This window comes from Sphingobium lactosutens (assembly GCF_013393185.1).
Taxonomy (GTDB): domain Bacteria; phylum Pseudomonadota; class Alphaproteobacteria; order Sphingomonadales; family Sphingomonadaceae; genus Sphingobium; species Sphingobium lactosutens_A.
Window position 1 is genome coordinate 115,343 of record NZ_QJQX01000051.1, and the last position, 57,671, is coordinate 173,013.

Consider the following 57,671-nt stretch of genomic DNA (forward strand, 5'->3'; position numbering starts at 1 on the left):
GAGCAGATCGAAGGCGAAGAGGCTCAGCGGCGCGTCCTCGCTTTCGGCGCCACGGCCGCGTTTCAGCACCGTCTGAAGCGCCGAAAAGCTGGGGTTGCCGTCAGGGCCGAAGGCGACGATCTCGCCGTCGATCAACGCCGGCGGCAGGTCGAGCGCCACCAGGCTGCGGACGAGAGCGGGAAATTTTTCGGTCCAGTCGAGGCCGTTGCGGGTGAAGATGCGGACCTTGTCCCCGCAGGCCGAAATGAGGGCGCGATAGCCGTCATATTTGATCTCGTGCAGCCAGTCATTGCCGGTCGGCACGCTATCCACCAAAGTTGCGAGCTGGGGCTTCACGAAGGCGGGAGGACGGGGAGATGATTTGCGCGCCTTTCGCCCGACGGTGGCGTTGTGCGCGCGGGCGGCCTCCATCTTCCGGGCGAACTGCTTGCCCTTCGCGCCGGCGAGCGATTGGGCGGCGTCCTTGTCGGCGGCGATCTGCGCCATGGACCGGCCCGTCAGCACGCTGCTGAGCGCGCGGTCGACCAGCGCGCCGTCGGGATCGGCCTCCCTGTCCTCCACCTTGCGGAGCAGCCAGTTCTCGCGCTTTTCGCCAGGGCGGCCCTTCATGCGGACAAGCAGCCATTCGCCTTTCATCCGCTCGCCATGAAGGATGAAATGGAGATGGCCATCCTCCAGATCCTTCGCGCTCTTGCCCTCGATCGGCTCCCAGCTGCCGCGATCCCAAAGCATGACTGTACCGCCGCCATATTCGCCCTTGGGGATGACGCCCTCAAAATTGCCATAGCTGAACGGATGATCCTCGGTGCGGACGGCCAGTCTTTTGTCGGCCGGGTCGAGGCTTGGCCCCTTGGTGACGGCCCAGCTTTTGAGCACGCCGTCCACCTCCAGCCGGAAGTCCCAGTGCAGGCGGGTCGCGGCATGTTTCTGCACCACGAAGCTGTGGCCGCCCTTTTTCGCCACCACGCCTTTCGGCTCGCGCGTGCGGGCAAAGTCGCGCTTGGCATTATAGGGCGCAAGCGGTCTTTTCGTGGCCATCAGGCGCTCTTCTTGCGCGCGGTGACCGCGCGCCTGGCGGGCGCTTTCTTCCGGGTGGCGGTTGCCTTCTTCGGGGAAGCGGCGCCTTTGCCATCGCCCACGGACTTCTTAAGCGCAGCCATTAGGTCGATGACGTTGCCGCCGCGCGAGGGCGTCGGTTCCTCGACATCCTCCAGCACGCGCTTGCCCTTGGCCTTCTTCTTCTTTTCGATCAGGCGGTGGAGCGCATCGACATAGCGGTCGTGAAACTCCTCCGGCTTGAAGGGCGCGCTCTTCTTTTCGATGATGGTGGTGGCGAGGTCGAGCAGGTCCGCATCGGCATCGGTGTCGGGCAGGCCGCGAAAATAGGTCTGCGCCTTGGTCACTTCATCGGCATAGCGCAGCACTTCGAGCACCAGCCCGCGGCCGCAGGGCTTGAGCGACACCAGCTGCTCCCGCCCGCGCACCGACAACTGGCCAAGACCGACTTTCTTTGTCTGGCGCAGCGCGTCGCGCAGCACGGCATAGGCTTCCTCCGCCAGATCGTCGGCCGGCAGGACGAAATAGGGCTTTTCATAATAGAGTACATCGATGGCGTCGGCCTCGACGAACTGGACCAGTTCCAGCGTCTTGCGGCTCTCGATCTTGACCGCCTCGATCTCCTCCTGTTCCAGCAGGACATAATGGCCCTTGGAGATTTCATAGCCCTTGAGGATCTCGTCCGGATCGACCGGGCCGACGCCCGTCACGACCTTTTCATATTTGATCGGCTTGCCGCTCGGTTCGTGAATCTGACGAAAGGACACCGCCGCGCCGGACCGGGTCGCGGGGTAGATTTCCACCGGGATCGACACCAGCGCCAGACGGATCTGACCCTGCCAATAAGCGCGTGCTGCCATGACGAACCTCCGGCCGTTTCAGCGCGCCGAAAGGCCGGAAGTTCCCCGATGGCAATGATCGCGCCGCGATCAGGGCGTCATTGCGCTTCCGCCTCCAGCGTGACCGGACCGATCAGGCCGGACGAGCGCAGTGGCGCGTCGGGCTTGTAGGTCGGGGCGGCGGTGAAGGTGATTTTCTGCGCGCCGGGTTGCTGATCGCCGATCAGGCGATTGACCCAGAGATTGGCCACCTTCACTTCCAGTGCATTGTTGCCGCGCTTCACCAGCTTGCCGATGTCGAGGCGGTAGGGCGCGAACCATGTCGTGCCGGCGGACTGGCCGTTGACGCGGACTTCCGCCACGTCACCGATCTTGCCGAGATCGATCCAGAGCGGCGCACCGGGCTTTACGCCTTTAGGCAGGGTGAAGCGGCTGTTGTAGGTCGCTTCGCCGGAGAAATAGCGTATGCCGGCATCGGCGTTGCTCTCCAATGGCGTCAGCGTCGGCATCGCGATCTGCGTCGGCGCGCCGCGTCCGGGCTGGAAGCGGACGGTCCAGGGATTGGCGAGCGTGGCGACCGGGCGGGTCGCCTGCGCGGCGACGGTGGCGGCGGGCGAGGTCGCAGGCGTGCGGAACAGGATGAAGAAGGCATCCTCCGCCCCGACGTCGAGGGGGATCACCGTTTCCTCGCCTTCGGTACGATAGGAGACGGGAGCCGCCGAGCCGTCGATCGCACGCCAGAGTTCGGGCTGCTTGCCGGTGACGCGAAAGCGCGCTTCGATGTGTCCCGCCTTGTCGGTGCGGTTGTTGACGAAATAGAGGTCGCCATCGGCCAGCTTGCGGTGGATGAAGCGATAATCCGCGTCCGCCGCACCGTCGGTAATGTGGAAGTCCGGGCCGACGCCGGCATTGGTGAGGGCTGCTTGCGCGTCCTGGCTGGCGATGACCCGGCCCTTGCCGACCGAACCCCTGCTCCAGAGACGGTCGGCCAGCGCCTTGAAAGCGGCTGCGTCAGCCTGAAGGCCGGGGGCACGCTGCGGCGCTGTGCCGATGACGGTCGCGCCCGCCTCCACCAGCGCGGCGATGCGTTGCAGGCTCGCCAGCGTCATCACCCGGCTCGACCCGCCGAGATAGAGGGCGCGGTAGCGGGCCTTGCCGGCGACCAGTTCGCCCTGATCGACGCTCATGCGGTTGGCGAGGATGTCGGCATTGACGAAATCATAGGCGTAGCGGGTCGGCAGGTCGGCCGGCACGCCATGTTCGAACAGCGAGGTGATCGGCGCGTCCTCGCCGTAGAAATAGGCCAGGTCGGCATGATCGCGGCCCTGCTGGAGCAGATAGCCGGTGCGGGACATATAATCGACCCAGGGCTTCGCCATGTTCGCCCAGCTTTCATGCCGGTTGAAATATTGGCCGAAGATCATGAGGCTGAGGCCCGGCAGCTTGTCATCCACCGGCTGATGGACCGAGGTGTGAACGATCGGGCGGTTGACGCCAGATACGAACTCCAGGTCGATGACGCGCTTCAGGTCCGACGGCGCAAAGGCCCAGGGCGCGAAGGCCGAGGTCATGCTCTCGGCCGAGACGATATTCTGGCCGTAGATATGGGCGACCGAGGCAGCGCCCTTCATGTCGCCGATCAGGGTCGGGCGCGGCGCGGCGCCGCGGTTGAAGGTCCACATCGCCGCCATCGGTACATCGGCATGGGCGCGCATGGCGAGATCGTCGCCCAGCACTGGACGGCCATTTTCCAGCGCTTCGCCATAGACGGTCATGCCATTTTCATGCGCGACCTTCGCCACCGTGCCATAATGGGCGTCGGCGAGCAGGTCGGCCAGCGTCTGGCGATAGTCATGGAGGAAGGCGTCGCTGCGGGCGGCCGATCCCACCACCGCGCCGGTCAGCGTGGGCAGGAAAGGCACGGGATCATAGCCGCGCCGCGCCTTGAACTCGTCCACCATGCGCGGGGTCCAGTTGGATGCGCCGACCTCGATACTGTCGGTCAGCAGGGCGCGGATGCCCTTCTGGCCGATCCAGTCCGCGCCCACCGTGTCGCGATACATGCCGAGATAGGTTTCGAGGTAGCGACGGACGGCAGCGGCGTCATATTTGTCGACTTCAAGGCCCGTGGCTTCGGGCGTGGCGGGATGATTGGTCTTGCCGGTGAGCGACCAGCCCATGCGGACAATGCGCCAGTCGCTGCCCTTTGGCGCGGTCCAGTCCAGGGTGCCGTCGGGGCGCAGTCGGTCGGTGAGGTCGACGACCTTGGCCGGGTCGATTGCCGGAGCGGACGGCGCGACGCCATCGCTCAGCCGGTTATAGTCGGGAACGATCGCATAGCCGGCCTTGGCTTCATATTGATCGATCTTCGCTTCTGTCGAGAGGCGCAGGTCGCCGATGCCCAGCGTCGGGCTGTCCGGTCGGGCAAAGACGTCCATCATGATCGCGCCGGGCGCGCCGTCGCCCAGACCGGGCGACTTGGGCGCATCATTGGGAGACAGGACAAGACGGAAACGCCGGGCTGTGACGGGCGCGAAGCCGATCGTCGCGGACACTTCGGTCAGGGCGAAGCGGCCGACCGGCTGCCAGCCCTGCGCCGTCTCCGCCTCCAGCGTCGGACGATAGGCCGGATCGCCGAAGGGCGGGCGGGCATGGGGTACAAACAGGCTGGCGGAGCGGATGGTGACGGGCTTGCCATAGTCGAGGATCAGCGCACCGGGGTTTGCGGCGTCGCCCTTGGCGACCTGCGCCACGGTTTCGAGGTCATGGTCGAGCAGCGGTGCGGCGGTGAGCGCACTGCCGTCGGCCTGCGTCACCTTTGGCTGCGGCAAAGACGTGGCGCTGCCCGGATAGGCAAGGACGCGGGCGTCGGCGTAGAATCCGGGCAGAGCGGCGGTATCGGCACCGCCTGCGAGCGGATCGCTGAACTTCGCGCTCTGGAACGGACCGGTGACAGACGGCGGCGCGGGCAGCGCGCCCTTCAATCGCTGACCGCCGCGCAGGTCGGTTTCGCTCCAGACCAGCTTCTTCATCGCATCCTGCGGCTTGACCCAGGGACCGCCCGTCTCGCTCCAGCCCGGCGAGGCGGCGATGGCGAATTCCAGCCCCTTGGCGTCGGCGGTCTGGACCGCGTGGCGGAAGGCATCCTTCCAGCCATCGGTCATATAGATCAGCCGCTCCTTGACGATCTGCGGCGTCATCAGGCTGGCGTCGAAATTCTGGACGCCGCCGATGCCCATGCGGGCCATCCAGTCGAGATCCTTGTCGATCCCTTCCTTGGTGACATTGCCGTTCATCCAGTGCCACCAGACGCGCGGGCGCGCCGACTGGGGCGGATTCTGGAAGCCGTCGGCCAGTTCATCCGCCAGCGCGGGCGCAGCGAGGAGCGTGCAGGCCAGCAAAGCGGACAGGCGAAGGGCGCGGGATGTCATCAACGGGCAATCCTCTTTTTCAAATATTTCGGGCGGACGACAGCAACCGCCGCAAGGCTAATATAGCGACCAGCGCGCCGAGCGCGCCGCCATAGGCGACCTTGATCGTCAGCGCGGTGCCCCAGGCGATAGTCGGAAAGGCGACGCTGCCGATCGAAAAGGCGAGCGCACCCCCCAAGGCGCCGCCGGCCAGCGCGAACAGCGCCGCGCGGATCAGGACAGACCCGAGCCCCGGCGCTTGGCCCAGCCGCCGCCGCGCGATCAGCGCCGGGGCCAGCGCGCTCATCAAGGCGACGGCGATGCTCTGGGGTATGAAGTCCAGCGCCAGATTGTCGGGCGCGGCCCAGCTCAAGGGACGCGGGGACACTCCGAAGACGCCGAGGAAGAAGGCAAGACTGAGCGCGCCATTGATGACGATGCTGATCGCCGCTTCCCGCCGGATCGAGACGGGCTTCGTCATTGCCCGGCCTTTGCGTTCAACAGGCCGCGCATCTCCATCCAGGACAGAAATTGCGGCAGCAGCCCCATGGTCGTGGTGGCGGGCTTACCCATGCCAAAGCCATGGTCGCCGCGCTCATAGGCATGGAGTTCGACCGGCACATGAGCGCGCCGCCAGCTTTCGACCAGCGCGTAGGAAGGATTGGGAAACAGGCTGTCGTCATTGGCGATCGCCGCGAACATCGGCGGCGCGTCGGCGGGCACGTCCCGCGCGAGCATCGGGCCGTAGACATAGCCGATGAAGGACGGGCGGTCGGCCCCCTGCCCTTCCAGCGCCGCGTTGAGCGTCGTCATCGCGCCGGCGGAAAAGCCGATCATGCCGACGCGCTGCGGATCGATGCCCCATTTGCCGGCACCGGCCCGCACCAGCTTGAGCGCTGCCAGTGCGTCGAGCGTGGCGCGCGGTTCCTTGATCGACGGCGGCGCAGCAGGATCGCGGAGCGATTCCGCCATGCGCTTGCCCATATAGGCGGAGGCTTCGGCGGTATCGGCCGGGGTCGGGTTCAGCCGATATTTGAGGACGAAGGCAGCGACGCCATGGTCGGCCAGCCAGCGAGCCACGTTCCAGCCCTCATGATCCATCGCGAGCAGCATGAAGGCGCCGCCCGGCGCGACCACCACCGCCGCGCCGGTGGCCTTGGCGGGATCGGGCAGTACGGGGGTGATGGTCGGCACGGTGACATTGCGGACGGCCAGATCCTTGCCGAAGCGCACCCAGTTTTCGGTCGACCCTTTGGGCGCCTTCATATCCGGATAGAGCGGAATGGCATCGGGTTCGGCCGGCGTCTGGGCGGGAACCGGCACGGGCATCTGCGCGGTTGCCGGGGCGGCGAGGAGCAACAATATGGCGATGGAAAGGCGCTTCATGGCAGCTGCTCCCTTAGAGCGCGTTGCGGCGTGCGATGGCGCCATAGACGGCGGCGCTCGGCTTGGGCGTGCGGACGAAGGTGACGGGATCGACGCTGTGCAGCCCGAATTTGGGCTTGTAGCCGAAAATCCATTCGAAATTGTCGAGCAGCGACCAGTGGCAATAGCCCAGTACCGGCACGCCATCGTCCATAGCCGATTTGAGACCGGCGAGCGCTTCGGGAATGAATTTCGCGCGGATCGCATCATCCTCCGTGCCGACGCCGTGTTCGGACACCAGGATTGGCACGCCGGTCGCTTCATGGGCGTAGCGCACCGCGCCGGCGAGCGACGCCGCCCAGACTTCGGTGCCCGACCAGTTGACCGTCGATCCCTTGGGCGCGGGCAGGCGACCCTTGTCGCCCCAGAGGGCCCGCTCATAATTCTGCACGCCGATGAAATCGTCGCCCTTTGCAATGTCGAGCCACTGGCCATAGAGTTCGCCGCGCATCCGGTCGCGGATGGACGCCTTGCCCACGGCCTGGTCGTCCATCATCGCCAGCGAAATGCCGACCGGCAGGTCGGGTCGGACCGCCTTGATCGCGGCCTTGCCCGCCTTGTGCGCGGCGGCGAGGCCGGTTTGCAGCGCGGGCAGATCGTCGAAGCCGGCCACGTTGGCGCTGACGAATTTGGGCACGCCCAGCCGCTTTGCCGCCGTTTCCAGCGTCAGTTTCTGGATGTCCCAGACCTGCGGGGGCAGCATCGGCTTCAGCAGCAGCAGGATATTGGGTTCGTTGAAAGTGATGACGCGGTCGATCCCCTGCCCCAGCGCGCGGGTCGCCTTGTCGCAATAGCGGGCGAAGAGCGCGGCGCTTTCCGGGTTGGTCCAGCCGCCCTGCGCGCTAAACCAGCGCGGCGCGGTGAAGTGGCTGTAGGTGACGATGGGGGTCAGGCCACGCGACCGGCAGCCGTCGATCACCGCCTTGTAATGATCGAGCATCGCCTGGGAGAAGAGGCCCTTTTCCGGCTCGATCCGTGCCCATTCGATGCCGAAGCGATAGCAGTTGAGGCCCATGCCCTTGGCGAGATCCAGGTCGGTTTCCCAAAGCGCGAAGCTGTTGCAGGCGTCGCCCGACGGCTGGGTGAACACCGTGGGCTGCTGGTTTTCCAGAAACCAGAGGTCGCTGGCGATATTATTGCCCTCGATCTGGTGCGGCGCGGTGGCCACGCCCCACAGGAAGCCCTTCGGAAAGGTGGGATTTGTGGCCTTGCGCGCGGCAGCAGCGAAGATGGGGGTGGGTGCGGCCATCAGCGCAGCGCCGGTAGCCAGAAGGGTTCTGCGGTCCAGCATATGTCCGTCTCTCCGATTATGATTGTCAGGCGGTGGTTTCGCGCACGAAGGCGCAGATTTCATCGGCGAGCCGCCGGTCGGCGGTGCCAAGGTGCATGGCCATGCTGTAATGATTATGGCCCGAATGGATGAAGGCACGCGGCATGATGCCGTGACGGGCGAGCCGATCCTGCATCAGGCCCAGAAATTCAGCCTGAAAGCGGGGCGGATCGAACTCCGCGCAGGCGAGCAGCACGGGCAGGTCGGTGGCGGCGACCACTTCCAGCGGCATCCGGTCGGAATAGAGCGCCGGATCGCCATAATAGAGCGTGTCGCGATCATCGAGGGGGGTGTAGCCATAGAGGCCCGACAGCAGGATGGCGGCGCGAATGTCGCTCGCTCCCGCCAGTTTCAGATAGCCGGCGACATGGACGGCGCCCGCCGACGTGCCCATCAGCACGATCCGATCCGGATCGCCGCCATGCTCTGCGGCGTGGGATTTCAACCAGGCGACGACCGAGGCGACATCCTCCGATCCCGCGGGCCAGACATTGTCCGGCGCGAGCCGGTAGTTGATGACGACGCCCAGAAAGCCCGCCTGCGCCGCTATGCGGCCGACATTGGCGTTCGCCCAGTCGCTCCCACCGCCCTTGTCGCCCTTAAGGAAACCGCCGCCATGGACGAAGACAAGGATCGGCGCGAGGCCTTCACCCTGCGGCCGGTAAAGGTCGAGACGGTGGCGCGCATGCGGGCCATAGGCGATATTCGCCGCCGTCACCGGAACTTGGGACAGCAATGCGGATTGATCGGCATCGAACAGCGCGCGGCACTGGCCGAGCACGTCCGGGCCGAGATCGGTGCCCAATGCGGCAATGGCGTCCCTGATCGGCTTCATGCGTCCCCTCTGCCGTGGAAAATTAGGGAAAAAGACGGGGCGTCACCAGCGGCGCCCCGCCCTTTATGGATCAGAATTTCGCGTCGAGGCTGATGCCGATCTGGCGGAAGGACTGCGGACCATAGATGGCGCCGATATTCTGTTCGCCCTGATCGGTCGTGTAGGGGAAGTCGCTCTGCATGAGCGAGGGTTCGTGGACGTTGAACAGGTTGCGACCGAAGATCGCGACGCTGTAGCGATCATCGTCCGTCCGCAGGCCGATGCGGCCGCCGACCAGCCAGTGCGACCGGAAGGTCGTCTCGCTGTTCGAGTTGGCTTCATAGCGGATCTTCGACTTCCACACCGTGTCGGCGGCCAGGAAGCCGTTCAGGCGCCCCGTGACCGGTACTTCATATTCGCCCGAGAGGGTGAATTTGTACTTGGGCGCATAGGCGAGCTGGCTGCCGCCGATATTGGTGCCATCGGTGCCGAGGAAACCGCCCGGATAGGTCGCCTTGGCGTAGATGAAGCCGGTGTTGAGCGACAGGCCGTCAAAGACCTTGCCGAAGAAGTTGATTTCCGCACCGCGCGACTTCACGCCGTCGATATTGGTCTGGACGCAGGAAATGACCGCCGTGCTGTCCACCGTGCACTGCTGCGCCTGGAAATTCTTGATCTTGCTGTAGAAGAGATTGAGGTCCGCGACCCAGCCGCCGAACAAGGTGCTCTTGAGGCCGAGTTCATAGGCGGTCGGAATTTCGGGCTGCACGACGAAGGGCTTGGCCGGGGCCGAGGGAATGGCGATCTGGCCGCCCTTGAACCCGCGCGAGGCGGTCGCATAGACCATCGTGTTGCGGGCGAGATCATATTGCGCGCCGAGGCGCCAGGAGAATTTCTGAACGTCGAGCACGGTCCGGCTGAACGGATCGGCCGGAGTGAAATAGTCGTAGCGATCCATCGACAGCCGGTCGGTGGTGTAGCGGCCGCCCGCGATCAGGCGCAGTGCGGGGGTCAGGTGGAAAGTGCCCTGGCCGAAGACAGCCAGCGATTCATCCTGAATGTCGAGATCGGCGCCGGGATTGCGCACGATCGGGATGACGAGGCCGGGGAAGGGCACGACCGAGACGGCCAGCGTTTCGGGATCGCGGCTCTGCTTCTGGTTCGAATAGAAGACACCGGCGGTATATTCGAGGAACTGGTCGGCAGGCGAGCTGACGCGCAGTTCCTGGGTGAAGAGGCTGAGGCGGCGATTGGTCGCGCCGTTGCCGACCTGCAATTCCAGCGGATCGCCGCGGAACACGTTGGTCGCCGCGCCATAGCCGGTCTCGTTCGACTTGCGATAGGCGGTGATGGAAGTGATGGTGAAGGGATCGGCTTCATAGTCGACCTGCAGCGAGCCGCCATAATTCTCCGTATGACCGACAAAGCTGTCGTCGCTGCAATAGTCGCGATTGCCTTCGCCCGGCGTCACGCCGCAGCTGGCGAGGCGAGCGGTGATGCCAGTCGAATCCGCCAGCAGACCGCCCAGCGCGGTGCCCGGACCGCTGGTCTTGACGAAGGTGAAGAAATCGCCGCCATTTTCGATCCGGCTCTTGGTATAGTCGCCGATGACATTGACGGTCAGGCGATCGGTCGGCTCCCACAACAGGCGGCCGCGCATGCCGTAGCGATCGGTGCCATTATAGTCACCAGTGCTGGCGTTGCGGTTCGGCCCCTGGCGGAAATTGGCGACGCCCGACAGGCGGATCGCCGCGTTGGACGCGAGCGGGATATTGACCATGCCCTGCACGACCTGATTGCCGAACTTCGATCCGAGCGTACCGGCATCCGACAATTCGGTGCGGACGCGGGCTGCGAAGCCGTTGGGGTCGGGCGCATTGGTGGTGATGTTGATGACGCCGGCCGAGGTGGTGAGGCCGAACAGCGTGCCCTGCGGCCCCTTCAACACTTCGATGCGGCTGACGTCGAACAGGTCGGAGATATTGGCGTTGCCCTGGCTGACCTGATCGACGACGACGCCGACCGATGCGACCGCGCCGGCCGAGAATGTCTGGGTGCCGATACCGCGGATCGAGCCGCCGCCGCCGGTATTCTGGCCCGGCGCCTGCTGGATTTCGAGGCTGGGCGCGATCCGGTTCAGGTCGTTCATGGTGTTGACCTGCTGCCGCTCCAGCTGGGCGGCATTGGCGACGGTGATGGAGATGGGAACCTCCGTCACCTTTTCCGCCTTGCGCTGGGCCGTGACGATGATGTCGGACGACGGTGCGTCCTCGGCCGCCTGCTGCGGCGTTGCGCTATCCTGCGCAAAGGCTGGCGCGCCAAAGGCAATGGCGCTCGCACCCGCGAGCATCGCTATGGTCTGGTTGAACTTACGCATGGTTGTTCCTCCCCTTCTTATGATTGGGTCGATTGGGCTTATTGTTCGTCGATGATGCGGTTGGTGAGCGTGCCGATGGCGCCGATGGTGACTTCGACCTTGTCGCCGGCCTTCATGTAGAGCGGCGGGGTGCGCTTGTCGCCGACGCCGCCCGGCGTGCCGGTGGCGATGACGTCGCCGGGGCTGAGCGGAGTGAAGGCGCTGACATATTCGATCACGGTCGGGATATCCCAGATCATGTCGCTGACCGACTGGTCCTGAAGCAGTTCGCCGTTGAGGCGGGTCTGGACGCGCAGGGCATCAAGGTCTTCGATCTCGTCCGGCGTCACCAGCGCGGGGCCGAAGCCGCCGGTGCCGGGGAAGGTCTTGCCGGGCGTGAACTGGATATTGTGGCGCTGCCAGTCGCGCGCCGATCCGTCGTTGAAGGCGGCATAGCCGGCGACATGATCCCAGGCGTCGGCGGCCGCGACCTTGTGCGCGGGCTTGCCGATAATGACCGCCAGTTCGCCTTCATAGTCGAAACGCTCGGTGACGACGGGCTTCACCATCGGCTGCCCGTCGGCGACCAGGCTGTCGGCATAGCGCACGAAGATCGCCGGATGCGCCTTTTGCTCGCGGCCGGTTTCCTTGACATGTTCGGCGTAATTCAAGCCGACGCAGAGGATTTTGGCGGGATCGGGAATGACGGGCAGCAGCACGACATCGGCGGCGGCAAAGGTGGCGCCGTCTGCCAACGTCGACAAGCTGCCGTCGGTCAGCGCAGCCTTGAGGCTGGGCGTGGCGTCGGTCGCCAGCTCAATAATCGTCTCGCCATCGATACGGCCGAAGCTGGGATTGCCGTCGGGGCGGCGGAAGCTGACGTAGCGCATTAGTGATTTTCCTCTGTCAGGACGTCCAGCGGCTGACTTTTCCAGTCGCGGCGGTGGCGGAATTTCTCCTCGGCGGCGCGCAGGCCGGCGAAATCCTTGTCGGACATGCCCCACTGGTCGATCCGGCCTTCGGGCCAGGTCCAGTCTTCGGGCGCGCCGGCCTGATAATCGTCGGGCACCTTTTCCACGGCGGTCGAAAATTCGATGACGGGGCCAAAGGGGGCGATGAAATAGGCGAAGATATTGGCGCCCGGACCATGGCGGCCCGGCCCCCAGGCGGGGACCATGCCATGGTCGCGCAGCCGGCCGATGCCGCGCATCACTGCGTCCATGTCCGCCATCTCGAACGCGACATGATTGAGCGAGGCAAAGCCGGCGCGGGCGAAGGCGGTGCTGTGGTGCGAGTCATTGCAGCGCACGAAGACCATGCCCTTGGTCCGGTCCGATACGCGGAAGCCCAGTGCATCCTCGACCAGATGGCCGGTCGCTTCGGCATCGGCGCTGTTGAAGACGACATGGGTGAGCTTGACCGGCAGGTCCGCGCCCTCGATCGGCGCAACTTCTTCAGCGTCGACCAGAAAGCGCAGCAGTTCGCCCTCTGCCAGTTCGACGACGATGCCATGGCCACCGCCCGGATCGGCAGAGACGGTCGGCGTCGCGGGCAGGCCGCCGGCGGTGACGCTGCGTTTCAGCTGCTCCAGCCGTTCGGCGGTGCAAACGAAAGTCGTGGAACGGACGTAGGCGTCGGCGGATTCCTCCAGCGCGACCAGATAAGGATAGCTGCCCGATCCGCGCAGATAGCGGATATTCCCCTCCATCGATGCAGGGGCCATGCCCCAGATGTCGGTCAGGAAGGCGGCGGCCTCTGCCGCCTGGGGCAGCCCCAGTTCGATGCTGCGCAGTTTCATTTGCTGTCTCCATGGGAAAGACCGGCGGCAAGGATGCCCGCAACGGCGCAGGCTTCGTCACAGTCGCCGGTGTCGCCGCTGATCCCGACGGCGCCGATCACCGCACCTTCCATGTCACGGATCAGGACGCCGCCGGGGGACAGAGCGAGCCGGCCACCGGTGGCGGCGACGACGCTCTGAAAGAAGGCGGGGTTGTTGGCTGCGCGGGCGGCAAGGATGCGCGTGTCGGCACCCATGCCGAGCGCACCCGTCGCCTTGGCCCTGGCGATGTCGAAGCGGAACAGGCTGGCGCCATCCTCCCGCACGCAAGCGACGGGGTGGGCACCAGCGTCGAGCACAGCGATGGCAAGCGGCTGGGCGGCATCGGCGCGGCCCTTTTCCAGCGCCGTGTCGATGATGGCGCGCGCCTGGGCGAGGCTGAGGCTCATGCGGCGATCTCCTGATGGGCGGCTCCGGCGATCAGGGCGTCGCGGCGGGCGATGAGGTCGCCGCCCTTGCCGGTGCCGAAGACATAATGGTCGGGGCGGACGAGCACGGCGTCGGCATCGCGATCGGCCAGCCAGCCCGCGATCGCGCCATTGTCATCGAGTTGCGCGAGGTCGATGACGGTCACGTCGCCGCCCTCAACCGGGTTGCGGGTGAAGAGGCGCCAGCCGCTGCCGGTGACGTCGTCAAGCAATTGGTCGCCGACGCGCGGCTGGATGAAGCGTTCGCCTGCCCCCGCCGTGCCGCTGGCAACGATGCCGGTGGCGATGGCGGGGATCAGGTCGGCGGCGGTGCCATGCTGGGCGCCTTTGGCCGCCTCGCGCATCTTCGCATCGCGTTCGGCGGCGGCTTCAGGATCGAGCATGCAGATATAGCGGCCCGCGCCGACGGCAGCGGAAATCACGGCGCGGACATGGGGATCGCGTTCCGGCTGATAGCTGTCGAGCAGGCTGTCAGGCGCGCGGCCCTTCAGCACCAGATCCAGTTTCCAGACGAGGTTGGCGGCGTCGCGCAGGCCATGGCACATGCCTTGGCCGAAAAAGGGCGGCGTCTGGTGCGCGGCATCGCCGGCCAGAAAGACGCCGCCCTGCCGCCACCGCTCGGCAATCAGTCCATGGAAGCGATAGGTCGCCGCGCGCACCACCTTGTGCGGAACCCCGGAAAGGTAGGGTTCGACAAGGGCGGCAACCGCATCCGGCTCCATCATCGCCCGGTCGTCCTCGCCCGGCAGGAGCATGAATTCCCAGCGGCGATGATTGCCGCGCCCCGGCACGATGGTGGCCGGACGCTTGGGATCGCACATCATGACCGACAGTTTCTGCAGGTCGGCGACGTCGGGTACGCCCCAAAGGTCGGGGAAGCGAACCGGGCCATCGACTTCGGCATCGACCACCAGCCAGGGTTCCTCGAAATCGAGATCGTTCAGCCGGATGTCGAGCGCCTTGCGCACCGCGCTGCGCGCGCCGTCGCAGGCGATGACATAGCGAGCCTGTTCGGTGCGGCCGCCCGACAGGCGCAGGGTGACGGCGTCGCCGTCCTGCTCCAGCCCCTCGAACCCGACACCGAGTTGGACAGTCACATTGGGATAGGCGGCGAGCCCGTCGCGAAGATGATCCTCCAGCTCGGGCTGGTAGAAGAAATAGTCGTTCGACCAGCTGAACGGACGCGCACGGCCGACCGTGCCCATATAGCGGATGACGCCATGGTCGGCGCCGACATGCAGATGCCCTTCGGTATCGCGCATGTCCGGGGCGACCCGGTCGATGACGCCGGCCGACTGGAACAGGCGCATCATCTCATGGTCCAGATGGACCGCGCGGGGTAGCGGATAGGGGTGCGCTTCCTGCTCGATCACCAGGACCGAGGCGCCGGATTTGCCAAGGAGATTGGCCGCAAAGGCCCCCACCGGCCCGCAGCCGATGATCGCAACGTCGAACATGAAAGCGTCTTTCCGGTCAGGCAGTCACGGGCTGGGAGACGGGGGATTTGTGCATCCGCCCCCCCAGCATGATCATCTTGATATTGTTGCTATCCTGCAGGATGCGGACATCCTGCGTCGGGTCGCCATCGACCAGCAGCAGGTCGGCGAGATAGCCGGGCTTCACCTGCCCGACCTGCTGCCCCATCAGCTGGCCGCCCAGCATGGTGGCGGCGCTCAGCGCCTCGGCCGGGGTGAAGCCGTAAAGGCAAACGAAATGCTCCAGGTCGCGGGCGTTGCGGCCATGGGGATTGAAGGGAAAGCCATAGTCGCCGCCGGGCAGGATGCGCACGCCCCGCGCCTTGAGCTTAGGCACCAAGGTCTTTTCCAGCTCCAGCCGCTCGGCGGCGCTGGCCTTCATCGACGACATGTCGATGTGCGGCGGCGGACTGGCCTCCAGCGCAGCGACCGAGACGCCGGGACCGGGGGCGTAGAAAATCTCGTCCTTCTTCGCCGCCATCGCATCGATCGCGGCATCGTCGGCGAAGGAGCAATGATAGAGAATGCGCGCGCCGGCTTCGAGCGCCAGGTCGATGGCGCGTGGCGTATAGGCGTGGGTGGCGATCCACAGGCCCGCCGCCTTCGCCGCCTCGCCCGCCGCCTGCATTTCCGCGTCGGTGTAGAGAATATCCTGCGACGATCCGGGCTTGAGCGCATCTTCGCCCGAAATGACCAGCTTCAGCGACTTCACGCCTTCGTCCGCGCAATAAGCGACGAAGGCGCGCATCGCGTCGGGACCACGGCCATTGAAGACGTCGCCGGTTTCGACCCCTTCCTCCCCTTCCGGGCTGCGTTCCAGCGTCGAGGGGACGAGGCGCGGGCCAGGGGTTTCGCCGGCCGCGATGGCGCGGGCCAGTTCGGGTTCGATCTGGTCGCCCAGCGCACCAGCCGAATAGAGGCTGGTATAGCCATGGTCGAGCAGCACGCGAGCGTTGCGCCAGGCGGCGACCTTCAGTTCGTCGGGCGGCAGGATGAACTGGTGGTAGATTTTTTCGACCGAGCTGCCCCATGTGAGATGGGTGTGGGCGTCGACCATGCCGGGCATCAGCGTGGCGCCCTGCCCGTCGATCACGCTGTCGGCCTCGACCGCGGCGATGGCGGCTTCGTCATGCAGGACGGCGGCGATGCGATCGCCCTCGACGATCACCGCGCCGGGTGCGGGAGCGCTGCCCGTCCCGTCGAAGATCGAAATATTGCGGATCAGTTGCCGCACGGCCTGCTCTCCCGAAAGCTCTTGTCGGGATGCTTATGCGCCGTCTTTGCACCAAAGAAAAATAATGATTTTTGGGAACGTCATAGGGTGGAACTATGGATTAGCGCCTCTAGCAGCGCCTCTCCCAGGCGGGACAGGCGGCCGCCGGCTATGCGACGAATGCCAACGCTGCGAGGGAAGCCGGATTCGCGGATATTGATCGCGCGCAGCACGCCGATCGACAGTTCGGCCGATGCGACCTTCATCGGCAATATGGTGACACGGCTGCTGCCGCGCACGATCGCCTTGGTGCTGAGCAGGGAATCGCAGCGTATCGCATCCTGGGGCACGGGCACGTCGGCGGCCATGAACAGGGCGTCGATCTGGCGACGAAAGGCGCCGCTCGCTTCGGGCAGCACCCAGCGCATCGCCCCCATGTCGCGCAACGACAGTTCGGCGGGCAGATGATCGTTGCGACGCCCCACGATCAGCGCGAAGGGATCGCGCGAGAAGGTCATTTCCTCCAGATCGTCGGGCGGCGACTCGATCCCGGTGGTGACGAAGGCCAGCTCGATCTCGCCCGCGCGGAGCATGGCGGCGAGGTCATGGTCCGCCCGCTCGACGACGTGCAGGGTGAAGCGACCCACCCGATCCTCCAGCCGCCGCACCGCGTCGGGCAGCAGGCTGACGAGCGCGCCGGGCGTGCCGCCGACCCGCAGCGGCCCGGTCACGCCCTTGCGCGCGAGCTGCATTTCCTCTTCCGCCTCGCGCAGGACGGAGTCGATCGTTTCGGCGCGGCGCAGCAATATCTCGCCCTCGGCGGTCAGGCTGATGCCGGTGCGGGACCGTTCGAACAGGGTCGCGCCGACCGACTGTTCCAGCTGTGCGATCGCATTGGAGACGGATGGCTGGGATATGTTGAGCAGCCGGGCGCCGCCGCTGATGGAATTGGCCCGGCACACGGCCAGGAACATCCGAAGGGCGCGAGGATCGATCATCGCCTGTGCATCGCAGAGGGCGAGCCGATAGACAATGATCGCGTTTCATCCGCCTGACCGCTCCATTCGTCTCCCGTTACGGGGGAGAAAGGATCAAACCCCCGCCCAACCCGTTGGATGTTTCCGATAAATGTCCGAGGGGATAGAATGAGGGGTTTCCGAACGGCCTATCTGGCCGCCACACCGTGGCTGCTGGGCACGGCCATCTGCACCAGCTTCGCGCTGATCGCGCCAGCCGCGGCGCAGACCACGACGGGGGCCATCCGTGGCACGGTGTCGAGCGACGGCAAGCCCGTCGCGGGCGGCGAGGTCAATGCGCGCAATCTGGCGACCGGGGCCACCCGCCGCGCCGCAATCGGCGCAGGCGGGCGCTACGCCTTGTCCGGGCTTCAGCCGGGCAGCTACGAAATCGATTACAAGACATCGGATGGCGCATCCACCCGCCAGCAGGTGACGATCGGCGTCGGGCAGGTCGCGACCCTCAACGCGCAGATCCAAACGGCCGCCACCCCTTCCGAAACCCAGTCGGCGACCTCCTCCAGCAGCAATATCGTCGTCACCGCCGCGCAGCTGGTCGAAACGCGCACGTCGGAAATCGCGACCAACATATCCACCCGCCAGATCGAGAATCTGCCCCAGTCGAGCCGCAACTTCCTGAACTTCGCCGACCTCGCGCCGGGCGTGCGCTCCAGCAACAGCGAGACGCGCAAGACCTTCTCATCCGGCGGCGTCAGCCAAAGCCCCAATGGCGAAAGCCTGGCCGCGCCGCAGGTCAACGTCTTCATCGACGGCGTGAGCCTGAAGAGCAACGTCCAGCAGGGCGGCCTGGTCGGGCAGGACAGCAGCCGGGGCAATCCCTTCCCTCAGGCAGCGGTGCAGGAATTCCGCGTCCTGTCCTCCAATTTCAAGGCGGAATATGAGGATGCGGGCACATCCGTCATCACCGCCATCACCAAGTCGGGTGGCAATGACTTTCATGGCGAAGCGTTCGGCTTCTATCAGGACGCCGGATTGCGCGCGAAGGACTATTTCCAGAAGAAGAACGACCTTGCCGAACCCGCCTACAAGCGCAAGCAATATGGTGCGTCGCTGGGCGGGCCGATCATCAAGGACAAACTGTTCTTCTTCGCCGCCTATGAAGGCAATGACGAGGATCGCGCCCAGAATGTCCTGATCGGTCAGGCCGACCCGGCCAATCTGGCGCGTTTCGGCCAGTATCAGGGCAGTTTCCTCAGCCCCTTTCGCGAGGATCTGGGCTTTGCGAAGCTCAGCTGGCAGGCGAGCGACAGCGACCGCATCGAACTGGCGGGCAGCATCCGCAAGGAAAAGGATATTGCCGGGTTCGGCGGGCAGCTCGCCTATGACGGCGCGTCGGTCAACCGCAACAAGGTCTATACCGGCAATCTGCGCTGGACCCATGACAAGGGCGATTTCCTGAACGAGGCCAGCGTGGACTGGCTCTATTATGGATTCACCCCCTCGCCGCTCAATCCCGACATGGTCGGGCAGGATTATGAGGGCGTGATCCGGCTGGGCGGCGGATCGACGGCGCAGAAGGTGGTGCAGAAGGGGCTGACCTTCCGCGACGCCGCGACCTTTTCCAATGTCGATTTCCTGGGCGGCAGCCATGTCATCAAGGTCGGGGCCAAGCTGTCCTTGCAGGATTATCAGGTCACGAACCGGCTGAACTTCAACCCCGTCTTCAACTATCGCATCAGCGCGTCGCAGGGGCTGGACTACAGCTTCCCGGCCGAAGCGCGGCTGGGCGCCGGCGATCCCACGGTGCGCGCGAAGAATACCCAGATCGGCCTGTTCGTGCAGGATGACTGGGAAGTGGACGATCATCTGACCGTCAACCTCGGCCTGCGCTGGGATTATGAAACCAACGCCAAGAACAACGGTTACGAAACCTCGCCCGCCGCGATCGAGGCCTTGCGGTCGCTGGAGACGCAGCTGGCCGGGCAGCCGGGCAATAATTTCCGCGCCGACGATTACATCTCCACCGGCAACAACCGGAAACCCTATTGGAAGGCGTTCCAGCCGCGCGTCGGCCTGTCCTACGACATCAAGGGCGACCAGAGCACCGTGCTGTTCGCGGGCTATGGCCGCTATTATGACCGCACCCTGTTCCGCAATGCGGCGGAGGAAGCCCTGCTCGACCAATATGAGGTGCGGACTTTCTTCTTTTCCCGTGACGGGCAACCGCGCAACGGCCAGCCGACGATCCAGTGGAACGACGCTTATCTCAGCCGCGACGGATTGCAGGGGTTGATCGATTCCGGCGTCGCACCCAATGGCGAGTTGCGCGTCATCCGCAACGACACGCGCCCGCCCAGCACCGACCAGTTCAGCGTCGGCATAAGGCAGAAGATCGGCGTGGTGCGCACTTCGCTCAGCTACACCCATATCAAGGCGAAGGATCAGGTCGGCTACACGCCGCTCAACCGCAGCACGACGCCCAACGCCAATGGTTTCTACGACACGATCGTGGTGCCCGGCTATGGCAATGTCGTGGGCCTCACACAGGCGCGGGCGAGCAAATATGACGGCATCTTCCTGACCATCGACAAGCCCTACAGCAAATCCAGCCCCTGGTCGCTGAACCTGGCCTATACCATGGCCTTCTCAAAGGAACGGGGCTATTCGTTCAACTTCGATTTCCCGCGCGTCGAGGAACAGCCCTATCGACCCAATGCGGGCAATGAACGGCATCGCGTCGTGCTGTCGGGCATGGTCGACCTGCCATGGGGCATACAGGCGTCGAGCCTGATGCAATGGGGATCGGGCCAGCCCTATCAGGTGATCGACCAGAGCGCAGGCGAAGGCGTCAACCAGATCATCGCAAACACCGGCAAAACCAAGGATTTCCGACAGGTCGACCTGCGCCTGACCAAGACGGTGGCGCTGGGCGGCGGCAAGGAAATCCAGCTGATCGCCGAAGCCTTCAACATCTTCAACCGCGCCAATTTCGGCGGCTATGACGGGTTCATCCCCTATCCGGTGAACGACCCCGACGGCAATCCGAACTTCGGCACGCCCAACAGCCTGGCAGGGCCGCCGCGCAGCTTCCAGTTCGGGGCGCGGTTCCGGTTTTAAAGGCAAATATTCAACTTACCTCCGTTCATTTCGAGCGTAGTCGAGAAACGAGGCAGAGCCAAGTTCAGCGTAGCAAAACGCGAGCGTAGCGCTATCCGCTTCTCGACTTCGCTCGAAGCGAACCGATCACGGTAAGGGTCACGTATTCAAACGCCCGCCAGCGCGTTCATCGCGACATAGTCGAGCTTGCCCGTGCCCAGCACCGGGAGCACGTCCAGTTCGCGAATGTCGCGCGGGATGGCAAGTTCGGTCACGCCGTTGGCGCGGCCCCAGGCCTGAAGGTCGCCCGCCTTCGCCCCCTTGCGCGTAGTGAACAGCACCAGTTGTTCGCCCTTGCGCGCGTCGGGGCGGGTGACGACGGCATGGTCCGCATCGGGCCAGAGCGCGGCGGCATAGCCCTCCACCGCGGGCAGCGAGACCATCTCGCCGCCGATCTTGGCGAAACGCTTGGCGCGGCCACGGATGGTGACGAAGCCTTCGGCGTCGATGGTGACGATGTCGCCGCTGTCGTGCCAGCCTTGCTCCGGCGGTTGCAGCACGCCCGGCGCATCGGCCTTCATATAGCCCGCCATGATGTTGGGACCGCGGATCGACAGGCGGCCGCCTTCGGTGATGCCGGGCACGTCGTCCAGCCTGGCCTCGACCCCCGGCAGCAGGCGGCCGACGGTGCCGGCGCGAAAATGCATTGGCGTGTTCACCGCGATCACCGGCCCGGCCTCGGTCGCGCCATAGCCTTCCAGAATGCGCAGGCCGAACTTGTCGGCATAGGCCTTGCGCGTTTCGTCGCGCACCCGCTCCGCACCCGCGAAGATGTAGCGCAGCGAATAGAAGTCGTAAGTGTGCGCCATGCGGGCATAGCCCGACAGGAAGGTGTCGGTGCCGAACAGGATCGTCGCATTGCTGTCATAGGCGAGCGCGGGGACGATCCGGTAGTGCAGCGGGCTGGGATAGAGCAGGGTCTTCACCCCATGCAGGATCGGCAGCAGCGTGCCGCCGGTCAGGCCGAAGCTGTGGAAGACAGGCAGCGCGTTCAGCACCATGTCCGAACTGTTGAAATCGATCCGCGCGGCAAGCTGACGACAGTTGGACAGGAGGTTGCGATGGGTCAGCACCACGCCCTTGGGCAGGCCTTCCGATCCGCTGGTGAAGAGGATGACGGCGGGCGCGTCGGGGGTGATGCGTAGCCGGCGGTGGCTGTAGCCGGCGAAGCGGCCGGCGATCAGCGCGCGCAATTTGGCGCCGGTGCCGATGGCTGCGCCGATATCCTCCAGCCAGAGGATGGTCAGCCCTTCGGCTTGGAGCGCGGCGACGATGTCGCCCAGCTTCGCCTGGTCGACGAAGGCGCGGGCGGTGACGATGGTGCGGATCTGCGCGGCGGTGCAGGCCGCCTTCAGATTGGTGAGGCCGGCCGTATAGTTGAGCATCGCCGGCACCCGGCCATGCGCCTGAAGCGCGAAGAAGGTCGCGACCACGGCGGATACATTGGGCATCAGTAGGCCGACCGCCTCCCCCTGACGGCTCGCCGCCGCCAAGGGACGGCCGAGCGCCAGGCTACCGACCACCAGCCGGTTGTAGCTTATCGGCTCGCGCTTGATATCCTCCACCACCGGTGCCTTGCCGCCATGGATGTGGCGCGCTTCCAGCAGGGCCTCGAACAAGGTTTCTTCGGTGCGCGAAGTGGCGAAGATCATTTCGCTCATTTCATCATAGAGGCGGCGGCCGGCAATGGCGCGACGGGCGCGGGCGGTCATTTCGCCCTCGATGCTGAAGCGGCGGGGCGGCAGCACGGTCAGCCTGATCTTCGGGAAGCTGCGCAGCCGCACTTTGCCGCGCAGGCGGGAGAAGGGCGTATATTGCGCGCGGTCGATGCGGACGGGGATGATCGGCGCGTCGGCCTTGTCGGCGACCATGCCGGGACCGTCGAATATCTTCATCAGTGCGCCGGTGACGGTGATGCGGCCTTCGGGGAAGATGACCAGAGTCCGTCCTTCGCGCACGGCCTTCACCATCGCCTTGGCCGCCATCGGGTTGGTCGGGTCGACCGGAAAGGCGTCGAACAGGGGCAGGAAGGGCTTCACCCACCAGGCCTGCGCGATCCGGGTATGGACCGCGAAGGTCGGCTTGCCCGGCAGGAAGGCGGCGAGCAGCAGCCCGTCGAGGAAGGAGACATGATTGACCACGACCACGGCGGGCGTGCCGGCGCGGGGCATATTTTCTTCGCCCGACAGCTCGATCCGGTAGAGCAGGCGCAATGTGCCGCGCACGATCGCCTTGATGACGGTTTCGGGCAGCAGCCAGCAGGAGATAAGCGCGATCGTCAGCGTCGCAAAGCCCATCGCGCCGATCACGCCGGGGACGCTTTCGCCGCGCGCCAGCATCAGCGTGACGACCAGAACGACGGCGACACTGACGGCGGCATTCAGGATATTGTTGGCGGCGATAGTGCGTGAGCGTTCCTCGCGCGGGGCGTGCGTCTGAAGGATCGCGTAGAGCGGCACGATGAACATGCCGCCGGCAAAGGCGATGCCGAACAGGTCAAAAAGTATGCGCCAGCTTCCGGGCGTGTCGACGAAGGCGGCAATGTTCGCGTCGGTGGTCACGGGGACATAGGCGCTGGTGGAGAGCCAGAGGTCGACCATGAAGCCAGCCAGCGCCAACGCCGAGATCGGCACGAAGCGGGCGGAGACTTCGCCGCCGAGCAGACGGTTGACCAGAAGCGATCCCAGCGCGACGCTAAGCGAAAAGACCAGCAAAAACAGGGTCGCGACTTCCTGTTTTGCCTGCAGCACGCCGCTCACCAGCGGCGCGAACTGGGCGAGAAGGACAGCGCCCACGGCGAAGAACCAGCTGATCCCCAATATGGATAGCCAGACGCCCCGGCCATGGCGGGCGGCCTTCAATATCTGCCATGTGCTGCGGAAGATATTGGGGTCGATGCGCAGCCCCTGCGCCACCGGCGGGGCCGACGGGACGGCAAGGCTGGTCAGGAAACCGAGCAACGCGATGCCGACGGCGACAAGGCCGGCGGTCTGCGCATCGATCACACCCGCGAGCAGCTGGCCGCTGAGGATCGCGAGGAAGGTGCCGGCCTCGATCAGGCCGGTGCCGCCCATCATCTCCTGAGGGTGGAGATGCTGTGGCAGGATCGAGAATTTGACCGGGCCGAAGATGGTCGAATGCAACCCCATGAAAAAGAGGCAGGCGAGCAGCAGCGGCACCGATTCCAGCCAGAAGCCGAGCAGCGCCGTCGTCATGATGATAATTTCGGCCGCCTTTACCGCGCGCACCAGCTTCGCCTTGTCCCAGGCGTCGGCAATTTGTCCCGCCAGCGCCGAGAAAAGGAAATAGGGCAGGATGAACAGGCCCGTCGCGATCGTCGCCAGCAGTCCCGCCTTGTCCGGCTCGGCGCGGAACAGGACGAAATTGGCGAGGAACAGCAGCGCGAATTTCAGCAGATTGTCGTTGAACGCCCCCAGGAACTGGACGACGAACAAAGGCGCGAAACGACGTTTGCCAAGCAGCGACAGATCAGGTGCGGACATGAACGATACCCCCTGGGTGAGAGCAATAGGCAGCAAGTATAGACGGGTCGTTAATCGGCGTCGGCCCGCAAATGACGGCTGTAGAGCCAGCCTATGCCGATCAGGCTGAAGCCCAGCGCCAGGAAGGAGGCGATGCGCAGCAATCCGGTCAGGCCCGATGCGTCGAGCAGGAACACCTTGGCCACGGCCGCCAGCATCAGCAGCAGCGACGCGATGCGCCAGTCGCGCCCGCCCTGGCGGATACCCCAGAGCAGGAAGCCGATGGCAAGCGCGATGGCGAGCACCGAGCGGCCGATATCCTCCCCGGCGGACAGATGCGGCAGGTTCAGCAGCGCTCCTTCGAAAAGCTGGCGCAGCATGGCGAAGGCGAGGAGCAGGATCAGGACCATGCGCGCGCCGTCCATCGGCCGGGCGAAGCGCGCGGCGAGATCGGGCGCGATCCGGCTCGCCAGCGCCAGTCCGGCAAGCGGCAGGGCGAAGGCCGGGACGACCAGGCTGAGCAACGGCAGGCCGCCCACCATCTGGCTCGCCCAGAGCGGATCATGGAGCAGCAGCGTATAGACGATATTATGCGCCAGCGCCGCGCCGACGAACGCCAATGCGACGGTCTTCCGACCGGCATAACGCGCCGTCGCCCACCCGGCGCCGAGCAGCAGCGCTTCCCACAGCGTGCGTTCGGCAAGGCCGTTGCGCACGAAGTCGACGCTGTCGGCGATGCCGAACAGCTGCTTGTAAAGGATATGCGTGGCGACCGCGCCCAGCAGCAGCGTCGCGCCACAGGCGATGGCATGGGCGAGCGGGCCGATGGCGCCCTTGCCGCGGATCAGCGCGAACGCGACCAGGGCGGCGGGCAAGGCGAGGCGGCGGAGCATCTCACCCATGCCTGGCAGCGCGCCCGCCAGCATCGGTTCGCCGAGCAACGACAGAAGCGCATGGCCGCTCCAGATCAGCAGAGGTTGCGCGGCCCAGAGCAGGACGAGGAGCAGCATGGCGCCAAGCGCAGGCAGCAGCCGCTGCGCGGGCAGGCGGCGCGCGGCTTCGGCCAGCAATGGCAGGCTGAGCGCGGCGATCGGCGCGAGCCAGATCATGGGCGCGACCTGTGCAACCACACCATAGACGACCAACGCGGCGGCGGCCTGCGCGACGAGACGGCCTTCCGCGAAGCGCGCGCGCCAGGCGTAGAGCGACGCGACCATGGCGACCGCACCCCAGCGGAGCAGCGCGGACAGCGGCGTGACGCTCGCCCCCTCTCCAGCCAGCAGATCCAGTTCCGCCAGACCGCGATCACCCGACACGAGCAGGGCCAGCGACAGGAAGGCAAAGGCCCAGCCGCTCCATTCGACGCGCCGGTCATCGGCGCGTTCGGCCAGCAGCAGCAGGCCGGCCGCCACGAGCGCGACGATCACCGGCAAGGTCCAGAGGAGCAGGCCGAAAAGACCGGCGGCCACCAGCAGGACGGCGGCGCTGGTCGCCAGCAGGGCGAAGCGGGCATCGTCGCGCCGGGTCGGGTTGCGCCAGCCGAGCAGCATGGCCAGGGCGGGCATCGCAGCTGCGGCGAGCGCGATCATAGCGAATTGCAGATCGTCGGCCGAGGTACCGCGATGGAAATGCAGCGCGCCGACGACAAGGCCGCCCAACGCCACCGCCGCGACCTGCCCGGCTTCGATCAGGCTGCCGTCCAGACGCCACAGCCGCCACAGCGCTGCGCCGCCATAGATGGCCGCCGTGGCGAGGATGACGAGCGTGAAGGACAGGACGGCAGGCGACGGCCAGGCGCCGGCCAGCAGCAGCGCGACGGCCAACCCAACGGGCACCAGACGGCGCAACGTGGGTTCCCGGCCGCTCAGCCAGAGGAAGGCGATCGACAGCAGGCCGAACAGCGCCCAGTGCAGCAGCGCGAAGCCGCCGGTCGCAATCAGCGCCGCCATCTGCGCCGATGCGACGATCGCCGAAATCGCCCGCAACAGCGTCGCCCGGCTGCCCGAGAAGGCGAGCAGCGGGAAACCGATGCCGATCGCCAGGATCAGCAGCCCGACCGACAGCGACGCCGCAAGATCGAGCGCGCCCGTCAGGATCAGCAGGCTGCCCCAGCCCGCGCCGCCAACCAGCGCGCCGACGCCCAGCCACATCCAGCGCTGGGTGCGCGATAGGGCGCACAGGCCGCCGATGGTCAGCGCAAGGTAGCAGGAAAGCAGCGGGACATTCGGCTCGGTCGATCCCGCCAGCGCCGGCGCGGCCAGACCGCCGACCAGCCCCAGCAGGGCGCTGGGCGCACCAAAGCGCAGCGACAGGCCCATGGCCAGCGCCGTGACGGCGGCAAGGCCGATAAAGGCGGTCGCCGGGCCGACCAGATGATAGAGATTGGCCGCCGCCAGGATCACGGCATAGAGGGTGGCGATACCCGCGCCGGCGAGCGACTGGCGCACGCGCGGATCGCGCAGCCTGCCTTCCTGCCGCAGGGCGACTTCCGCGCCGGCGATCAGGCCGCCGCCGAAGAGCAGGCCGATCAGCACGCGGACGACCGGGGAGAGCAGACCGGAATCGATCGAATATTTGACCAGCAGCACGCCGGCCACCGCGAGCGTGATGCCGCCCGCCCAGATCGGCAGGCGACGGCCGAACAATTCCTCGAACGCGATGCCCTGTTGGGGAATGGCTGCAATCTCGCCCTCGACGACCTGTTGCGGCCGGGGCGCCGACGGGATGGGCGTTTCCGCTTCCGGTTCCGGTTTGGGCCCTGCTTCGGGTTCAGATTCAGGCCGGGCCTGGATTTCGGGGGCCGCCGTCAGGACGATATCAGGTGGCGGCGCGCGCCGCACGACGGTGGCGGCCCGATAGGATGGCGCGGCCGCTTTTTCCGGCTCGGCCCCGACTGGCTGCGGCCCCTGCGATTGCGATCCTGTCGCTTCGAGATGAAGGATGCGCCCCTCCAGCAACTGTAGGCGTCGGCGTGTGTCGAACAGCACGGCACCCAGCAGAATCACAAGCAACGCAACCAGCATGATTCACCTTCCGCTCACTCTCGCTCATCCTCTGATAGAATTTAATTGAACGCTGATCAATTAAAATATTAGACAGTGATCAATTAAATTTCTAGGGGTCGGTCATGGGCAGGAGATCGGACCATAGCCGCGCCGAGCTGGAGGCGCTGATCCTGGCGGAAGGCCATCGCCTGATGGCGGATGTCGGCTTCGCCCGCTTTTCCGCACGCGAAGTCGCCAAGCGCATCGGCTATGCCGTTGGCACGCTCTACAATGTGTTCGGCAGCTACGACATGCTCTTGGCCGCGATCAACACGCGGACCTTCGAGCTATGGGCAGCGCATCTGGAGGACAGGCTAGCCGCGCCATCCGCCGAACGGATCGCCGCGCTGGTCGAGGGCTATTTCAGCTTTGCCGCCGACAATATGAATCTGTGGACGGCCATCTACGATCATCGGCTGCCGCTGGATATGGCCATGCCCGAGGCGCTGGTGACGCGACGGGCGGCGCTGACGGAGGTCGTCGTGCGCGAAGTCGCGGCGATCCTGCCGCCCGAAACGAAGGACCGCGCGCCCCGGCTGGCGCGATCGCTGGTCGCAACCGTGCACGGCCATTGCACCTTCGCGCTGAACGGCAGCTTCGCCCTGCTCGGGGAGACGGCGCCACTGGAGATGGCGATCGCCCGCGTCAGGGAATCGCTCATCGCGGCGGGCGCGACGATCGCGGACTGAGTCAGCCGGCGACTATCTGGCGCGCTTCGGGGTGCAGCATGCAGGCGAGCGTTCCGGCCAGCACCAGCGCCCCGGCCAGGATCAGCGGCAGGACCAGGCCGCCATGCAGGACCATCCATGCGCCGATCCCTGCGCCCAGGAAGATGGCGGCGACGCTGCCGATGCGGCGGGCGAGATTGGGGTTGCTGCCGCCCGCCATGGTCGAATCTGCGGCGAGGCCGGTCAGCGTCAGAGTCAGCACGGTGGTGGTCAGGTCGGGCACCTTGAGCTGGCGGATGGTGGCGTTGCGGAACCCCATGGCAAGGCCCGTCAGGGCGATGATCGCGTAGAGCGCCGCGCCGGGCGACTGGCTGGCCATGTCGAAGCCGGTCGCGACACCGGCCGCGATCCAGAGCAGAGCCGCCTCCACCAGGGCTGCGACGAGCAGCCAGCGGCGCAGCGGCAACCCCGCATGGCCCTTCCCCACCCGCCCGGCGACCAGCGCGCCGATCAGGAAGGCGGCGATCGCGGCAAGATAGGACGCGGCATGGAAGCCCGGCGTGCCGACGGCGGCAAAGCCCAGGAAGACGATATTGCCGGTCATGTTGGCGGTGAACACCTTGCCCAGCCCCAGCACGCTGATCGCGTCGACGAGACCTGTGGTCACGGACAGGAGCAGCAGGAGCCAGGGTAGTGGCGAGGTCAGAGCTTTGGGGACGGTCATGGCGATCTTCCTGTGTCAGTTGCCCGTGCAGACTAGAATCGGCTCGAATATCGAAATAGCCGAATAAAGTTGGCCTCTTTGTTCGATTATATGGAAAACTCGTCAGAAGCGGAAATTGCTCTCCAGCCCCAGCATGGTGATCGTCTTCGCCGGACCGGTATCGCGAATGAAGGCACCCGGCGCGAAGGCGGAGAAAGACGTCGATATCTCCCATTCGGGCGTGGCTTGCCAGGCGATCGTCACCTCCGCCCCCTTGCCGATGCAGCGGGCGTCGCTGCCGCCAGCCGCACGGACCAGATTGCCGGGGATATCATAGACGCCGTCGCCCTTGCTGGCGCGCCAATAGGCCATGGCGGCAAGGCTGGCGGACAGGCCGCCGCCCAGCGTGCCGCTGACGCGCGGGTTCAGGCTGATGATGTTGGTCGGACCGACGGGCGACAATTCGCCGAAATATTTGCCCTTGGGAAAAAGCGCGTTGAAGGTGCCGATCCGATCGTCGCCGGCGCGCCTGTCGCCGCTGACGATGTTGAAGCGCAGCGTCGCGTCGGGTGCCCATGGTAAGCTGGGAAAGCTGTGGCCGACTTCGCTGCCGATCGTCCAGGCGGCGATGCGCCGGCCTTCGAAATGGCCGAACTGGTAGACGCCCTCGACATTCCAGTGCCAGTCGTCGCGAACGCCATGCGACCGGAGGCCAAGGCTGTGGCGCACTTCCCTGCCATCCAGACCGCCGAAGTGGGCGGCACTATTGCGATAGCCCAGATAATAAAGGTCGAGTTCGGGCAGCGCGGCATAGGCGCCCCAGAGAGCTTTGCTATCCGACGTGGCGTCGTCGAAACTGCCGGGTCCGGGCTGCACCGGCTTTACCGCGAGCAGGCTGACCGTCGCCCTGCCAACCCTGACATCGGCGCGCGCGCCATCGAAGGCGAGCGGCACATTGGGACCATAGCGGGTGCCGATCAGCCGCTCGGTCCCGAGCGAGAGCATCTGCCGCCCGGCGCGCAGGGTGACGGGGCCAAGATCGACCTCGCCAAAGGCCTGGAGCAAATCGACCCGCGTCTGGTCGATCGGGCTGGCGGAGGGTGCGACGCCGACGGCATAAGCGGCGATCGGCTGGACGAAGGCGCGCGCTTTTCCGATATGGAGGTCGGCATAGGGCATGGCGCGCAGCCAGAGATAGGAGTCGTCCGGCGCATCCGCCCCGCCCCAGAGATTGTCGTCATAGCTCTCACTTCGGGCGCGCAGTTCGATGCCGGTGGACAGCCAGGCGCCCTCGCCGAGCGGGATATATTTGAACGGGCCGGTCCAGTGATGCGCGCGCTTTCCGGCATCGGCGAGGTCGGACCAGTCCTCGTCATAGCGGGTGATGCTGAGCGTCGGCGCCTGCCACGCCTCACGCTGCTGGGCAGCGGCCGGCACCGGCAGCGCCAGCAGCGCGAGGCAAGGCAGGAGGCGTTCACGCATCGGCCTGCTTCCGGTCCGCGATCATGGCCACAAGGATGAAGCCGCCGATCAGGCCGATATGCTCGAAAAAGGCATTGGTCGCCATGAAGCGCTCCTGCCCGGCCGGCATCGTCCAGAAGGCGTTGGCGGTGAAGGCGGCCAGCAGGGTGAAAACGCCCAGCATCCCGGCGCCCAGCCAGACCAGCCGGCCGGTCAGGATCAGCAGCGGGCCGATCAGTTCGAGCGCGATGGTCAGCGCCGCCCAGAAGGCGGGCGGACTCATGCCAAAATGCGCCTGCTCGGCGACGGTGCCTTGCCAGTCGGTCAGCTTGACGAGTCCGCCCAATATATAGGCGCTGGTCAGCAACAGCCGGGCGAGGAACCATGTGGGCCGCCATGCAAGAATGGCGGAAACGAAGCGGGGGCTATGGGTCATCTCGCTTACTCCCCGACGACGCTATGAATTTCGGCGATATAGCCGCCGGGGAAGCGGACGATCGCCGACTGGCGGCTGCCCTCTTCATGGGCTGGCACCAGCGTCTCGACACCCGCCGCCTTGGCCTTCTCCAGCGCGGCGCGCAGGTCCGCGACGGCGTAGCCGGTCATGTCGCGGCCATAGGGCCAGGGCAGCTGCCCGTCCGAGACGATGACGCTCATCCTGCCATAGCCCGACGTCAGCCGGATGCGGCGGTAGGTCTTGCCCGGCTGGCCGATCTCCTCGCCCGGCGCGGCCTTGTCGTCCGACGTCACCCGGGCATGGGCGAAGCCGGTCCATTGCTTGACGAACAGATCGGCCGCATCGGCGGTCAGGTAGATGCGGTTTTCCGGCACGGTCGTAAGGGCGGGATAGTTGGGCCTGGTCGTATGCCAGTAAAGCTGCATGTTCACGCCGCCCGCCCATTGCACGACCACGTCACGGCCGATCGGATCGGGAAAGCTGGTGATGAGGCGGGTCGCGCCATGCTTCACGGCCGATGCGACTGCCGCGTCCATGTCGCTCACCAGATAGCCGGTCCGCTCCGCGCCGAAGGGATAGGGAATGGGCGTCAGGAAGCCGAAGACGGAGATGGTGCCCGCGGGTGTCAGGGCGAGTTGCGACTTTGTCTGGCTGGCGGTGGGCGTCACCTGGAACACACCCTGTTTGCTGGCCGTGCCGCCGAAGGTCGCAGTGAAGCTGGCGATGAAGCGGTCGAAATCCTCCGGCGCGACATAGACATGGGTGGTGTCATATTGCGGGCCGACGGCATAGTCGGCGCTGGCGGCGGCGGGCGCGGCTTTGGCAGCCGCGGGGGCAGGACTGATGGCGACCAGGGCAGTCGCCATCATCAGGGTGATATGCTTCATGTTATTGGCTCCGGTTGGAGAGGATCAACCCTCTCGGTCGATGTTGCCGGAACGGTCTAGGCGGGGGTCGAAAGCCGATCGATCCGAATAATGTCGACGATCATGTTCTATATTCTGGAACGATATGGGACGACCCCTCCTTGCCGGGAGGGGCCGAACCGGGATCAGACCGCCCAGCAGCCGCAGCCAAGCGCACCCCAGAAACTCTGAACATCGGCGGCGGGCACATTGGCGCCCAATGCGGCGGCATGGTCATGGCCGTGGACGCCGCAGGAAGAGGCACAGCCACAGGCGGAAGCCAGCTTCTTCGCGGTTTCATCCTTGCGATAATGGCCGCCGAAGGTCGCGACCGGCGACCAGTCGGGCATCGCCCTGGGCGCGACCGGGGCGAGCGAGCCATAGTCGCCCTCGCCATAGACGATCTTGCCCCCCAGCACGGTCAGGACCGATCGGAGATGGGCGATCTCATCCTCCGGCACGGAGAAATAATCGTCCGACAGCAAGGCAAGGTCGGCGAGTTGCCCCTTCCTGATCTGGCCCTTCTTGCCCACCTCGTTCGAGAACCATGTATTCTTTTCGGTCCAGAGGCGCAGGGCCGTCTCACGATCCAGCCGGTTGCGCACCGGATAGAGGGCAAGACCGCCGACGGTCTTCGACGTGACCAGCCAGCTCAAGGAAACCCAGGGATTGTAGCTGGCGACGCGGGTGGCGTCGGTACCGGCGCCCACCGGCACGCCAGCCGCAATCATCCGCTTGATCGGCGGGGTGGCCTCCGCTGCCTTCGCGCCATAGCGTTCGACGAAATATTCGCCCTGGAAGGCCATGCGATGCTGTACCGCAATGCCGCCGCCCAGCGCGGCGATCCGGTCGATATTGCGCTCGCTGATGGTTTCGGCATGGTCGAAGAACCAGTTCAGCCCTTGCAGCGGAATGTCGCGATTGACCTTCTCGAACACGTCGAGCGCACGGCCGATCGTCTGGTCATAGGTGGCGTGCATGCGCCAGGGCCAGCGGCGTTCGGCCAGCAGGCGGATGACCGGCTCCAGATCCCCTTCCATTTCCGGCGGCATGTCGGGACGGGCGACGCGGAAATCCTCGAAGTCGGCGGCCGAATAGACCAGCATTTCGCCCGCGCCATTGTGGCGATAGCTGTCGTCGCCATCGCCCGGCTTGATCTTGGTCGACCAGGTGGCGAAGTCCTTCAGCTCTTCCTTGGGCTTCTGCGTGAAGAGATTATAGGCGATGCGCAGCGTCAGCTCGCCATCCTTGTGCAGCTTGTCGATCACCGCATAATCGTCGGGATAATTTTGCGACCCGCCGCCAGCGTCGATCACGCTGGTGACGCCGAGCGAGTTGAGTTCGCGCATGAAATGCTTCGTCGAATTGACCTGATAATCCTGCGGCAACTTCGGCCCCTTGGCCAGCGTCGCATAGAGGATCGTCGCATTGGGCTGGGCCAGCAGCAATCCGGTCGGATTGCCCTGCGCATCGCGAACGATCTCGCCGCCGGGCGGGTTGGGCGTGTTCCGGTCATAGCCCACCGCCCGGAGTGCGGCGGCATTCAGCAGCGCACGGTCATAGAGGTGGAGGATGAAGACCGGGGTGTCGGGCGCGGCGGCGTTGATTTCCTCGATCGTGGGCAGCCGCTTTTCGGCGAACTGATGCTCGGTGAAGCCACCGACGACGCGGACCCATTGCGGCGGCGGGGTATTTTCCGCCTGCTTCTTGAGCATGGCCATGGCGTCGGCCAGCGTCGGTACGCCTTCCCAGCGCAGTTCCATATTATAGTTGAGGCCGCCGCGAATGACATGGATATGGCTGTCGATCAGGCCGGGGATCAGGCGACGCCCCTTGGCATCGATCGTCTGCGCGTCAGGACCGGCTGCGGCCCGCACCGCCTGCTCGCTGCCCACGGCCAGAAACTTGCCGTTGCGGATCGCCACCGCCTGCGCCACCGGATTTTCCCGATCCAGCGTCGTGACCTTGGCATTGATGATGATGAGGTCTTTTCCGGTCATGGCGAAGCTTTCGGTGGCGGTGAGAAGGGCGGTGGTGGCGGCGCTGGCGAGCGCCTGACGGCGGGAGATCATGCGTCCTGCTTTCGGTTGGCGGGGAGATGGCCCAGCAGATGGTTGGCGCAGTCGGTGGTGACGAAAGCGGCGAGTTCCTGACGGTCGAACAGGCGCTTGGCAATAGGGACGATCTGTTCGCCGACCAATATTCCAGCCAGCCCGATCAGGGCGATCACTGGCGGGGCAGGAGAACGGACACCAAGCAGGCTGTAGACGATGCCGACCAGCAGCCCGGCGCCCAGCGACAGAAGATAGGGCTTCATGTCCATTCTCCCTATGTAGACGATCAGGCCTGGATGAAGGCGAGGATATCGGCGTTCAGCACATCAGCATTCACCGTCAGCATGCCGTGCGAAAAGCCTTCATAGACCTTCAGCGTGGCGTTGGGCAGGATTTCGGCCTGAAGTACGCCCGCATTCTGGTAGGGCACGACCTGATCGTCGTCGCCATGCAGCACCAGAGTCGGCACGCTGATCGCCTTCAGATCGTCGGTCTGGTCGGTTTCGGAGAAAGCCTTGATCCCTTCATAATGGGCGAGCGCGCTGCCCATCATGCCCTGACGCCACCAATTGTCGATGACGGCGGGCTTCACGTCCGCGCCCTCGCGGTTGAAGCCATAGAAGGGGCCGGCGGCGACATCGTGGAAGAATTGGGCGCGGTTGGAGGCAAGGCCGGCGCGCAGTCCATCGAACACCTCGATTGGCAGGCCGCCGGGATAGCGATCGGTCTTCAGCATGATCGGCGGCACGGCGCTGACCAGCACGGCCTTGGCGACGCGGCCCTGCGGCAGGCCATGGCGGGCGACATAGGCTGCGACTTCGCCGCCGCCGGTCGAATGGCCGATATGGATGGCGTTCTTCAGGTCGAGATGCTCGGCGACCGCAGCGGCGTCGGCGGCATAATGAGCCATGTCATGACCGAAATCGACCTGGGCGGAGCGGCCATGGCCGCGGCGGTCATGAGCGACGACGCGATAGCCCTTCGACAGGAAGAACAGCATCTGCGCGTCCCAGTCGTCCGCCGACAGCGGCCAGCCATGGTGGAACATGATCGGCTGGGCGTCCTTGCTGCCCCAGTCCTTGTAGAAGATGTCGACGCCGTCCTTGGTGGTGATGAAGTTGCTCATGGGGAAAGCCTTTCGGGCATGATGGGGTCGGGAAGAAGGGAAACGGCCGGGCGAAAGGGGGAGCACCCGGCCGCTGAAGGAAGGCTTAGTGGCCGCCTTCCGAAGCGTTGAACATGGTCTTGGCATAGGTGATGCCCAGGCCATAGGCGCCGCCCCATTTGCGGGCGATGCCGGTGGTCATGTCGTAGGTTTCGGTGCGCGCCCAGTCGCGTTGCAGTTCGAGCAGATACTGGAGCGAGGTGACGGGCTTGGCCCCGGCCTGGATCATGCGCTCGACCGCGCGTTCATGGGCCTCTTCGCTGATGTCGCCGCTGGCGTCGGTGATGACGTAGACCTCAAAGCCCTGTTCGATCGCGGAGAGGACCGGGCCAACGATGCAGACGCTGGTCCACAGGCCGGCGAACACCAGCCGTTCCTTGCCGATGCGGTTCACTTCTTCGATCACGGCGGCGTCTTCCCAGGTGTTCATGCTGGTGCGGTCGAGCATCGGCTGGTTGTTGAAGGCTTCGGTGATCTCGTTGAACATCGGGCCGGAAAAGCTCTTCTCGGCGACGGTGGTGAGGATGGTGGGGACGTTGAAGCCGGCGGCGGCGTTCGAGACGAGCGCGGCATTGTTGCGCAGCAATTCAGGCGCAATCGACTTGGTGGCGAAGGCCATCTGCGACTGGAAATCGATCAGGACCAAAGCATGGTTGCTGGGCGACAGCAGAGCCTTGGCGGGGGTCGGGGTGGCGGTGATGGTCATTGGTCTGTTCCCTCTGTTGGTTGGTGGCGTGTTGGTGAAATCAGGGATAGGCCCATGTTATCTCGCGAGTAATCCGGATAAAATCGTCCGAACTTTTCGAAAAAATGGAATGATGGCCAATGCCCATGGGGACAGGGTGTCGCGCCATCATCTGAAAGGTTGATGACAGCTTGCCGCTCTATGCGGCAGCGGTCTGCGCAGGCGGACAGACTGGATTTTACGCTCTCATGCGATCCGCATGGCAAAGGCCGTTCGTTCAGGCGCTGGCGTCCCGATGCCCTCTCCTGCCGGATGGCGAGAGGATTTATGAACGACATCTGGACCCATATCGTCGCCGATTTTTCCAATCTCGGCTCTCCATCCGCGCTGGCCGCCTTTGGCCAGGTGGTGCTGATCGACATCATGCTGGCGGCGGACAATGCCATCGTCGTCGGCGCGCTGGCCGCCGGCCTGCCGCCCGCCTCACGCCGCAAGGTGATCGCGATCGGCGTGATCGCCGCATTGGTGCTGCGCATCGCCTTCGCCCTGCTGGTGACGCAGTTGATGCAACTGGTCGGCCTGGTCTTTGCCGGTGGCCTGCTGCTGGTCTGGGTTGCGTGGAAGATGTGGCGCGAACTGCGTTCGGGCGGCGAGGCCGAAGATGCCGAGGATATCGCCGGCAAGGCGGCGCCCAAGGGCTTTGCCCAGGCGGCATGGGCGGTCGCCATCGCCGACGTGTCGATGAGCCTGGACAATGTGCTGGCGGTCGCGGGCGCGGCGCGCGAACATCCCGGCATCCTGGTCGTCGGGCTGATCCTGTCAGTCGCGCTGATGGGCGTGGCGGCGAACCTGCTGGCCCGCGTCATCGAACGCTATCGCGCGATCGCCTATTTCGGACTGCTGGTGATCCTCTATGTCGCCGGCAAGATGATCTACGAAGGCGTGATCGATCCGGCGACGGGCCTCATGACCCTTCTCTGATACCCCTAGACCTGAACCCGAGTGGTGCGCCGATCAGGACCAGCACCACGCGGGTCAGGTGATGGATGATGACCACGCCCGGCTCCAGCGCCAGGCTGAGCGCCACCATGCTCATTTCGGCAAGGCCGCCGGGCGAATAGGCGAGCGTCAGCAGTACCGGGTCCAGCCCGGTCAGCGCGCTGATGCCGGCAGCCCAGGCGAATGTGACCGCCAGCAGGATCAGCGTCGATCCCGCCGCCAGCGCCAGGGTGCGCAGCAATGTCATAACCGTCAGACCCACGAAGCGGCAGCCGATGGTGGCGCCAAGGCCGACTTGCGCGGCGGCGAGCGCCCAGCCGGGAATACGGAAATCGGCGAGGCCGCTCATATGGACGGCGGCGCTGACCGCCAGCGGCCCGACCAGATGCCAGGCGGGCAGGCGCAGCAGCCTGCCGACGAACAGGCCCGACACCACGCAACCGACTGCCCACAGAAGCAGGCTCCAGTCCGCGACTTCGCCCGTCACGGCGGCGGACGGGGCGATCGCGACCGGCGCATGGTCCAGCCGGATCAGGAAGGGCAGGATGAAGACGACCAGAAAGATGCGCGCGCCATGGATCAGGCCGATGGCGCGTTCGTCGGCGCCGCGTTCCGCCCCCATCACCACCATTTCCGCGATACCGCCGGGCATGCCGGCGAAATAGGCGGTGGCAGGGTCGAACTGCGCGACCTTGCGGAAATAGGTGACGCAGAGCAGCGCCGCGCTGGCGAGGAAGAAAGGCAGGGCGGCGAGCGGGACGATCCAGTCGCGCGCTTGCGCGCTGAGATGGGGGCCGAAGCTGCTGCCCAGCACCACGCCGATGACCGCCGCCATCGGGCGACGGGTGGCGGACGACGCCTGGATCGGCAGGCCCGCAACGCTGGCGATCGCGCAGGCGGCCATCGATCCCAGCACCCATGGCAGGGGCGCACCGATCTCCAGGAACAGCGCGCCGCCCCCCGCTCCTACGGCCAGCGCCGCGAGGAAGCGGAGGATCGGCCCTATGGTATCAGACCATGATCCGATCGGGATTAAGCGGACCATGGTCTGATTCCTTGTAGTTCATGCCACGAAGGGGAAAGCCAGCGCGATCATGCCGACCAGCGTCATGACGATGCAGACCGCTGCGGCTGGCAGCAGGGTGAAGCGTTGGTGATCAGCCAGGTCGATGCCGGCGAGGCTGACCAGCAGATAGGTCGACGGCACCAGCGGGCTGAGCAGGTGAACCGGCTGGCCCATCAGAGAGGCTCGCGCGATCGCCATCGGATCGACGCCATAATGGGCGCCGGCTTCGGCCAGAATCGGCAGCATGCCGAAATAAAAGGCGTCGTTGGAGATGAAGAAGGTGAAGGGCATGGAGAGCAGGGCCGTGATCGGCGCCATATACGGGCCGAGCGCGGGGGGAATGAAGCCCACCACTTCCTTGCTCATGGCTTCGACCATGCCGGTGCCGCCAAGGATGCCGGTGAAGATGCCGGCGGCGAAGATCAGCGACACGACTGACAGGACGTTGCCGGCATGGGCGGCGATCCGCTCCTTCTGCTGAGCGACGCCGGGATAGTTGACGATCATGGCGATGGCGAAGGCGATCATCATCAGGACCGACAGCGGCAGCACACCCCAGACCAGCAGGCCGAGCAGCGCGATCACCAGCGCGGCGTTGAACCAGCGCAGGTGCGGACGGCGCGCTTCGGGATATTGCGACACGCCAAGGTCGGCGATGTCGACCGGCTCGCGCTGCGGCACATGGACGTGGCCGAGGCGACGCCGTTCCTTGATCCCGAACCAGAAGGCGAGGCCGAGCAGGAAGGCGAGGCCGGCGATCATGCCGGGGATGAGCGGCAGGAACAGGGTGGCGGCGTCGAGCTTCAGCGCGCTTGCGGCGCGGGCAGTGGGGCCGCCCCAGGGCGTCAGGTTCATGATCCCGCTCGTCACCATCAGCAGGCAGACGAGGTAGATACGCTTCATGTCGAACCGCTTGTAGAGCGGCAGCAGCGCGGCGATGGTGATGATGTAGGTGGTCGATCCGTCACCATCCAGGCTGACGACCGCGCACAGCACTACCGACCCCAGCAGGATCAGCAGCGGATCGCCATGAACCAGCTTCACCAACCGCCCGACCAGCGGATCGAACAGGCCGGTATCCGTCATGGTCGAGAAGAAGAGGATGGCGAAGAGCAGCATCACGCCGGTCGGGGCGAGATTCTTGATGCCGTCGATCATCATGTCGCCAAGGCCCGCGGCCTGTCCGGCGATCACCCCGAACAGCGAGGGGATGACGATCAGCGCGACCAGCGGCGTCATCTTTTTGGTCATGATCAGCGTCATGAAGGTGGCGACCATCAGGAAGCCGAGCAGGGCAAGGTTCATCGCTGCGTCCTTGGTTGAGCTGGAATAGGAGAGATCAGAAGGTCACGCCGACGCGTGCGCTGACGGTCTGGCCATCGTCGCTGCCGGTGAAGGTTCCCGCGCGGTTGTCGGTGTGCCAGTGGATGGCGTTCAACTGGAGCCGGGTGAAGCTGTTGAGATACCAGTTCACGCCCAGCGTTCCGGCCCAGCCGTCGCCACCCAGGACGAGATCGGTATAATCCAGATTCTCGTAGCGGGCGGTCAGTTCGATCGCGCCGCTGCCGCCGTCGAAGGTCGGGTTCAGCACATTGGGCTGGCCGAAGCTGCCGAGGCGCGGGTTGTAGGGCGGCAGTTCGCCGGTCAGGAAGAAGCCGGTCGACAGGCTCCACGCCTTGCTTTCGAAGTCGGGGCGGCCGCCGGTCAGGCGGGCGGTGCGACGGCCCGCCTCACCCATGACCCACAGGCTGCCGGTGTAGCCGCCCAGTTCCACGCCATAGCCGGTGGTCGACTTGCCGCCCAGCAGTTCGCCGGTGCCGACACGTACCGCGCCGTTGAAGCGGCCGCCGATGACGGTGCTGCGCGTCAGCGTGGTCGCGGCGGCGGACAGCGCCTCGTCAAAACCCCAGGCGCCGACATGGAGCAACGAACGGTCGGTCTTGATCGGGTTCCAGTGGGCGCGCGCCAGGACCGTGCGGCTGTCATTGGTCGCCTGCTGCCCGTCGATCCGGTCGCCGGTTACGCTGACCGACGCGTGCCAGTTGGGACCGAACATGCGGCCCATGATGCCGATGCCGTAGAAGCCGCGCTGCGGGATGATGGCGGTCGAAACGGTGCTGCGTTCGAGGAAGGGTGTGGAGTCGGAGCCCGTGCTGCCTTCAAACGCGCGGTCGTTGAACAGATGGCCGGCACGAATGTCATAATCGATCTTGCTGCTCAGACGATTGCGCCAGCCGAGGAAGGCGGTGACGATGTCGACTTCATTTTCGGAAAAATCGCTTTCGAACTGGTAGAAGAAATGAGGCCCGACGCCGCCTTCAAGGCCGAGGCGCAGCGCGCGCATGCCCGTCGTGGTGGTGTTGCGGCCATTATAGCGCGATCCCATGGTCGAGCTGACATCGACCAGGATGCGGCCGCGCGGCTTGTAGGTGAAGACGCCGTCGGCCGAGCGGAAGACGGGCAGGCCCGCGCCCCATTCGGTGGTCACGCCGGACGGGTTGGCGGCGACGGCGCGCGCCTGCGCCACGTCGATATCGGCGGGACCGGGCGGCACGATCTGCGGCGCGAAGGGGGCGATGACGAGCGGCGGAGTCGCCTGCTGCGTGACCTGCTGTTGGGCGACCTGCGGCGCGGGTTTCTGGCCGGATTGCTGCGCGGGAGCGGGCGCAGCATTCTGCGCGAGACCCTGCCCTTCGAGTTTGTCGAGGCGCGCCTTCAGCGTAGCGATTTCGGCGGCCTGCGCCTTGACGAGCGCGGCCAGTTCCTCCGCGCTGGGCGTTTGGGCCAGCGCTGGGGTGGCGGCGATCAGCGCCAGCGCGGCGCAACCGCCGCGCAACAACAGGGACGTCATATCACTTGGCTCCAGAGGCGAGGATCGCGTTCCAGTCGCGCAGGAAGCGCTGCTGTTTCAGGCGATCGAGATTGGCGAGAAGCTGCGGGCCGACGCGCACCGGGCGGGCCTGGGCAGCGGGAAGACGGCGGCCGCGAATGTCGGTGCGGACCGGCCAGAGGCTATGCTGGGCGAGCAGGGACTGGCCCTGACGCGACAGCAGGAAATCAAGGAAGAGCTTGGCGGCGGCGGGATGCCGCGCTTCCCGCGCAATGAAGGCGATGCGCGACATCACGATGGTGTAGTCCTGCGGGAAAATGACGCCGATGCGCGGGTCGCGGCGCGCGCGTTCCACCGCATAGGAGCCGATGACATTATAGGCGATCGACAGCTTGCCTTCGGCGACGCCTTGCAGCATCGGTTCGGTGGTGATGGACAATTGCGGACGTGTGGCCGCCATCGCCTCCACCAGCGAGCGCATGTCGCCGGTGATCGCATAATCCTGCGTCAGATAAAGATAGCCGGTGTTGGAACGGGCGGGATCGAAGGTCGCAACCTTGCCCGTCAATGCCTTCCGGTCCTTGCGCAGCAGCGCTTCCAGCGCGGCATGGCTGCGCGGCGGATTGGGGATCGCCTTTTTATTGTAGACATAGGCGATCGGTTCGGCGGTGACGCCGAAACCCATATTCTTCCAGACGGCCGAAGGCGGCAATGCCGGCTTTTCGGGGCTGGCATAGGCCTGCGCGAAGCCGTCGTTGATCAGCTTCACCTGCTGGTCCATCGCTGATGACCAGACAAGATCGGCCGAAGGCTTGCGCGCCCGCGATTCGGCGACGAAACGGCGATACATTTCGTTGGAGCCAAGGTCGGCATAGCGGACGGTGACGCCGGGATAGCGACGCTGGAACGCGATGATGACCGGCGCCATTTCCGACGTGTCGGCATTGGCGTAGACGATCACCTGCCGTTCCGCCTGCGCGTCGGCGATCAGTTGATCATAGGAGCGCGGATAGCCGACTGACCGTTCCGCCATTGCGGTGGCGGCTGGCACGGCCAGACTTGCCAATGCTGCAACAATCTGAATAACCCTTCGCATCACCCGTCCTTCGCTTTTCCGTTTCTGTCGCCGGATAAGATGTGAGGGTCAGTTACGAAGCCAAGCTGTCATCAACCTTTCAGCATCAGGTGCCCTATTCGGATTTTGATGATCGAGGATGACGCCGCGCTGGCGCGCAGCATTTCCGCCCTGCTCCGCGCGGGCGGCCATGCGGTGGACCATGTCGCGACCGGGGAAGACGCCCTTTCGATCGTCGGCAGCGAACCCTATGCGCTGGTGATTCTGGACGTCGGCCTGCCCGATATGGACGGCTTTGCGGTGCTGGCCGAATTGCGGCGCCGGGGCGAGAAGGTGCCCGTCCTGATGCTGACGGCGCGCGATGCACTGGACGACCGCGTGCGCGGGCTGGACCTGGGCGCAGACGATTATCTGCGCAAGCCCTTCGACCCGGAGGAGTTGGAGGCGCGGGTGCGTGCACTGGGGCGGCGGCGCGGCGGCGATCCGACGCCCGAACTCAGCGTCGGCACATTGACCATCAATCGCTCCACCGGAACGGCGGACGTCGCCGGGCGGCCGCTCGACCTGCGCCGGCGAGAAATGGCCGTGCTCGAATCGCTGGCGACGCGCGCCGGCCAGGTCGTGCCGCGCGAATTGCTGATCGGCGAAGTATTCGGCTTCGACGAGCCGGTTGGCGGCAACGCGATCGAGGTGCATGTGACGCGCCTGCGCGGCAAGCTGGCGCCCGATGGGCCGGGCATCCGCACGGTGCGCGGCGTCGGCTACATGCTCGATGCCGGGTAAGGCGCCGGACAGGGGACGGGCCATTGCGCTGCGGACCCGGCTGCTCGCGGCGATGCTGGGACCGCTGCTGGGCGCGGCGGCGATTATCGGCATCGGCGGGGCGACGCTGATTTCCGACGTGGTGCGGCGGACCAACGATCGGGTACTGGGCGGCGCGCTGGGCGCCATCGCCGAAACGGTGCAGGTGGAGCGCGGAGAGGTGACGCTGGACCTGCCGCCCGCAGCCTTCGGCATGCTGGAAAATAGCGAGCGCGACAATGTCTATTATCGCATCGCCGTGGGGCGCGACCTGCTGACCGGCTATGCCGATCTGCCTGCGCCCGATCCGGCGACGATGACGGTCGACCAGCCGCGATACCGCTTCGCCCGCTATCGCGATCAGGGCATCCGCATCGCCGAGGTGAAGCGGATGCTGCCCCGCATCGAACAGCCGGTGATCGTGCAGGTCGCCGAGACGCTGGATAATCGCAAGACGCTGGCCGGACGGCTGATCTTCGCGCTGCTGATGGGCGAAGTGGCGCTGGTCGGGGTCGCCGTGCTGCTGCTGCGCCCGGCTCTGGGGTGGAGCCTGCGCCCGCTCGCGCGCCTGCGCCGGTCAGTGGAAGCGCGCGATTCCAGCACGCGGCCGGATTTCTCGCCGCTCGACGCCGGGCCATTGCCCAATGAGCTGCGCCCGCTCGCCACCGCCTTCGACCATCTTCTGGCGCAGCTCGACAAGGCGACGGGTGGCGTGCGCCGCTTCACCGCCGACGCATCCCATCAGATGCGCACGCCGTTGTCGGTGCTGAAGGTGCAGGTCGAATTGGCGCGGCGCGGATCGTCCGCCGCGCTGGACGAGATTGCCGATGCCGTGCAGCGCCTGGAACGACTGGTGACGCAGTTGCTGGCGCTCGCCCGTGCCGAGGAAGGCGGCGTCTCCCCGCCGCTGGAGGCGGTCGACCTGAAAGAGGTCAGCAGCGCCGTCATCGGCCGCCTGATCAACCAGGCGATCCAGGCGGAGGTCGAACTCAATCTCGATGCGGAGGATGGCGAAAGCTACCGGGTGCAGGCGCACCGGACCCTGGTGTTCGAGATCGCCGCCAACCTGATCGACAATGGCATCCGCTACAATCGGCGCGGCGGGACGGTCACGGTCATCCTGACGCGGGAGGCGGAACATGTGCTGCTGACCGTCAGCGACGACGGGCCGGGTATCGCGCCCGAACATCATGACCGGATTTTCGAGCGTTTCTTCCGCGCGGTCGGTCCCAACGGCGCGGACGGCACGGGCCTTGGCCTTGCCATCGTACAGTCGGCCGCGTCGCGCATGGGCGCCAGCGTCGAGATCGCCGATGGCGGGCCGGGCACGCGCATCTCGATCCGTTTCGCCGCCGGCGATATAGCGGTAAGGGCGAGCGCATGAGCAATATTTCCTATCGCCGGGTCGGCATCATCGGCACCGGACGCGTCGCCCGCGCGCTGGCGCTGGCGCTGGCGCCCCATTCGGCCGAACCGCTGCTGCTATGGGGTCGGACGCCCGCCACGCTTCAGGCCATGGCGACGAATATCGGTCATGCCGCACATGCGGAAGATCTGTCGGCGCTCATGCAGGGCTGCGACCTGATCGCGATCGCCGTGTCGGACGACGCCATGGGTGACATCGTCGCCGATCTGGTCGATGGTCCCATGGGGAGCGCCCCTCCCCTCCTCTTCCATGTCAGCGGACGCAGCGGCGTGTCCCTGCTGGAGCCGCTGCGCGCCAAAGGCGCGGCGACCGCCGCCATCCATCCCGCCATGACCTTCACCGGCGACGCCCCGACCGAAGTGCAGCGCATGGCCGGCGCGCGCTTCGCCGTCACCGGGTCAAGCGTGCAGGCGGCGCAGGGCGCGCATCGGCTCGTCGCGCTGCTGGGCGGGGTCGCGGTCGACATCAGCGAGGCGCATCGCGCGCTCTATCATGCCGCGCTCTGCCATGCGGCCAATCATCTGGTGACGCTGATCGCCGGCGCCTGCCATGCGCTGGAAGCGGCGGGCGCGGACGATCCGCTTGCCCTGCTTGCCCCGTTGGTCCGGGCGGCGACCGACAACAGCCTGACGAAGGGCTTTGCCGCCTTGTCCGGCCCGTTGCTGCGCGGCGATGGCGAGACGATCGCGACGCATCTGGCCGCGCTGTCGAAGGATTGCCCGGCGCTGTCGCCCGCCTATCGCGCCATGGCGACGGCCACGCTCGACGAACTGGAACGGGACGGCCGGGATGTCGCCGCCCTGCGCGCGCTTTTCGCCTGATGGCGTGACGGCGCGATCCTGCTATCAGAGGCGCATGGCTTCTCCGCTCAAGATCAAGATCCAGCTTTATTGCGGTCCGGAAATCGCCATGGGGCCGGGCAAGGCCGACCTGCTCGACGCCATTCGCGCCCATGGCTCCATATCGGCGGCGGGGCGCGCCATGGGGATGAGCTACAGGCGGACCTGGTTGCTGGTCGATGCGATGAATCGCTGCTGGCGCGAGAAGCTGGTCGACACCGTGCCCGGCGGCGGGCCCGAGCGTGGCGCGCATGTCACCCCGGCTGGGGAAAAAATACTGGCCGGCTATCGCGCGATGCAGGTCGCCGCGACAGGCGCGGCTGAGCCGAACGCGCCAACCCTCATCGACCTGCTGCGCGACGAGCCGCTGACGCCCGACGGCGCGCCATCATAGGCGCTTGCCGCATGCCCGGTCCGGGCGAGACAGGCGCGGATCGCCGACGAAATCCGGATCGGTCAATCCGTCGAGAAAGGCGAGCAGCGCGGGCATACCCCTATCGGGCACCGCAAGCGGGTGCCGCCGGATCGCCGCCTCCAGTGTCCGGGCGCGGCCGTCATGCCACCAGGGTCCGGTCAGCGCGACATTGCGCAGCGACGGCGTGCGGAAACGGCCCGCATCCCCGGCCCGGCCGGTCTGTTCGATCAGCCCCGGATCGGACGCCCGCGCCGGCTCCAGCTGATGATAGTCCATGTCGCTGAAGTTCCGGCCGCTATGGCAGGCGGCGCAGCCCCGCGCAGCGAACAGGCGCGCACCCTGCTGCGCCAGCGGCGTCAGCGTACCTCGGTCATGGGCGCTGCGATAGGAGATCATCGTCCGCTCGAACGCGGCCAGCGCCGCCGTCACGCTGGCGGTGTCGATCCGCCCCTTGCGATCGGGGAAGGCGCGGGCGAACATCCGGCGATAGCAGCGATCCGCGCCCAGCCGCCGGGCTAACGCGCCGTCCAGCCCCTTCATGCCCATTTCCACCGGCCGCTCCCCGAACAGCGGCACCGGCGCCTGCGCCTCCAATGTGGTGATCGCGGGATCGGCGATGGTCAGCCGCGGGAACCAGCCGACATTGGCAAGCCCCGGCACATTGCGCCGCCCTGCCCCGCCATGGACACCCGGCCGCGTTGCATTGCCATCGGCGAAGGCGCGTTTCTGCTCATGGCAACCGGCGCAGGCAAGCGTGCCGTCAGCCGACAGGTCGGCATCATAAAAAAGTCGCCGGCCGAGTTCGACCTTGGCCGCACTCATCCCGTTGTCTATCGGCACCACAGGCGCGGCGAAGCCTTGCGGCAGATCCCAGCGCCAGTCCGGTCCCGTGGCGGCGACAAGCAGCAACGCCGCAGCGCACAGCAACAGTTTCACGGCAAGGGCGTCACCAGCAGCGTCACCTTGTCCGATCCGTTGGCGGCGACCTGAAGCACATAGTCGCCCGGCTCCAGTGCATAATCGACCATCTTGCGGATGCCCGAACAGTCCGGTCCATGGCCGTGCGCAATCGAGGTCGATGCCTTGCCATCCTTCACCACATCGACCCAGGCCGGGGTGCTGAGCGCTACGCGCCACGTCCCCGCCCGATCAACCGTAAAGCGCGCCAGCCCGCCGAAGCTGACGCTGCCGCCGGGCTTTTCGGGGCGCAGTGGATAGGCGACCTTGGGCGTCGGCAGCAACGCCATCGCCACCGTTTGCCCCGGCGTCACGGTCGCGGAAGCAAGCGCCTTGCGTGCGCCGACGGCCTGCAACGGCGTCGCTTGTCGCCAGGATGCCAGCGCCGCCGGCAGTTCGGCCGGCGCGTCGCAAATGGCCGCAGGCACGTCCGCCATCTGCGCGGAGGCGCTGCCGCTCCCCGCCATCAGGACAAGGGGCAGGATCAGCAAGGACGACGATCGGAGCATGAAGGCTTTCCTCCCGAGAACAAAACTATATATCGCCGGATATAGTGAGTCGAACGACCGCAAAAGGGGGAAAATCATATGCGCATCGCCTTAACCTGCCTGCTGAGCGCAGGCTCCATGCTGGCTTCTGCCGCCCATGCGCAGGATGCTGCGCCCGATGCCAGCGACCGCTTCTCGCTCGGCCAGATCATCGTCACTGCGCCGCGCTTCGAAGGGGTCGGCATCGATTCCTCAACCCTGTCGTCCGAAGCCATCTACACTTTCAGCCGCACCGCGCTCGACGATGCGGTCAATCTGATGCCCGGCGTGTCGGCCGGCAACAGCGGCGGCACGCGCAACGAACGGCTGGTCTTCGTGCGCGGTTTCGACCGCTTCCAGGTGCCGCTGTCGATCGACGGTATCCGCGTCTATCTGCCCGCTGACAACCGGCTCGACTATGGCCGCTTCCTCACCACCAACATCGCCGAAGTGCAGGTGGCGAAGGGCTATGCCTCCGTGCTGGACGGTCCCGGCGCGATGGGCGGCGCGATCAACCTCGTCACCCGCAAGCCGACCAAGGAACTGGACATCGACGTGCGCGGCACGGTGAATTTCGACAATGACACCGACTATGCCGGCTATTCCACTTCCGCCATGGTCGGCACCCGACAGGACAAATGGTATGCGCAGGCAAGCTATGCCCGCAGCTTCACCGACCATTGGGATCTGCCCAACGACTTCACCGCGAAAGTGCCGAGCCTTGAAAATGGCGGCGCTCGCGATTTTTCCCGGACGGAGGACTGGCGGGTCAATGCCAAGCTCGGCTTCACCCCCAATGCCACCGACGAATATGCGCTGAGCTACACCCATCAGGAAGGGTCCAAGGGCGCGCCGCTGCATATCAGCGATACGGTGACGACGCCGCGCTTCTGGGACTGGCCGTCCTGGGACATCAGCAGCCTCTATTTCCTTTCGACCACGGCGCTGGGCGACCGCGCGACGCTCAAGACCCGTGCCTATTACAACAAGTTCGATTCGATCCTGCGCTCCTTCAACGATCGCACGCAGACGACGCAGAGCCGCCCCTATGCGTTCGATTCCCCCTATGAGGATCGCGCCTGGGGTGGCTCCGCCCAGCTCGATTTCGCCGCGAGCGACGCCGATACGCTGCGCCTCGCCTTCCATTATCGCCACGATCGCCATGTCGAGTTTCAGACGAGCTTTTCGACCACCGGCGTCCCCTCCACCGAACCGCGCCAGACCCAGACCGAGGAAATCTTCTCCGCCGCACTGGAAAATGAGCTGAAGCTGACCCCCGACCTGACCTTCACCCTGGGCGGCAGCTTCGACTGGCGCAACCTTATCAAGGCGGAGGAATATGGCGCGCCGCTCGGCACGTCGGGCGCTTCGGTGCTTTACAATTATCCGCGCCGCGACGCCGACACCTGGAACCTGCAGGGCCGGTTCGACTGGCAGGCAAATGACGCGCTGGCGCTGCACGCCAGCCTCTCATCCCGCGCGCGCTTCCCGACCATCTTCGAACGCTTCAGCCAGCGCTTCAACACCGCCATCCCCAACCCGTCGCTGAAGGCCGAGCGCGCAACCAATGCGGAGATCGGCGGCAGCTGGGCGCAGGGCAAGCTGCGCGTCGAAGGCGCGCTGTTTTACAGCTGGGTCGATAATGCAATCTTCAACGTGCTGACGCCCGCCTATCCCTGCACCGCGTCGACCACGCCACCCGCGACGCCGCGACCCGGCTGCGCCCTCACCAACCTGACCCAGAGCCAGAATGTCGGCAGCGGCCATTATTATGGCGTGGAACTGTCGGTGTCGGCCACCCTGCTGCCGGGGCTGGACATCGGCGCCAACTATACCGGCATCAAGCGCGACCTGGACTATGCCGCCAACCCAGCCTTCCGCCCGACCGGCGTGCCGACGCACAAGGGCTTCGCCTGGGCGGACTGGTCGCCGGTCGAGGGGCTGCATATCGTCCCCAATGTCGACCTTGCCTCCAATCGCTGGACCCTGTTCACCGCGACACCGGCCAGCGCGCCACAGCGTTACTATCGGACCGGCGCCTATGTGAATGCCGGGCTGCGGGTCGACTATGCGCTGACCGAGCATGTCGATATCGGCGTCGGCGGCCGCAACCTGTTCGACGATTATTACACGCTGACCGACGGCTTCCCGGAGCCGGGCCGGACGCTCTTCGCCAGCATCCGCGCGCGCTATTAAATACATAGGCCTGTCGCGGGCGCCACCGAAGCGCGCCCGCGATCCATGGCGGTCAACGGACCATCCGGGTCTCGACTTTCCCAGAAGGTCTTCGGCGGGAAAGTCCGGCCTTTCCTGGCCCGAACACCAATTTGTCGACGACCGCCCGTCTCTCCTTTACCTTGCATCCTCCGTTCGTGGTTCTACGGAGTGAGGAGCTGCGACAAGCCGATATGCATATGGGAAGGATCGACATGCCTGCTTGTCATTTGAGCAGATATTTGTGGATTATCGCCTTCATCCTCATATGTGGATGTACCGACGAAGCGGCAAATGCGGGAACATGCCCCGGTCTTGAAGCAAGTCGCAACCGTGAGGTCGACGCCGCCCCCATTCTTGCCGATTGCATTGCCAAAACGCCCGTCGGCGCCGCCCTCCAACTCTCGCCGGGCACATATCAGCTGCTGACGTCGCTCACGATCGACAGGGCGGTGACGATCGAGACCAAGCCCCTTGCGTCCGGCCGCGCTTGCGCGAAGACGATAGAGGCGAACTGCGCAATCCTGTCGATCGGCGAACTGGCCCCTTCAAAGGCGGGCCGTGTCATGCCGATCGAAATAACGGCGCCAGACGTGCAACTTCGTTCGCTCATCATCACCGGCAAGACGGGCCGGAGCGATATATGGGAAAAGCGCATCTGCCTGGACGAGCGTTCAAGGCCGCTCGGCGGTGGTGTCCGGGTGAAAGGCAGGAACTTCCACATGTCGGATGTGCTACTGAAGAATATGAGCTGCTACACGGCGATGGAGGCCGTCGCCGGTGCCGATGGCCTGAACATCCAGAACAACATGGTCGGTCCAAACGGACAGCATGACGTTCCGATGATGTGGGCAGATGGCATAACCGTCCACGATGCTGCCAACGCCATCGTTCAGAAAAATATCTTTTTGGACAATAGCGATGTGCAGCTGATTTTTGGCGGATGCCGGAATTGCACGGTCAGGGCGAATATTTTTCGGCATTCCCCCCTGTTCAAGCATGCGTCCTTCGCCGAGTTGATGCTGCACGCCTGGCCTCATTCAAGCGGTGATTTTTCGGGCAGCGTCACGTCGGGAAACGACATCGATTGCAATGCATCCCGGCGTTGCGGATATGGAATCATGATCGGCGGCGAGCCATGGTATCCCGCGAAGACCTTCGGCGGCTCCGTGTCCGACAACCGCATCAGCAATGCGCGGATGGGGATCAATGTCGATCGCATCACAGGGGAAATGATCGTTCGGAACAATGCCGTCATAAGGTCGGGTGGCGCAGCGATTTCGGACTGCGGTCGCAGGTTCTGGCCGGCGGTCAACATTTCTCCCCGATCCCGCGGGTTCCTGAAGACTGACATCGTGGAAAAATCCTCGATTGAGACGCGCGGCTGCCTGCTGAACCGACAAGAGTGAATGGATGGGGATAGGCAGTCCCCCGCGTAATGCCTCGTGCAGATATGACGCGCCGCCGCGCCGGCGCGTCTGCCAATATATCCGCCTTGATCGCCTATCTTCCTGGCGCTCGCCTGTGCCCGCTGAAAGGGAGCCCAACGTCCTGGTACTCAGTGAAGCTATCTACCTAAAAAGGCTTGCGTATTAACGATCAATGGATAATTCGTGACAGGTTAAGACGGACGAGCGAAGGAGGATCAAACAGGATTGTTCCTTTGCCTGTTCTACAGACACGAGGCCTGAATCGCGGCATAAACCGGGAATTTAGGCAATGAATGTTGAGAATTCGTGAGGAATTAGGTTACATGCTAAGAAAATCTTCCCCTTCCGTTCGTATCGTTACTTCCGATCGGGGTTGGATTTTGGAGCGACTGGCAAAGGAAATTGCGGATCGCTTGCCGTATGTCACTTATGGAACAGAAACTGATCCAGCGGCCGCCATCCAATATTACATAACTTATGGCTGCCGCGGTGCGCGCGTATCGCCCATCGAGGTCGCGCTATTTACGCATCGCGAGCAAGACGCGACGGCTGCGGCCCGGTTTGATGCGGCAGCGCGCGAAGTCGACCATGCAATTGCCATGTCCAACGCAACATTGCAGTTGATCAATGACCTTGGCGCAAGCGAGACAAGCTGCATTTTACCGGGTGTCGATATCGACATTTTTCGACCCAAACTGAAAATTGCTGTCGTTGGCAGGACTTATCATACCGGGCGAAAAGGCGAAATGCTGGTTCGCGCGGTCATGGACGTGCCAGATATAGAGTGGCATTTCACCGGCGAGGGGTGGCCCGGCCCGGCCGAACATGTCGCCGATGCCGACCTCCCGGCATTTTATCGCGCGATGGATTATGTGCTCGTCCCGGCCCTCAATGAAGGCGGTCCGATGAGCGTGCTGGAAGCGCTGGCATCGGGCGTCGAGGTGATTGCATCTGATGTCGGTTGGGTGTCCGACTTCCCCCACATTCCATTTGAACGCGGCAATGCCGACTCTCTTCGAAACGTCCTGATGAGGCTGCGCGAGGAGAGAATGCAATTGCGCTCGTCGGTCGAGCATATCACCTGGGATCGCTGGGCAAAAGATCATGACCAGCTGTTCCGCACGTTGTTCGACAAGCTGGACCGTCGCCGGCTTCCGGGCGCCGCCGGCCGCAAAAGCACGCCCAGAGTGCGTAATGTCGCGCTTGTTACCCATGGCCTTGAAGATACGACATTGGGGGGGCCAAGCCGCCGTGTTCCCGCAACGGCAGAAGCGCTCCAGGCTTTGTCGGTCTCCGCGACGGTGTCGCATAATCATGCCACGCCGATGGCCGACGTCGTTCATGCTTTCAACATTTGGCAACCGAAGACGGCGCTGCGTGTCGCACGCGAAGCCAAGCGCCTGAACAAGCCGCTCGTATTTTCGCCGATCATCCTTGATCTTTCGGAGGCGCCGCTGTGGCAGGCGGATATATTCCGCGCGTTCCGGGGAGCGAGGTCCGGCAACGAAGCCGAAGCGATGGTCAGGCATTATGCTCAGGTCCATCGTGAGCGCATGGCCTTGCATGCGCCGGTCGATCCCGAACCAGGCTATCAGGACATGGTAACGGAGATTGCCGAACTGGCCGATGGCCTGATCTATCTCAGCGAGCGGGAACGCACCGTCTTTGAAAAGCTGGTTGGAGATGTCGGCACGCCGGGCTATCTCGTTCGCAATCCGGTTGATGCAAGGCACTTCCAGAATGCGGACCGCGATCTGTTTCGCCAGGCATATGGGTTGAAGGATTATGTGGTCTGCGTTGCCCGCATAGAACCCCGCAAGAACCAGCTCATGCTCGTCAATGCGTTGAGAGACAGCAATCTGCCGATCGTTCTGATCGGCCATGAAGCCCATCCCGAATATGCCGATCTGATCAGACGGTTCGGTGGTTCCAACGTCCTCATGATTGACCGACTGGAGCCGAATTCGGACATGCTCCGATCCGCTATCGCGGGGTCCCGGGTGTTCGTCCTGCCGAGCTGGGCAGAGGGCGCTCCGTTGACCGCACTTGAAGCCGGCGCGGCAGGCGCAAACATGGTTCTGAGCGATCGCTCCGGCGAACGGGAATATATCGGGGACCGTGCGCGCTATTGCGACCCATCCGACCCGGACTCGATCCGCGATGCCGTGCTGGAGGCTTGGGATGCCCCACTTGCGCCGATGGAGGCCCGGGAACTTGCCGACCACGTCGCGGAACAATTTTCCTGGGAGAGACATGCCCGGAATACGCGCGATGTGTATGAAGACATTCTGGCGAATGCCGCGATACGGTCGGCGGGAAAATCTTCGAAATATGACGGCCATATTCTCGCGGCTTCCGGCCGGACGGGCGATGTCATTTTTGATGTCACGACATGGGCGAACAATCCCAACATGTTGTCGGGTATTGTAAGAGTCGAAAGATCCATTGCTATGGAGCTTATCGAGCGTACCGATATCTCCGTTCGCTTTGTCATATATTATTCCGGTGAAATCGGATTCATCGAGCTGCCCAAGGATGTCATCGTCCGGGACATATTGGATGGCTATCTCGCACGTCTTCGTTCCCGCGGTTTGACCGAGCGAGCGACGCTAAGCTTTCCCGCTGGCAGCGACATCATCGCAGTTGGCAGCAGCTGGATGATGAACTCCGATTATGCGATGGAGCTTGCGCAACTCGCACGGGACAAGGCACTTAAACTGTCGGTGCTGATGCACGACATGACTCCGGCGCTTTTTCCGCATTGGTATGAAGCGGGCTATGGTGAGCGGTGGGAACAGAATTGCGCGACAGTCATTGCGCATACGAACCGCTTGCTCGTCTATTCCGAAAGCACGAAGAAGGATGTGACGAGCTTCGCCGAAAAATACAGAATAGAGATGCCGACGGTCTCGAAGATACGACTGGCGGATGAAGTCGGCACTCTGGCATCAAAGCCAACCGTTGAAGGATTGCAGGCGCGAGAGACATTTTCTCATCGGCCATTTGTTCTGAGCGTTGGCGGGATTCATCTTCGCAAGAATTATGGATTGCTTTATGATGTTTGGCTGATTCTACGCGAAAAGATGGGCGACGCCTGCCCTCACCTTGTGATCGTTGGTGGCGTTTCATGGAACGGCGCGGAAACCGCACGCGTCATGCGCAATGACCCGAAAGTCAGTTCTTACATTCATATTCTGGAGAATATCGACGACAGTTCACTGGACTGGCTTTATGATCGTGCGCTGATGACCGCCTATCCCTCGCTGTACGAGGGGTGGGGATTGCCTGTGGGTGAAAGCCTGGCCCATGGTAAGATCTGCCTTTCTTCCGACAGTTCGTCGATGAAGGAAATCGCGCCCGAACTTACCGACCTGATCAACCCCTTCGATCGGATCCGCTGGGCCTCGATAATTCAACATTATGCCACCTCATTGTCATCCCGCACCAGTCGTGAGACGGAAATACGGGAAAAATTCGCCGTCACTTCCTGGCGCGAAACGACCAGTCATATCCTCGATGCATTGGCTGACAAGATTATGGTGCGCCCCACCGCTCTCTATAATCTCGGCGACATTGCTATCGTCGGAAGCAAAGGCGATGGGGCCGCCTATCTGGCGAGCGGATGGTATGCTTCCGAAGCATGGGGCCGCTGGGCCAAGTCTCGTTCGCCCGCAATCGAATTCCAGTTCGCCCATGTCCCCGACGAAGACGTTGTCCTCACCATGTTGGCCAAGGTTCTGAAACCTGGCCACGAAAGACTTCGCTATGACGTGCGCGTCAATGGGCATGATGTAGGGGCATGGGAATTTCCTCCCAGCGCCGCCAGCGGAATCGACGCCGACATGTTGCTCAACCGTGTCGTGATCCCGCAGAAAATAGCGGCTGACGCGGATAAACTGACCATAGAATTGCTCGGTGATCGCATTTTCACGGTTCATGACGCAAAGCCCGGTTCGAACGATACAAGACGGCTGGGCCTCGGACTGAGCGCCTTCATGGTGGAAGAGCAGTCGCGAGCAAGTGATCCGGCAATATTGTTCAGCACACGCGAGGATATACGCGCCGCGCTGGGAGCGGGACCGACAGCCGATTTGCCGCGTCAGTTCACGGAAACGATCCATCGTCCGTCAGTCGTGCTGGATAAACCGATCTGCGATTTCCGTCCATTTTGTCGCGTTGGAACGCCCTATGGCGCAGATGGCGCATATGCGCAGAATGGCTGTCTGGCATTTGCTTTTGGCGTCGCCCGTTTCCGCTTTGATCGCGCGGCCAGCGTAAAATTCATCATCGACGCAATGTATGCATCGCCCGATCATCCGGTAGCCGTCGCGATCTATCTCAACGATCACTGCGTCCAAACCATAACCATGACGACTGACATCCCGAATATGGTCGAGCTTGAAATTCCATCTTCGGTGCTTGCCGCGGCGGACCCACTGAATGTGTCCTTCCTCAGCTCGGGCGTGAAAAAGGCAGGCGTAGCGGATTTCTTCATCAGCATGGTAAGTTTCAGCCAGGATATGCTGCTTCCCAGTCAGAAATGGCCTCTTATGGCTCCCGGCCAGTCGTTGCGTCCGGGCTTGGCGCCCTACCGACACCGTCTGCCAGACCATATGCTGGTCGACGGATGGGGCACGCTCGAAGAAGAAGGCATCTGGTCGTTGGGAGAGACAGGGCGAATCCGTTTCGCGGTAGACCCTGAATTCGTCGACGATTGCGTACTCCTGTTGGATGTCCATCGGATAGCCAGCGATCAGGACGACGATCATATCGCCATCCTTACCGCCGGCGGCGCAAAGATTGCCGAGTTCGAGACGATCGATCCACGCACCGCGTCTCAGCGGATAATGATCCCGCTCCAAGCCGTAGCGAACCCTCGCGGTGAGATCGATATCCGGCTTGTCCCCAACAATTTGACCTGGCCCAGCCGGAGTGCGCCGCACCCCGATCGACGTCGTCTCTGTATCCGGCTTCTTGGCATTGGATTGCATCGGTTCGACGATCTTCCGCACGGTCGGATGTTGGCGGTGGACGGCTGGCACGAGTGGCAACCGGAGGGCCGTTGGACGGCAGCCCGCTCGGCGACTTTCGCGTTTCGGACATCGGAGCAGGGTCAGACGCCGATCATTCATGCCGATGTGCTGCCCCGACCCGACCATGATGATGCAACGATATCGCTCCATTACTCGGTCGATGGCGGTTCCTTTGCAGAACTGCCTATACACCCGCATAAGGATGCCGGGATCACCCTGCCCTTACCGACTGCCAGCAATCCGGGTATTCACTGGGTGACAGTGAAGGGCATCGAACCGGTCAGTCCCATTTCGCTCGGCATCAATGAGGATGTGCGGCCGCTTGGTCTCCGCCTGATATCGATCTCTTTCGTCCCAACCCAGCAGATCGAGGACGACGCATGGGAGAATGGCGGAGCGGATGCGATTCCGGCTCGGGAAGATCAGTTGCTATGTTAGTTAGCGGTTCGTCTGACGAAATATGTTTGGGTGGGGGATGAACGGCGCTTCGCGTGTAGCGATGTTGGGCGACCGGCTTGAGGATGAGAGGTTGCCCTCGGTCCTTACCTGATCGTAATCCCCCACCTTCGACGACATCTCGCAGCAGCGCCAGGATCAACGGCCCCAGCACGATGCCCAGCAACGGGATGGAGGCAATCCTCTTTTCGACGCCAGCTCTGCTTATGACACGATGAAAATGGTCGTAATCTCTCAGCCCTGCCCCTCCGGCATCACCCGCCGCATGAAGGCATCGAACAGCGGCACGGTGAAGGCGGTGTCGCCATGGGCTGGGCTGTAGAGCATGCCCTTGGCGATCAGACTGTTGCGCGTCGGGGCGACACTCGACACCTTTACGCCAAGCGCTTCGGCGACATCGCCCGACCGGTGCGGTCCCGGCCCGATCGAGGCCATGGCGCGCAGATAGCGTTTTTCCGCAGGGGTCAGGCGATCGAAGCGGACGCGGAAGAAGCTGGCATCCAGTTCGGCGAGTGCGCTCCGAGTCGCGGCCTCCATGTCGTCGGCACCGATGGGCGAGGCATCGGCTGCGTCCCAGCCGTGCTTGCCCCATTCCTGCAGGAAATAGGGATAGCCCTGTGTCTGCGCGACGATCGCGTCCAGCGCAGCTTCGTCAATCCGCTCCTCCTCGCGCTCGATCGGCAGGCGGATGGCATCGCGCGCGGCGGCTTCATCCAGCGGGCCGACGCTGACGAACTCGAACAACCGCTCGGCATAGGATTTGGCCCGCCCCATCTGGCCAAGCAACTGCGGCAGGCCTGCCGCCAGCATGGTGATGGGCAGTTGCTTCTGCGCCGCGCGATGCAAGGCACTGATGAGCGCGGCAAGCTGCTCCTCGGGCACATATTGCAGCTCGTCGATCACCAGCACCACCGCGCTGGCCCGCTCCTTTGCCGCCTGCCCCACTGCGACGATCAGGTCGGCCAGGTCCGCCTCCAGATCGCCGCTGTCGGCAAGGCCCGGCTCCGGCTCGAAATCGAGCGCGACTTCCAGATCGTCATATTTGACCTTGAGCTTGGCAAAGCCCGCCAGCGCGACAAGCGCCCGCCGTACTCCGGCCGACGCCTGCTTCATCCGGTCGAGCCGCAGCAGCGCCGCGCGCAAGGCGGGTACCAATATCCCCGGCAGCGAGCGGTTTTCCGGCGCCTCGATCGCGACGATGGTCATGCCCTCGCCCTCGGCCGCGTCGCGCATGGTGGACAGCAGCACCGTCTTGCCCACGCCGCGCAGACCGTAGAGGATGCTCGGCCGCGCCGCCCGTCCCATGCGGATGCGGTCGAGCGCGATGGCATTGCGTTCCAGCAGCGCATCGCGACCGGCCAGTTCGGGTGGCGGCGTGCCGGCGCCGGGGGCGAAGGGATTGCGACGGGGATCCATAGCGATCTTATATCAGTTTATCGTTTTTCTGTAAACTCGCTAACCTTGCTTGAATTTCTCCAGCATCGCCCTCAAGCGGCCCTCCAGCCTCTGGCACACCGCATGAAAAACCTACAAGCGCGGGGCTGCTGGTTGACGGGAAGCGAAAGGAAAGCGTGATGCGGGATCACGTCGTCAGAGGCTGGATTCCCACCTATTTCCGGGTCGGCGAAATGCGCCGACGACCCTGCCGCGCAAAAAAATGGGCCGGAACAGGATTCCGGCCCAAAGGGAAGTACCTTTGAAACAAGGCACTCCGGGTCGCACACCAAAATCTCAAAGCTGTTTACCGACGCGACAACGACCGCTCGAACGCCATGGGCAAAGACAATGCCAGGACTGGCTTGTCAGTACATATGCTGCCCGCCATTTATGGAAAGCGTACCGCCCGTGATGAAGGCGGCATCGTCGCTGCACAGAAATGCAACCCCGCGCGCGATCTCATCGGCCTGGCCGAGCCGGCCGACCGGAATCCTGGCAATGATCTTCTCAAGCACCGGCGCCGGCACCGCCGATACCATGTCGGTATCGATATAGCCTGGTGCGATTGCGTTCACCGTCACGCCATATTTCGCGCCTTCCTGAGCAAGGGCCTTGGTAAATCCGTGAATGCCTGATTTGGCGGCGGCATAATTGACCTGACCATATTGACCCGCCTGGCCGTTGACGGAGCCGATGTTGATGATCCGGCCCCAACCTTTCTCCCGCATGCCGCCAAAGACCGCCTTGGCAGTTCCTCTCGATGATGGACCAGGTCATCGACCAGTTGCAGGGCGCGGGAATCAAGGTGGATTATAGCTTCGTGCGCCTCATCTGTTCCAAATTCGACGGCAATGATCCCAGCCATGCCATGGTCCGGGCGATCGTGGAGCAGAGTTTCGGCGCGGCGCTGCTGCCCGTCCCGGTCCTGGAAAGCGCGGAAATCAGCCATGCCGCGATGCGGATGATGACCGTCTACGAACTGGAAAAGCCGATCGGCACGCCCAAGACACACAAGCGCTGCAAGGCCAATGCGGACGAGGCCATGGGCCAGATCGAGGCGCTGGTGCGCCAAGGCTGGGCTGCATCGACCCTGCGCGCGAAGGGGATATCGTCAATGCGACATGAAGGGCTTTCCTACAGCAGATGGTTCTGCCCATGTTCCATTTTGTCCGCAATGCAGGAGGCCCTCCATGGCGCGTAAGCAATCCGACTATCTGGCTGATCTG

Annotated in this window: 41 protein-coding genes and 2 pseudogenes (1 of these 43 cut by a window edge); 11 read left to right on the forward strand and 32 right to left on the reverse strand. The window is 64.6% G+C overall.

The window, feature by feature from the left end; genetic code table 11:
- From ligD to DM806_RS11825, 14 genes are all read right to left on the reverse strand, one after another.
- On the reverse strand, nt 1–1,038 hold the beginning of the coding sequence (gene ligD / locus DM806_RS11760) for a DNA ligase D (RefSeq protein WP_179043385.1). It extends 1,467 nt beyond the left edge of the window; 1,038 of the gene's 2,505 nt are visible here — the first part of the coding sequence; its start codon is at nt 1,036–1,038; its stop codon lies off the left edge, out of view.
- Nucleotides 1,038–1,916, reverse strand: a complete 879-nt coding sequence (gene ku, locus DM806_RS11765; RefSeq protein ID WP_179043386.1) for a non-homologous end joining protein Ku — start codon at nt 1,914–1,916, stop codon at nt 1,038–1,040. Before ku ends, ligD begins: the two co-directional genes overlap by 1 nt.
- A 77-nt stretch (nt 1,917–1,993) precedes the next feature.
- Entirely contained in the window at nt 1,994–5,326 is a 3,333-nt protein-coding gene (locus DM806_RS11770) for a glycosyl hydrolase (RefSeq protein WP_179043387.1), read from the reverse strand.
- 19 nt (nt 5,327–5,345) lie between these two features.
- A complete protein-coding gene (locus DM806_RS11775) occupies nt 5,346–5,786 on the reverse strand; it encodes a hypothetical protein (protein ID WP_179043388.1) in 441 nt (146 codons plus the stop codon).
- The gene (locus DM806_RS11780) at nt 5,783–6,691 is read right to left on the reverse strand and encodes an alpha/beta hydrolase (protein ID WP_179043389.1); all 909 of its coding nucleotides are present in this window, start codon (nt 6,689–6,691) and stop codon (nt 5,783–5,785) included. The genes DM806_RS11775 and DM806_RS11780 overlap by 4 nt, the downstream gene beginning before the upstream one ends.
- A 13-nt stretch (nt 6,692–6,704) precedes the next feature.
- Nucleotides 6,705–8,021, reverse strand: coding sequence for a family 1 glycosylhydrolase (locus DM806_RS11785; protein WP_179043390.1), 1,317 nt, complete (start codon nt 8,019–8,021; stop codon nt 6,705–6,707).
- Nucleotides 8,022–8,046: 25 nt separating this feature from the next.
- Nucleotides 8,047–8,895, reverse strand: a complete 849-nt coding sequence (locus DM806_RS11790; RefSeq protein WP_179043391.1) for an alpha/beta hydrolase — start codon at nt 8,893–8,895, stop codon at nt 8,047–8,049.
- A 70-nt stretch (nt 8,896–8,965) separates the two neighbouring features.
- Nucleotides 8,966–11,251, reverse strand: coding sequence for a TonB-dependent receptor (locus tag DM806_RS11795; protein ID WP_179043392.1), 2,286 nt, complete (start codon nt 11,249–11,251; stop codon nt 8,966–8,968).
- 38 nt (nt 11,252–11,289) lie between these two features.
- A complete protein-coding gene (locus DM806_RS11800; RefSeq protein WP_179043393.1) occupies nt 11,290–12,120 on the reverse strand; it encodes a fumarylacetoacetate hydrolase family protein in 831 nt (276 codons plus the stop codon).
- Nucleotides 12,120–13,028, reverse strand: coding sequence for a VOC family protein (locus DM806_RS11805; protein WP_179043394.1), 909 nt, complete (start codon nt 13,026–13,028; stop codon nt 12,120–12,122). Before DM806_RS11805 ends, DM806_RS11800 begins: the two co-directional genes overlap by 1 nt.
- Nucleotides 13,025–13,456 carry a GlcG/HbpS family heme-binding protein gene (locus tag DM806_RS11810; protein ID WP_179043395.1) on the reverse strand — a complete coding sequence of 144 codons (432 nt, stop codon included), beginning with the start codon at nt 13,454–13,456 and terminating at the stop codon, nt 13,025–13,027. The genes DM806_RS11805 and DM806_RS11810 overlap by 4 nt, the downstream gene beginning before the upstream one ends.
- Entirely contained in the window at nt 13,453–14,952 is a 1,500-nt protein-coding gene (locus tag DM806_RS11815) for a bifunctional 3-(3-hydroxy-phenyl)propionate/3-hydroxycinnamic acid hydroxylase (RefSeq protein WP_179043396.1), read from the reverse strand. The genes DM806_RS11810 and DM806_RS11815 overlap by 4 nt, the downstream gene beginning before the upstream one ends.
- A gap of 16 nt (nt 14,953–14,968) precedes the next feature.
- Nucleotides 14,969–16,204: an amidohydrolase family protein gene (locus DM806_RS11820; protein WP_179043397.1), complete on the reverse strand. Its 1,236-nt coding sequence runs from the start codon at nt 16,202–16,204 to the stop codon at nt 14,969–14,971.
- A gap of 80 nt (nt 16,205–16,284) precedes the next feature.
- Complete coding sequence (locus DM806_RS11825; RefSeq protein WP_179043398.1) at nt 16,285–17,181, reverse strand: LysR family transcriptional regulator; 897 nt, start codon at nt 17,179–17,181, stop codon at nt 16,285–16,287.
- Nucleotides 17,182–17,328: 147 nt separating this feature from the next.
- Here DM806_RS11825 and DM806_RS11830 point away from each other — a divergent pair, with 147 nt between their 5' ends.
- Entirely contained in the window at nt 17,329–20,277 is a 2,949-nt protein-coding gene (locus DM806_RS11830; RefSeq protein ID WP_179043399.1) for a TonB-dependent receptor, read from the forward strand.
- Nucleotides 20,278–20,423: 146 nt separating this feature from the next.
- Here the strand turns inward: DM806_RS11830 and DM806_RS11835 are convergent, their stop codons facing one another.
- Both DM806_RS11835 and DM806_RS11840 read right to left on the reverse strand, forming a co-directional pair.
- Complete coding sequence (locus DM806_RS11835) at nt 20,424–23,819, reverse strand: acyl-[ACP]--phospholipid O-acyltransferase (protein ID WP_256869263.1); 3,396 nt, start codon at nt 23,817–23,819, stop codon at nt 20,424–20,426.
- A gap of 50 nt (nt 23,820–23,869) precedes the next feature.
- On the reverse strand, nt 23,870–26,821 hold the full coding sequence (locus DM806_RS11840; protein ID WP_256869265.1) for a DUF2339 domain-containing protein: 2,952 nt from the start codon (nt 26,819–26,821) through the stop codon (nt 23,870–23,872).
- Between the two features lie 104 nt (nt 26,822–26,925).
- Here DM806_RS11840 and DM806_RS11845 point away from each other — a divergent pair, with 104 nt between their 5' ends.
- Nucleotides 26,926–27,531 (forward strand): TetR/AcrR family transcriptional regulator, encoded by a 606-nt coding sequence (locus tag DM806_RS11845; RefSeq protein ID WP_179043400.1) that lies wholly within the window; start codon nt 26,926–26,928, stop codon nt 27,529–27,531.
- Nucleotide 27,532: 1 nt separating this feature from the next.
- On the opposite strand, the gene DM806_RS11850 is transcribed toward DM806_RS11845, so the two are convergent.
- The 8 genes from DM806_RS11850 to DM806_RS11885 all read right to left on the reverse strand — a co-directional run bounded on the left by DM806_RS11850 (nt 27,533) and on the right by DM806_RS11885 (nt 34,961).
- Complete coding sequence (locus DM806_RS11850) at nt 27,533–28,234, reverse strand: YoaK family protein (RefSeq protein ID WP_179043401.1); 702 nt, start codon at nt 28,232–28,234, stop codon at nt 27,533–27,535.
- A 102-nt stretch (nt 28,235–28,336) separates the two neighbouring features.
- Entirely contained in the window at nt 28,337–29,695 is a 1,359-nt protein-coding gene (locus DM806_RS11855; RefSeq protein ID WP_179043402.1) for an alginate export family protein, read from the reverse strand.
- Entirely contained in the window at nt 29,688–30,110 is a 423-nt protein-coding gene (locus tag DM806_RS11860) for a DoxX family protein (protein ID WP_179043403.1), read from the reverse strand. Before DM806_RS11860 ends, DM806_RS11855 begins: the two co-directional genes overlap by 8 nt.
- Before the next feature lie 5 nt (nt 30,111–30,115).
- Nucleotides 30,116–31,018: a VOC family protein gene (locus tag DM806_RS11865; RefSeq protein WP_179043404.1), complete on the reverse strand. Its 903-nt coding sequence runs from the start codon at nt 31,016–31,018 to the stop codon at nt 30,116–30,118.
- A gap of 164 nt (nt 31,019–31,182) precedes the next feature.
- Nucleotides 31,183–33,108, reverse strand: coding sequence for an amidohydrolase (locus DM806_RS11870; protein WP_179043405.1), 1,926 nt, complete (start codon nt 33,106–33,108; stop codon nt 31,183–31,185).
- Entirely contained in the window at nt 33,105–33,353 is a 249-nt protein-coding gene (locus DM806_RS11875; protein ID WP_179043406.1) for a XapX domain-containing protein, read from the reverse strand. The genes DM806_RS11870 and DM806_RS11875 overlap by 4 nt, the downstream gene beginning before the upstream one ends.
- Before the next feature lie 23 nt (nt 33,354–33,376).
- Nucleotides 33,377–34,216 carry an alpha/beta fold hydrolase gene (locus DM806_RS11880; protein ID WP_179043407.1) on the reverse strand — a complete coding sequence of 280 codons (840 nt, stop codon included), beginning with the start codon at nt 34,214–34,216 and terminating at the stop codon, nt 33,377–33,379.
- Nucleotides 34,217–34,301: 85 nt separating this feature from the next.
- Nucleotides 34,302–34,961, reverse strand: a complete 660-nt coding sequence (locus DM806_RS11885) for a hydrolase (protein ID WP_179043408.1) — start codon at nt 34,959–34,961, stop codon at nt 34,302–34,304.
- A 306-nt stretch (nt 34,962–35,267) separates the two neighbouring features.
- On the opposite strand from DM806_RS11885, the gene DM806_RS11890 reads away from it, so the two are divergent.
- Nucleotides 35,268–35,921, forward strand: a complete 654-nt coding sequence (locus tag DM806_RS11890) for a YjbE family putative metal transport protein (protein ID WP_179043409.1) — start codon at nt 35,268–35,270, stop codon at nt 35,919–35,921.
- Here the strand turns inward: DM806_RS11890 and DM806_RS11895 are convergent.
- The 4 genes from DM806_RS11895 to DM806_RS11910 are packed head-to-tail and all read right to left on the reverse strand — an operon-like array spanning nt 35,905 to nt 40,931.
- Nucleotides 35,905–36,945 (reverse strand): AbrB family transcriptional regulator, encoded by a 1,041-nt coding sequence (locus tag DM806_RS11895; RefSeq protein ID WP_179043449.1) that lies wholly within the window; start codon nt 36,943–36,945, stop codon nt 35,905–35,907. The two genes, DM806_RS11890 and DM806_RS11895, sit on opposite strands and share 17 nt — an antisense overlap.
- Nucleotides 36,946–37,002: 57 nt before the next feature.
- Nucleotides 37,003–38,310 carry a CitMHS family transporter gene (locus DM806_RS11900; protein WP_179043410.1) on the reverse strand — a complete coding sequence of 436 codons (1,308 nt, stop codon included), beginning with the start codon at nt 38,308–38,310 and terminating at the stop codon, nt 37,003–37,005.
- Nucleotides 38,311–38,344: 34 nt separating this feature from the next.
- Nucleotides 38,345–39,856 (reverse strand): OprO/OprP family phosphate-selective porin, encoded by a 1,512-nt coding sequence (locus DM806_RS11905; protein WP_179043411.1) that lies wholly within the window; start codon nt 39,854–39,856, stop codon nt 38,345–38,347.
- 1 nt (nt 39,857) lies between these two features.
- Entirely contained in the window at nt 39,858–40,931 is a 1,074-nt protein-coding gene (locus DM806_RS11910) for an ABC transporter substrate-binding protein (RefSeq protein ID WP_179043412.1), read from the reverse strand.
- 108 nt (nt 40,932–41,039) lie between these two features.
- Here DM806_RS11910 and DM806_RS11915 point away from each other — a divergent pair, with 108 nt between their 5' ends.
- Genes DM806_RS11915 through DM806_RS11930 form a run of 4 tightly spaced genes read left to right on the forward strand, consistent with a single transcriptional unit; the run spans nt 41,040 to nt 44,370 of the window.
- The gene (locus DM806_RS11915) at nt 41,040–41,693 is read left to right on the forward strand and encodes a response regulator transcription factor (RefSeq protein WP_179043413.1); all 654 of its coding nucleotides are present in this window, start codon (nt 41,040–41,042) and stop codon (nt 41,691–41,693) included.
- Nucleotides 41,683–43,095 (forward strand): sensor histidine kinase, encoded by a 1,413-nt coding sequence (locus tag DM806_RS11920; RefSeq protein WP_179043414.1) that lies wholly within the window; start codon nt 41,683–41,685, stop codon nt 43,093–43,095. The genes DM806_RS11915 and DM806_RS11920 overlap by 11 nt, the downstream gene beginning before the upstream one ends.
- On the forward strand, nt 43,092–43,958 hold the full coding sequence (locus tag DM806_RS11925; protein WP_179043415.1) for a Rossmann-like and DUF2520 domain-containing protein: 867 nt from the start codon (nt 43,092–43,094) through the stop codon (nt 43,956–43,958). Before DM806_RS11920 ends, DM806_RS11925 begins: the two co-directional genes overlap by 4 nt.
- A 34-nt stretch (nt 43,959–43,992) precedes the next feature.
- On the forward strand, nt 43,993–44,370 hold the full coding sequence (locus DM806_RS11930) for a winged helix-turn-helix domain-containing protein (protein WP_179043416.1): 378 nt from the start codon (nt 43,993–43,995) through the stop codon (nt 44,368–44,370).
- Here DM806_RS11930 and DM806_RS11935 read toward each other — a convergent pair.
- The gene (locus DM806_RS11935; protein WP_179043417.1) at nt 44,365–45,327 is read right to left on the reverse strand and encodes a cytochrome-c peroxidase; all 963 of its coding nucleotides are present in this window, start codon (nt 45,325–45,327) and stop codon (nt 44,365–44,367) included. The two genes, DM806_RS11930 and DM806_RS11935, sit on opposite strands and share 6 nt — an antisense overlap.
- A complete protein-coding gene (locus tag DM806_RS11940; RefSeq protein WP_179043418.1) occupies nt 45,324–45,857 on the reverse strand; it encodes a hypothetical protein in 534 nt (177 codons plus the stop codon). The genes DM806_RS11935 and DM806_RS11940 overlap by 4 nt, the downstream gene beginning before the upstream one ends.
- Before the next feature lie 117 nt (nt 45,858–45,974).
- Here DM806_RS11940 and DM806_RS11945 point away from each other — a divergent pair, with 117 nt between their 5' ends.
- The 3 genes from DM806_RS11945 to DM806_RS11955 all read left to right on the forward strand — a co-directional run bounded on the left by DM806_RS11945 (nt 45,975) and on the right by DM806_RS11955 (nt 54,990).
- Nucleotides 45,975–48,071 (forward strand): TonB-dependent receptor plug domain-containing protein, encoded by a 2,097-nt coding sequence (locus tag DM806_RS11945; protein ID WP_306294760.1) that lies wholly within the window; start codon nt 45,975–45,977, stop codon nt 48,069–48,071.
- 218 nt (nt 48,072–48,289) lie between these two features.
- The gene (locus DM806_RS11950) at nt 48,290–49,498 is read left to right on the forward strand and encodes a right-handed parallel beta-helix repeat-containing protein (RefSeq protein WP_218647467.1); all 1,209 of its coding nucleotides are present in this window, start codon (nt 48,290–48,292) and stop codon (nt 49,496–49,498) included.
- A 401-nt stretch (nt 49,499–49,899) separates the two neighbouring features.
- Entirely contained in the window at nt 49,900–54,990 is a 5,091-nt protein-coding gene (locus tag DM806_RS11955; protein ID WP_179043420.1) for a glycosyltransferase, read from the forward strand.
- Between the two features lie 252 nt (nt 54,991–55,242).
- Here DM806_RS11955 and DM806_RS11960 read toward each other — a convergent pair whose 3' ends face one another.
- Both DM806_RS11960 and DM806_RS11965 read right to left on the reverse strand, forming a co-directional pair.
- Entirely contained in the window at nt 55,243–56,424 is a 1,182-nt protein-coding gene (locus DM806_RS11960) for an AAA family ATPase (protein WP_179043421.1), read from the reverse strand.
- Nucleotides 56,425–56,810: 386 nt separating this feature from the next.
- A pseudogene (locus DM806_RS11965) lies at nt 56,811–57,194 on the reverse strand (SDR family oxidoreductase); the annotation flags it as partial.
- Here DM806_RS11965 and DM806_RS11970 point away from each other — a divergent pair.
- A pseudogene (locus DM806_RS11970) lies at nt 57,194–57,570 on the forward strand (AAA family ATPase); the annotation flags it as partial. The pseudogenes DM806_RS11965 and DM806_RS11970 sit on opposite strands and share 1 nt — an antisense overlap.
- Nucleotides 57,571–57,671: the final 101 nt, after the last annotated feature.

Coding starts and splice junctions, on each gene's coding strand:
- ku (WP_179043386.1), bottom strand. CDS start 1,916: ATGGCAGCACGCGCTTATTGGCAGGGTCAGATCCGTCTGGCGCTGGTG.
- DM806_RS11770 (WP_179043387.1), bottom strand. CDS start 5,326: ATGACATCCCGCGCCCTTCGCCTGTCCGCTTTGCTGGCCTGCACGCTC.
- DM806_RS11775 (WP_179043388.1), bottom strand. CDS start 5,786: ATGACGAAGCCCGTCTCGATCCGGCGGGAAGCGGCGATCAGCATCGTC.
- DM806_RS11780 (WP_179043389.1), bottom strand. CDS start 6,691: ATGAAGCGCCTTTCCATCGCCATATTGTTGCTCCTCGCCGCCCCGGCA.
- DM806_RS11785 (WP_179043390.1), bottom strand. CDS start 8,021: ATGCTGGACCGCAGAACCCTTCTGGCTACCGGCGCTGCGCTGATGGCC.
- DM806_RS11790 (WP_179043391.1), bottom strand. CDS start 8,895: ATGAAGCCGATCAGGGACGCCATTGCCGCATTGGGCACCGATCTCGGC.
- DM806_RS11795 (WP_179043392.1), bottom strand. CDS start 11,251: ATGCGTAAGTTCAACCAGACCATAGCGATGCTCGCGGGTGCGAGCGCC.
- DM806_RS11800 (WP_179043393.1), bottom strand. CDS start 12,120: ATGCGCTACGTCAGCTTCCGCCGCCCCGACGGCAATCCCAGCTTCGGC.
- DM806_RS11805 (WP_179043394.1), bottom strand. CDS start 13,028: ATGAAACTGCGCAGCATCGAACTGGGGCTGCCCCAGGCGGCAGAGGCC.
- DM806_RS11810 (WP_179043395.1), bottom strand. CDS start 13,456: ATGAGCCTCAGCCTCGCCCAGGCGCGCGCCATCATCGACACGGCGCTG.
- DM806_RS11815 (WP_179043396.1), bottom strand. CDS start 14,952: ATGTTCGACGTTGCGATCATCGGCTGCGGGCCGGTGGGGGCCTTTGCG.
- DM806_RS11825 (WP_179043398.1), bottom strand. CDS start 17,181: ATGATCGATCCTCGCGCCCTTCGGATGTTCCTGGCCGTGTGCCGGGCC.
- DM806_RS11830 (WP_179043399.1), top strand. CDS start 17,329: ATGAGGGGTTTCCGAACGGCCTATCTGGCCGCCACACCGTGGCTGCTG.
- DM806_RS11835 (WP_256869263.1), bottom strand. CDS start 23,819: ATGTCCGCACCTGATCTGTCGCTGCTTGGCAAACGTCGTTTCGCGCCT.
- DM806_RS11840 (WP_256869265.1), bottom strand. CDS start 26,821: ATGCTGGTTGCGTTGCTTGTGATTCTGCTGGGTGCCGTGCTGTTCGAC.
- DM806_RS11845 (WP_179043400.1), top strand. CDS start 26,926: ATGGGCAGGAGATCGGACCATAGCCGCGCCGAGCTGGAGGCGCTGATC.
- DM806_RS11850 (WP_179043401.1), bottom strand. CDS start 28,234: ATGACCGTCCCCAAAGCTCTGACCTCGCCACTACCCTGGCTCCTGCTG.
- DM806_RS11855 (WP_179043402.1), bottom strand. CDS start 29,695: ATGCGTGAACGCCTCCTGCCTTGCCTCGCGCTGCTGGCGCTGCCGGTG.
- DM806_RS11860 (WP_179043403.1), bottom strand. CDS start 30,110: ATGACCCATAGCCCCCGCTTCGTTTCCGCCATTCTTGCATGGCGGCCC.
- DM806_RS11865 (WP_179043404.1), bottom strand. CDS start 31,018: ATGAAGCATATCACCCTGATGATGGCGACTGCCCTGGTCGCCATCAGT.
- DM806_RS11870 (WP_179043405.1), bottom strand. CDS start 33,108: ATGATCTCCCGCCGTCAGGCGCTCGCCAGCGCCGCCACCACCGCCCTT.
- DM806_RS11875 (WP_179043406.1), bottom strand. CDS start 33,353: ATGAAGCCCTATCTTCTGTCGCTGGGCGCCGGGCTGCTGGTCGGCATC.
- DM806_RS11880 (WP_179043407.1), bottom strand. CDS start 34,216: ATGAGCAACTTCATCACCACCAAGGACGGCGTCGACATCTTCTACAAG.
- DM806_RS11885 (WP_179043408.1), bottom strand. CDS start 34,961: ATGACCATCACCGCCACCCCGACCCCCGCCAAGGCTCTGCTGTCGCCC.
- DM806_RS11890 (WP_179043409.1), top strand. CDS start 35,268: ATGAACGACATCTGGACCCATATCGTCGCCGATTTTTCCAATCTCGGC.
- DM806_RS11900 (WP_179043410.1), bottom strand. CDS start 38,310: ATGAACCTTGCCCTGCTCGGCTTCCTGATGGTCGCCACCTTCATGACG.
- DM806_RS11905 (WP_179043411.1), bottom strand. CDS start 39,856: ATGACGTCCCTGTTGTTGCGCGGCGGTTGCGCCGCGCTGGCGCTGATC.
- DM806_RS11910 (WP_179043412.1), bottom strand. CDS start 40,931: ATGCGAAGGGTTATTCAGATTGTTGCAGCATTGGCAAGTCTGGCCGTG.
- DM806_RS11915 (WP_179043413.1), top strand. CDS start 41,040: ATGATCGAGGATGACGCCGCGCTGGCGCGCAGCATTTCCGCCCTGCTC.
- DM806_RS11920 (WP_179043414.1), top strand. CDS start 41,683: ATGCCGGGTAAGGCGCCGGACAGGGGACGGGCCATTGCGCTGCGGACC.
- DM806_RS11925 (WP_179043415.1), top strand. CDS start 43,092: ATGAGCAATATTTCCTATCGCCGGGTCGGCATCATCGGCACCGGACGC.
- DM806_RS11930 (WP_179043416.1), top strand. CDS start 43,993: ATGGCTTCTCCGCTCAAGATCAAGATCCAGCTTTATTGCGGTCCGGAA.
- DM806_RS11940 (WP_179043418.1), bottom strand. CDS start 45,857: ATGCTCCGATCGTCGTCCTTGCTGATCCTGCCCCTTGTCCTGATGGCG.
- DM806_RS11945 (WP_306294760.1), top strand. CDS start 45,975: ATGCTGGCTTCTGCCGCCCATGCGCAGGATGCTGCGCCCGATGCCAGC.
- DM806_RS11950 (WP_218647467.1), top strand. CDS start 48,290: ATGGGAAGGATCGACATGCCTGCTTGTCATTTGAGCAGATATTTGTGG.
- DM806_RS11960 (WP_179043421.1), bottom strand. CDS start 56,424: ATGGATCCCCGTCGCAATCCCTTCGCCCCCGGCGCCGGCACGCCGCCA.